This is a genomic window from Achromobacter sp. UMC46 (assembly GCF_014170335.1).
Lineage (GTDB): Bacteria > Pseudomonadota > Gammaproteobacteria > Burkholderiales > Burkholderiaceae_B > Achromobacter.
On the sequence record NZ_LZZS01000003.1, the window covers coordinates 56158 to 111167 of the forward strand.

At 66.2% G+C, this 55010-nt stretch carries 55 protein-coding genes (1 of these 55 running past the window's edge); 32 read left to right on the plus strand and 23 right to left on the minus strand.

Annotation, left to right across the window (positions count from 1 at the left end; all coding sequences use genetic code 11):
* The 3 genes from dprA to A9973_RS00700 all read left to right on the plus strand — a co-directional run.
* Window positions 1-165, plus strand: partial view of a DNA-processing protein DprA gene (gene dprA / locus A9973_RS00690; protein ID WP_183011868.1) — the final stretch only. The gene continues 948 nt to the left of window position 1, outside the view; only the last 165 of its 1113 coding nucleotides appear in the window; its start codon lies beyond the left edge, outside the window; the stop codon is at window positions 163-165.
* A gap of 111 nt (window positions 166-276) precedes the next feature.
* Complete coding sequence (locus A9973_RS00695; RefSeq protein ID WP_183011869.1) at window positions 277-1185, plus strand: hydroxymethylglutaryl-CoA lyase; 909 nt, start codon at window positions 277-279, stop codon at window positions 1183-1185.
* On the plus strand, window positions 1182-1655 hold the full coding sequence (locus A9973_RS00700) for a hypothetical protein (RefSeq protein WP_183011870.1): 474 nt from the start codon (window positions 1182-1184) through the stop codon (window positions 1653-1655). Before A9973_RS00695 ends, A9973_RS00700 begins: the two co-directional genes overlap by 4 nt.
* 89 nt (window positions 1656-1744) lie before the next feature.
* Here the strand turns inward: A9973_RS00700 and A9973_RS00705 are convergent, their stop codons facing one another.
* Together A9973_RS00705 and A9973_RS00710 are read right to left on the minus strand one after the other, a co-directional pair.
* On the minus strand, window positions 1745-2761 hold the full coding sequence (locus tag A9973_RS00705) for an amino acid ABC transporter substrate-binding protein (RefSeq protein ID WP_183011871.1): 1017 nt from the start codon (window positions 2759-2761) through the stop codon (window positions 1745-1747).
* A 100-nt stretch (window positions 2762-2861) separates the two neighbouring features.
* The gene (locus A9973_RS00710) at window positions 2862-4103 is read right to left on the minus strand and encodes a PLP-dependent aminotransferase family protein (protein WP_183011872.1); all 1242 of its coding nucleotides are present in this window, start codon (window positions 4101-4103) and stop codon (window positions 2862-2864) included.
* A 198-nt stretch (window positions 4104-4301) separates the two neighbouring features.
* Here A9973_RS00710 and A9973_RS00715 point away from each other — a divergent pair, with 198 nt between their 5' ends.
* Together A9973_RS00715 and A9973_RS00720 are read left to right on the plus strand one after the other, a co-directional pair.
* Window positions 4302-5021, plus strand: coding sequence for a YggS family pyridoxal phosphate-dependent enzyme (locus tag A9973_RS00715; RefSeq protein WP_183011873.1), 720 nt, complete (start codon window positions 4302-4304; stop codon window positions 5019-5021).
* A 167-nt stretch (window positions 5022-5188) separates the two neighbouring features.
* Window positions 5189-6157, plus strand: a complete 969-nt coding sequence (locus A9973_RS00720) for a tripartite tricarboxylate transporter substrate binding protein (protein ID WP_183011874.1) — start codon at window positions 5189-5191, stop codon at window positions 6155-6157.
* Window positions 6158-6239: 82 nt separating this feature from the next.
* On the opposite strand, the gene A9973_RS00725 is transcribed toward A9973_RS00720, so the two are convergent.
* Together A9973_RS00725 and A9973_RS00730 are read right to left on the minus strand one after the other, a co-directional pair.
* Entirely contained in the window at window positions 6240-10199 is a 3960-nt protein-coding gene (locus tag A9973_RS00725; RefSeq protein WP_183011875.1) for an FAD/FMN-binding oxidoreductase, read from the minus strand.
* A 131-nt stretch (window positions 10200-10330) separates the two neighbouring features.
* Window positions 10331-10876, minus strand: a complete 546-nt coding sequence (locus A9973_RS00730) for a YqaA family protein (RefSeq protein ID WP_183011876.1) — start codon at window positions 10874-10876, stop codon at window positions 10331-10333.
* Between the two features lie 42 nt (window positions 10877-10918).
* Between A9973_RS00730 and ilvA the strand changes: the two genes are divergently transcribed.
* Window positions 10919-12493, plus strand: a complete 1575-nt coding sequence (gene ilvA, locus A9973_RS00735) for a threonine ammonia-lyase, biosynthetic (protein WP_183012270.1) — start codon at window positions 10919-10921, stop codon at window positions 12491-12493.
* 179 nt (window positions 12494-12672) lie between these two features.
* Here ilvA and A9973_RS00740 read toward each other — a convergent pair whose 3' ends face one another.
* Together A9973_RS00740 and A9973_RS00745 are read right to left on the minus strand one after the other, a co-directional pair.
* On the minus strand, window positions 12673-13785 hold the full coding sequence (locus tag A9973_RS00740) for a porin (RefSeq protein WP_183011877.1): 1113 nt from the start codon (window positions 13783-13785) through the stop codon (window positions 12673-12675).
* 447 nt (window positions 13786-14232) lie between these two features.
* The gene (locus A9973_RS00745; RefSeq protein ID WP_183011878.1) at window positions 14233-14616 is read right to left on the minus strand and encodes a DUF4148 domain-containing protein; all 384 of its coding nucleotides are present in this window, start codon (window positions 14614-14616) and stop codon (window positions 14233-14235) included.
* Window positions 14617-14999: 383 nt separating this feature from the next.
* Between A9973_RS00745 and A9973_RS00750 the strand changes: the two genes are divergently transcribed.
* Window positions 15000-15890, plus strand: a complete 891-nt coding sequence (locus A9973_RS00750; protein ID WP_183011879.1) for a LysR family transcriptional regulator — start codon at window positions 15000-15002, stop codon at window positions 15888-15890.
* 31 nt (window positions 15891-15921) lie between these two features.
* Here the strand turns inward: A9973_RS00750 and A9973_RS00755 are convergent, their stop codons facing one another.
* From A9973_RS00755 to purT, 8 genes are all read right to left on the minus strand, one after another.
* Window positions 15922-16473 carry an adenine phosphoribosyltransferase gene (locus tag A9973_RS00755; RefSeq protein ID WP_183011880.1) on the minus strand — a complete coding sequence of 184 codons (552 nt, stop codon included), beginning with the start codon at window positions 16471-16473 and terminating at the stop codon, window positions 15922-15924.
* 54 nt (window positions 16474-16527) lie between these two features.
* A complete protein-coding gene (gene cydC, locus A9973_RS00760; protein ID WP_183011881.1) occupies window positions 16528-18222 on the minus strand; it encodes a thiol reductant ABC exporter subunit CydC in 1695 nt (564 codons plus the stop codon).
* Window positions 18219-19895 carry a thiol reductant ABC exporter subunit CydD gene (cydD, locus tag A9973_RS00765; RefSeq protein WP_255468988.1) on the minus strand — a complete coding sequence of 559 codons (1677 nt, stop codon included), beginning with the start codon at window positions 19893-19895 and terminating at the stop codon, window positions 18219-18221. The genes cydC and cydD overlap by 4 nt, the downstream gene beginning before the upstream one ends.
* A 77-nt stretch (window positions 19896-19972) precedes the next feature.
* Entirely contained in the window at window positions 19973-20098 is a 126-nt protein-coding gene (gene cydX, locus A9973_RS00770; protein ID WP_105555915.1) for a cytochrome bd-I oxidase subunit CydX, read from the minus strand.
* 16 nt (window positions 20099-20114) lie between these two features.
* The gene (gene cydB / locus A9973_RS00775) at window positions 20115-21269 is read right to left on the minus strand and encodes a cytochrome d ubiquinol oxidase subunit II (protein ID WP_183011883.1); all 1155 of its coding nucleotides are present in this window, start codon (window positions 21267-21269) and stop codon (window positions 20115-20117) included.
* 13 nt (window positions 21270-21282) lie between these two features.
* On the minus strand, window positions 21283-22854 hold the full coding sequence (locus A9973_RS00780; protein ID WP_183011884.1) for a cytochrome ubiquinol oxidase subunit I: 1572 nt from the start codon (window positions 22852-22854) through the stop codon (window positions 21283-21285).
* 129 nt (window positions 22855-22983) lie between these two features.
* Window positions 22984-23529, minus strand: coding sequence for a GbsR/MarR family transcriptional regulator (locus tag A9973_RS00785; RefSeq protein ID WP_105555912.1), 546 nt, complete (start codon window positions 23527-23529; stop codon window positions 22984-22986).
* A 315-nt stretch (window positions 23530-23844) separates the two neighbouring features.
* On the minus strand, window positions 23845-25062 hold the full coding sequence (gene purT, locus A9973_RS00790; protein ID WP_183011885.1) for a formate-dependent phosphoribosylglycinamide formyltransferase: 1218 nt from the start codon (window positions 25060-25062) through the stop codon (window positions 23845-23847).
* 104 nt (window positions 25063-25166) lie between these two features.
* Between purT and A9973_RS00795 the strand changes: the two genes are divergently transcribed.
* The 9 genes from A9973_RS00795 to A9973_RS00835 all read left to right on the plus strand — a co-directional run bounded on the left by A9973_RS00795 (window position 25167) and on the right by A9973_RS00835 (window position 32704).
* Window positions 25167-26156: an SIS domain-containing protein gene (locus A9973_RS00795; RefSeq protein ID WP_183011886.1), complete on the plus strand. Its 990-nt coding sequence runs from the start codon at window positions 25167-25169 to the stop codon at window positions 26154-26156.
* Complete coding sequence (locus tag A9973_RS00800; protein ID WP_183011887.1) at window positions 26153-26761, plus strand: HAD family hydrolase; 609 nt, start codon at window positions 26153-26155, stop codon at window positions 26759-26761. The genes A9973_RS00795 and A9973_RS00800 overlap by 4 nt, the downstream gene beginning before the upstream one ends.
* 37 nt (window positions 26762-26798) lie before the next feature.
* Complete coding sequence (gene lptC / locus A9973_RS00805; protein ID WP_183011888.1) at window positions 26799-27431, plus strand: LPS export ABC transporter periplasmic protein LptC; 633 nt, start codon at window positions 26799-26801, stop codon at window positions 27429-27431.
* On the plus strand, window positions 27428-28078 hold the full coding sequence (gene lptA / locus A9973_RS00810; protein ID WP_183011889.1) for a lipopolysaccharide transport periplasmic protein LptA: 651 nt from the start codon (window positions 27428-27430) through the stop codon (window positions 28076-28078). The genes lptC and lptA overlap by 4 nt, the downstream gene beginning before the upstream one ends.
* A 33-nt stretch (window positions 28079-28111) precedes the next feature.
* Entirely contained in the window at window positions 28112-28906 is a 795-nt protein-coding gene (gene lptB, locus A9973_RS00815; protein WP_183011890.1) for an LPS export ABC transporter ATP-binding protein, read from the plus strand.
* A gap of 221 nt (window positions 28907-29127) precedes the next feature.
* Entirely contained in the window at window positions 29128-29466 is a 339-nt protein-coding gene (gene hpf / locus A9973_RS00820) for a ribosome hibernation-promoting factor, HPF/YfiA family (RefSeq protein WP_006216296.1), read from the plus strand.
* A gap of 379 nt (window positions 29467-29845) precedes the next feature.
* Complete coding sequence (locus A9973_RS00825) at window positions 29846-30301, plus strand: PTS sugar transporter subunit IIA (protein WP_183011891.1); 456 nt, start codon at window positions 29846-29848, stop codon at window positions 30299-30301.
* A gap of 20 nt (window positions 30302-30321) precedes the next feature.
* On the plus strand, window positions 30322-31248 hold the full coding sequence (gene hprK, locus A9973_RS00830) for an HPr(Ser) kinase/phosphatase (RefSeq protein WP_006216298.1): 927 nt from the start codon (window positions 30322-30324) through the stop codon (window positions 31246-31248).
* 22 nt (window positions 31249-31270) lie between these two features.
* On the plus strand, window positions 31271-32704 hold the full coding sequence (locus tag A9973_RS00835) for a PLP-dependent aminotransferase family protein (RefSeq protein ID WP_183011892.1): 1434 nt from the start codon (window positions 31271-31273) through the stop codon (window positions 32702-32704).
* 18 nt (window positions 32705-32722) lie between these two features.
* Here A9973_RS00835 and A9973_RS00840 read toward each other — a convergent pair whose 3' ends face one another.
* A complete protein-coding gene (locus tag A9973_RS00840) occupies window positions 32723-34006 on the minus strand; it encodes a cytochrome c (protein WP_183011893.1) in 1284 nt (427 codons plus the stop codon).
* A gap of 12 nt (window positions 34007-34018) precedes the next feature.
* The gene (locus A9973_RS00845) at window positions 34019-34777 is read right to left on the minus strand and encodes a c-type cytochrome (protein ID WP_183011894.1); all 759 of its coding nucleotides are present in this window, start codon (window positions 34775-34777) and stop codon (window positions 34019-34021) included.
* 184 nt (window positions 34778-34961) lie between these two features.
* Between A9973_RS00845 and rapZ the strand changes: the two genes are divergently transcribed.
* A complete protein-coding gene (rapZ, locus tag A9973_RS00850) occupies window positions 34962-35834 on the plus strand; it encodes an RNase adapter RapZ (RefSeq protein ID WP_183012271.1) in 873 nt (290 codons plus the stop codon).
* The gene (locus tag A9973_RS00855; RefSeq protein ID WP_183011895.1) at window positions 35831-36790 is read left to right on the plus strand and encodes a septal ring lytic transglycosylase RlpA family protein; all 960 of its coding nucleotides are present in this window, start codon (window positions 35831-35833) and stop codon (window positions 36788-36790) included. Before rapZ ends, A9973_RS00855 begins: the two co-directional genes overlap by 4 nt.
* 18 nt (window positions 36791-36808) lie before the next feature.
* Here the strand turns inward: A9973_RS00855 and A9973_RS00860 are convergent, their stop codons facing one another.
* Together A9973_RS00860 and rsmI are read right to left on the minus strand one after the other, a co-directional pair.
* Window positions 36809-37393 (minus strand): methylated-DNA--[protein]-cysteine S-methyltransferase, encoded by a 585-nt coding sequence (locus A9973_RS00860; RefSeq protein WP_183011896.1) that lies wholly within the window; start codon window positions 37391-37393, stop codon window positions 36809-36811.
* Window positions 37394-37396: 3 nt separating this feature from the next.
* Window positions 37397-38332 (minus strand): 16S rRNA (cytidine(1402)-2'-O)-methyltransferase, encoded by a 936-nt coding sequence (rsmI, locus tag A9973_RS00865; protein WP_183011897.1) that lies wholly within the window; start codon window positions 38330-38332, stop codon window positions 37397-37399.
* 65 nt (window positions 38333-38397) lie between these two features.
* Between rsmI and A9973_RS00870 the strand changes: the two genes are divergently transcribed.
* From A9973_RS00870 to A9973_RS00885, 4 genes are all read left to right on the plus strand, one after another.
* Window positions 38398-38880 (plus strand): YraN family protein, encoded by a 483-nt coding sequence (locus tag A9973_RS00870; RefSeq protein WP_183011898.1) that lies wholly within the window; start codon window positions 38398-38400, stop codon window positions 38878-38880.
* 115 nt (window positions 38881-38995) lie between these two features.
* The gene (locus A9973_RS00875; RefSeq protein ID WP_169274276.1) at window positions 38996-39589 is read left to right on the plus strand and encodes a phosphoheptose isomerase; all 594 of its coding nucleotides are present in this window, start codon (window positions 38996-38998) and stop codon (window positions 39587-39589) included.
* Entirely contained in the window at window positions 39586-40326 is a 741-nt protein-coding gene (locus tag A9973_RS00880) for a BON domain-containing protein (RefSeq protein ID WP_183011899.1), read from the plus strand. Before A9973_RS00875 ends, A9973_RS00880 begins: the two co-directional genes overlap by 4 nt.
* Window positions 40323-40817 carry a peroxiredoxin gene (locus A9973_RS00885; protein WP_183011900.1) on the plus strand — a complete coding sequence of 165 codons (495 nt, stop codon included), beginning with the start codon at window positions 40323-40325 and terminating at the stop codon, window positions 40815-40817. The genes A9973_RS00880 and A9973_RS00885 overlap by 4 nt, the downstream gene beginning before the upstream one ends.
* Before the next feature lie 74 nt (window positions 40818-40891).
* Here the strand turns inward: A9973_RS00885 and A9973_RS00890 are convergent, their stop codons facing one another.
* Window positions 40892-41680: a MetQ/NlpA family ABC transporter substrate-binding protein gene (locus A9973_RS00890; RefSeq protein ID WP_183011901.1), complete on the minus strand. Its 789-nt coding sequence runs from the start codon at window positions 41678-41680 to the stop codon at window positions 40892-40894.
* Between the two features lie 263 nt (window positions 41681-41943).
* On the opposite strand from A9973_RS00890, the gene argB reads away from it, so the two are divergent.
* The 9 genes from argB (at window position 41944) to A9973_RS00935 (ending at window position 51534) form a co-directional block, all read left to right on the plus strand.
* Window positions 41944-42846, plus strand: a complete 903-nt coding sequence (argB, locus tag A9973_RS00895; protein WP_006224740.1) for an acetylglutamate kinase — start codon at window positions 41944-41946, stop codon at window positions 42844-42846.
* A 118-nt stretch (window positions 42847-42964) separates the two neighbouring features.
* Window positions 42965-43711, plus strand: coding sequence for a pyrimidine 5'-nucleotidase (locus A9973_RS00900; protein WP_183011902.1), 747 nt, complete (start codon window positions 42965-42967; stop codon window positions 43709-43711).
* A gap of 54 nt (window positions 43712-43765) precedes the next feature.
* Window positions 43766-44341, plus strand: a complete 576-nt coding sequence (gene slmA, locus A9973_RS00905; protein ID WP_183011903.1) for a nucleoid occlusion factor SlmA — start codon at window positions 43766-43768, stop codon at window positions 44339-44341.
* Window positions 44342-44685: 344 nt separating this feature from the next.
* Window positions 44686-46179: a DASS family sodium-coupled anion symporter gene (locus A9973_RS00910; RefSeq protein WP_183011904.1), complete on the plus strand. Its 1494-nt coding sequence runs from the start codon at window positions 44686-44688 to the stop codon at window positions 46177-46179.
* A gap of 12 nt (window positions 46180-46191) precedes the next feature.
* Entirely contained in the window at window positions 46192-47244 is a 1053-nt protein-coding gene (locus A9973_RS00915; protein ID WP_183011905.1) for an Ldh family oxidoreductase, read from the plus strand.
* A 772-nt stretch (window positions 47245-48016) separates the two neighbouring features.
* A complete protein-coding gene (locus A9973_RS00920) occupies window positions 48017-48553 on the plus strand; it encodes a YaeQ family protein (RefSeq protein WP_183011906.1) in 537 nt (178 codons plus the stop codon).
* Window positions 48554-48665: 112 nt separating this feature from the next.
* Window positions 48666-49265 (plus strand): TetR/AcrR family transcriptional regulator, encoded by a 600-nt coding sequence (locus A9973_RS00925; RefSeq protein WP_183011907.1) that lies wholly within the window; start codon window positions 48666-48668, stop codon window positions 49263-49265.
* Between the two features lie 111 nt (window positions 49266-49376).
* Window positions 49377-50081, plus strand: coding sequence for an SDR family oxidoreductase (locus tag A9973_RS00930; RefSeq protein WP_183011908.1), 705 nt, complete (start codon window positions 49377-49379; stop codon window positions 50079-50081).
* A gap of 7 nt (window positions 50082-50088) precedes the next feature.
* Window positions 50089-51534: an MFS transporter gene (locus A9973_RS00935; protein WP_183011909.1), complete on the plus strand. Its 1446-nt coding sequence runs from the start codon at window positions 50089-50091 to the stop codon at window positions 51532-51534.
* Window positions 51535-51538: 4 nt separating this feature from the next.
* Here A9973_RS00935 and A9973_RS00940 read toward each other — a convergent pair whose 3' ends face one another.
* Together A9973_RS00940 and A9973_RS00945 are read right to left on the minus strand one after the other, a co-directional pair.
* Window positions 51539-52672, minus strand: a complete 1134-nt coding sequence (locus A9973_RS00940) for a hypothetical protein (RefSeq protein WP_183011910.1) — start codon at window positions 52670-52672, stop codon at window positions 51539-51541.
* On the minus strand, window positions 52665-53306 hold the full coding sequence (locus tag A9973_RS00945) for a hypothetical protein (RefSeq protein ID WP_183011911.1): 642 nt from the start codon (window positions 53304-53306) through the stop codon (window positions 52665-52667). The genes A9973_RS00940 and A9973_RS00945 overlap by 8 nt, the downstream gene beginning before the upstream one ends.
* Before the next feature lie 60 nt (window positions 53307-53366).
* Between A9973_RS00945 and A9973_RS00950 the strand changes: the two genes are divergently transcribed.
* A complete protein-coding gene (locus tag A9973_RS00950) occupies window positions 53367-53606 on the plus strand; it encodes a hypothetical protein (RefSeq protein ID WP_183011912.1) in 240 nt (79 codons plus the stop codon).
* Here A9973_RS00950 and A9973_RS00955 read toward each other — a convergent pair.
* Both A9973_RS00955 and A9973_RS00960 read right to left on the minus strand, forming a co-directional pair.
* Window positions 53601-54113, minus strand: coding sequence for a hypothetical protein (locus tag A9973_RS00955; protein ID WP_183011913.1), 513 nt, complete (start codon window positions 54111-54113; stop codon window positions 53601-53603). The two genes, A9973_RS00950 and A9973_RS00955, sit on opposite strands and share 6 nt — an antisense overlap.
* 43 nt (window positions 54114-54156) lie before the next feature.
* Window positions 54157-54777 (minus strand): chorismate lyase, encoded by a 621-nt coding sequence (locus A9973_RS00960; RefSeq protein ID WP_183011914.1) that lies wholly within the window; start codon window positions 54775-54777, stop codon window positions 54157-54159.
* Between the last annotated feature and the right edge of the window lie 233 nt (window positions 54778-55010).

The window sequence follows — 55010 nt, forward strand, 5'->3', positions numbered from 1 at the left end:
GACCATCCCGTGCTGGACGCGCTGGGCTTCGACCCGCTGCACCTGGACACCCTGCAGGCGCGCCTGACGCTGGACACCGGCGACCTGCAAGCGCAACTGGTCGAACTGGAATTGCAGGGCCGCGTCGCCCGCCTGGATGACGGCCGTTACCAGCGCCTGAAGTAGGGCCGCATTCCCCGCCCCGGCGCAAGCGGGGTGCCGCGCGATGGCGCTAATATTGGCGCAAGCGCCGCAGACTTGCGCGCCGCGTCACCCAATACCGAACCAGGAAGAGACATGGCTTTGCCCTCCCGCGTGAAGATCGTCGAGGTGTCGCCTCGCGACGGTCTGCAGAATGAAAAGGAATTCGTGCCCACCGACGTCAAGGTGGAACTGGTCAACCGCCTGGCCGCGGCGGGCTTCCCCAATGTGGAAGCCGCCTCGTTCGTGTCGCCCAAGTGGGTGCCGCAGATGGCCGACGGCGCCGACGTGATGGCGCGCATCGAACGCCGCCCCGGCACGATCTATTCGGTGCTGACGCCGAACATGAAGGGTTTTGAAGGCGCGCTGGCCGCCGGCGCGGACGAGATCGTGATCTTCGGCGCCGCCAGCGAAGCGTTCTCCCAAAAGAACATCAACTGTTCCATCGCCGAGTCCATCGCCCGCTTCGAGCCTGTCGTCCAGGCCGCGCGCGAAGCCGGCATCCGCGTGCGCGGCAGCATCAGCTGCGCGCTGGGCTGCCCCTATCAGGGCGACGTCCCGGTGGAGTCGGTCGTCGACGTGGCCCAGCGCTACCTGGCGATGCAGGTCGACGAGATCGACGTGGCCGACACCATCGGCGTGGGCACGCCGCAGCGCGTGCGCGACGTGATGGCGGCGGTCACGCGCGTGGTCGATCCCGCCCGCGTGTCCGGCCACTTCCATGACACCTACGGCCAGGCGCTGGCCAACATCCTGGCCGCGCTGGAAACCGGCATCTCAATCTTCCACACGTCGGTCGCCGGCCTGGGCGGCTGCCCCTACGCCAAGGGCGCCACCGGCAACGTCGCGACCGAAGACGTGCTGTACATGCTGCGCGGCCTGGACATCGACACCGGCGTGGACTTCGACGCCGTAGTCGACATCGGCCAATGGATGTCGGCCCACCTGAACCGCAAGGGTTCCAGCCGGGCAGGCAACGCCATCGCCGCCAAACGGGCCGCATGACCACGCCTGGCACCGCCCCCGACGCGGAAGACCGCGCGGCGCTGCTGCGCGAGATCGGCCCGCTGCCGCTGTCGGGCCAGGCATGGCCCGACTGGGTGCGCATCCTGGCCTGGGTAATCCTGGCCATACTGGGCGTGCAGGTGGTGACGACGGCCATCCGCGCGCCCGCGCAGCCGTTCGATACCCTGCTGGCGGTCGTGGTGGTGCTGTGCTTCGTGGGCCTGCTGTTCGTGTCCTGGCACATGCAGACGTCGATCACCACCATCGATGAACGCGGCCTGCGCCAGACCTGGTTCACGCGCCGCGAAGTCGCCTGGGAAGACGTGCGCTACGCGCGCTTCGTGCCCATGCTGTTCTCGAAACGGCTGGTGGTGTTCACCCACCGGGGACGGCCGGTGATCCTCCAGGGAGGCACGCGCGAATTGCGCAGCGCCTTCGTAAAGATTGCGCAGGTGTACCGGCGCGGATAGGCAAAAAAAAGCCCCGAAGGTTGGATCCATGTCCAACTTTCGGGGGTCAGTTCAATTCCAGGACTTTTTTCGTCAGGCGCGTCGGTCGATCAACGGATCGGCAACGCATACATCAAACCGCCTTGCGTCCACTGCGCATTCAGACCGCGCTTGATCTTCAGCGGGCTGCCCTGCCCTACGTTGCGCTCGAAGCTCTCACCGTAGTTGCCCACCTGCTTGACGATGTTGTAGGCCCACTTCTCGTCCAGCCCCAGGTTCGCGCCGCCACCGGGCGTGACGCCCAGGATGCGCTTGATGTTGGGGTTGGCGCCCTTGGCCTGCTCGTCCACGTTCTTGGACGTCACGCCGTATTCTTCTGCTTCGATCATCGCCGACAGCGACCAGCGCACGATGTTCAGCCAGGCATCGTCGCCCTGGCGCACGAAGGGGCCCAGCGGCTCTTTGGAGATGATCTCGGGCAGCACGACGTAATCGTCTGGATTCTGCAGCTTCGAGATCCGGATCGAAGCCAGGCCGGACGCGTCCGTGGAAAAGACGTCGCAGCGGCCTGCGGCGAACGCGTTGACCACTTCGTTGAACGTCTCGATCACCACCGGCTTGTACGTCACGTTGTTGGCGCGCGCCCAGTCGGCCAGCGTGTTCTCGTTGGACGTGCCGGTCTGCAGGCAGATCGTGGCGCCGTTGATCTCTTTGGCGCTCTTCACGCCCAGCGACTTCGGCACCAGGAAACCCTGGCCGTCGTAGAAGTTGATGCCGGCGTGGATGATGCCTAAAGCGGTATCGCGCTGCTGCGTCACGGTGGTGTTGCGCGTCAGCACGTCGACTTCGCCGGATTGCAGCGCAGTGAAGCGCTGCTGCGAATTCAACGGCACCACCTTGATCTTGTCGGCGTCGCCGAAGACGGCCGCGGCGATCGCGCGGCACAGGTCCACGTCCAGCCCTTGCCATTTTCCTTGCGCATCGGGCGCCGAGAAACCCGCGAAGCCCGTGGTCGTGCCGCAAGCCACTGCGCCGCGCTGACGCACGACGTCCAGTGTCGCCGCCTGCGCGCCTTGCGCCGCCGCCATCAAGAGCGCCGCGCCCGCCAACCCTTTTGCAATGTTCATGACCTGGATTCCTGTTTTGCCGGGCGCGGGAACGCGCCGAGGCAAGAAGCTTATAGACATGAAGCGCCCGCGCCAAATAACAAGCGCTTATTTAGGTATATCAGGCCGCCAGCGAGATCGACACGGGCTCGTTGGCTTCGCAGGCCTCCAGCGCGCGGCCCAGCCGGACCATGCCCTCGGCGATCTGGCTTTCGTTCATGGTGGCGAACGACATGCGCATGGCGAACAGGTCGGCCTGGTCCGCATTGGCGTAGAACGCCTTGCCGGGCACGTAGACCACTTCGTGCTCGATGGCGTACGGCAACAGGCGGGTGGCGTCGACGTCGCCCGTCAGGCGCGCCCAGAAGAACATGCCGCCTTCGGGCTTGCTGAAGCGGATGCGGCCGTTGAGTTCACGGGCCAGCGAATCGGCCATCGCGTCGCAGCGCAGGCCGTACGCGGCGCGGATGCGCGGCACATGCTCTTCGTAGCGGCCGTTGGCCAGGTATTGCGCGACCACTTCCTGGATCCAGGCGGAAGAGGCCATGTCGTCGGCCGCCTTCGCGCCGACGCAGCGGCGGCGGATCTCGGGCGGGGCGACCAGCCAGCCGATGCGCAACGCGGGCGCCATCGTCTTGGACATGCTGGCCAGATACACGGCCCAGTGGCGCGCTTCGCCTTCGGCCAGGGCCGCGATGGGCGGCACGGCTTCGCCGGCAAAACGCAGTTCGCTGTAGGGGTCGTCTTCGACGATCAGGAAGCGGTGCTTCACCGCCAACTCCAGCAACCGCAGGCGGCGCTGGCGCGTCAGGGTCGCGCCGCAAGGGTTGGAGAACGACGCGACCACGCAGACCATCTTCGGCTTGATACGGGCGGCCAGTTCATCCAGCGCGTCCACATCGATGCCGTCGGGGCCCGAGGGCACGGTGTGCACCGTGGCGCCCGTGTAGCGCAGCGCCTGGACGGAATTCGGGAAGGCGGGCGATTCGATGATGGCGTGGTCGCCGGGTTGCAGCATCACGCGGGTCAGCAGGGCCAGCGCCTGCTGCGATCCGCCCGTCACCATCAATTCGGTGTCAGCGTTGCACTGCAGGCCTCGCGCGGCGGACAGTCGCGCCAGTTCGTTGCGCAGGCTGGCCTGCCCGTCGATATTGGAATACTGCAGGCAGGCGCCCAGACGGGCCAGCACCTGGGTCGACGCGATCGACAGGCCGTCCACATCGAAAAGCTCTTGCGCGGGATAGCCGCCCGCCAGCGAAATCGTGCCCGGCCGCATGGCGTAGGGCATGAGCGATCGGATGGGGGAAGCGGGGGGATTCAGGAAAGGCGTGGCAAAGGCGTATTCTGGCGCAGCGCTGGACATGGCGGGGGAACTGGAAAGGTGGGAGACCGTGTCGCCCGAGGGGCGGCATAGGCGGCATAGAACATTGAAATATAAACAAATCCCTGTAAATTCTAAGCCTGCCGATTACGCAGGGTCAACGGCGAAAGCGGCCAGTGTGGCGAAACGATCCTGCGCAGTCCTACACTATGGGACATCCTGTTCCTGCAAGAGAGCTGCATGACCGTCGTAGACACCATGGCCGGGCGCCTTGCCCAGATCCAGCAACGCATCGCCCAGGCCTGCGCGCGCGCCGGGCGCGCGCCCGACAGCGTCGTCCTGCTGCCCGTCAGCAAGACGTTCGACGTGGACGCGATCCGCGAAGCCATGGCGCTGGGCCTGACCCGATTCGGCGAGAACAAGACCCAGGAGATCCGCCAGAAGGCCGCCGCCCTGGCCGGCCAGGGCCTGGAATGGGTGCTGATCGGGCACCTGCAGACCAACAAATCGAAGGATGCCGCCCGCGACGCGACCGAGGTCCAGTCGCTGGATCGGCCCGACCTGGCCGAAGCCCTGCACCGCCGGCTGCTGAATGAAGGCCGCACGCTGGACGTGCTGGTGCAGGTGAAGACGTCGGCCGAGCCCAGCAAATTCGGCATGGCCGCCGAAGACGTGCCCGCCTTCCTGCGCCGCATCGCCGCGGAATTTCCGACCCTGCGAGTAAAGGGTTTGATGACGCTGGCCGTGAATTCCCCGTACCCCGAGGAAGTCCGCGCCTGCTTCCGCGCGCTGCGCGAACTGCGCGACCACCTGCGGGCCGAGGACATCGAAGGGGTCTCGCTGGACCGCCTGTCGATGGGGATGAGCGGCGATTTCGAGCTGGCGATCGAGGAAGGATCGACCGAAGTGCGCATCGGCACGGCGATCTTCGGCGCGCGCACCTACCCCGATCCGCAGTAGCCGGCGGCGTGGTGCCGTGCGGGAAAACCGGGGGGCCGCAAGGCCCCTTTTCGACGGGCGCGCGAGGCATAATAGCGTCGCAAAAAATAGCGACGCAGACTGACGGCGCATGACTCGACCGCCACAGGCGTCGCGCTCAATACAGACCCCGCACGAGGAGACACCCCATGCAGAACCCCGCACGGCGCCTATTGGCGCTGGCCGCCCTGTCGCTGGCCGCCGCCACCGCTTCCGCCCAATCCTGGCCCACGCAGCCGATCCGCTGGATCGTGCCCTACCCGGCCGGCGGCGGCACCGACGTCGTCGCCCGCACGGTCGCCAGCGGCCTGGAAAAGCCCCTGGGCCAGACCATCGTTGTTGAAAACCGCCCTGGCGCCGCCACCATCATCGGCGCCACCGCCATCTCGCAAGCCGAACCCACCGGCTACCTGGTCGGCACGGCCGACTCCGGCACCTTGGCGTTCAACTCGTCGCTGTACGCCAAGCTGTCCTACGACCCGGCCAAGTTCACCTATATCGGCGGCATCGCCAAGTTCCCGCTGCTGCTGGCCGTGAACGTCAATTCGCCGTACAAGACGGTCGACGACGTGCTGGCCGCCGCCAAGAAGGAACCGGGCAAGCTGACGGCGGCTTCCGCCGGCGCGGGTTCGCCCCATCACCTGGCGCTGGAGCTCTTCAAGCAGCGCACGGGCGCCAACCTGCTGCACGTGCCCTACAAGGGCGCCGCCCCCGCCATCCAGGACCTGCTGGGCGGACAGGTGGACGTGATGTTCATCGACCTGGCCTCGGGCCTGCCCAACGTCAAGGCCGGCAAGCTGCGCGTCCTGGCGGCCGCCACGCCCGAGCGCGTGTCCGTGCTGCCCGACACGCCGACGATGGCCGAGCAAGGCGTGGCCAACTTCACGGCCTACGCGTGGCAAGGCCTGGTCGGCCCCGCCAGCCTGCCGGAAGCGGTGGTCAAGAAGCTGTCGGCCGACCTGGACGCCACCCTCAAGACCCCGGCCGTGTCGCAGAAGATGCTGGACATGGGCGTGATCCCGATGCCGATGTCCGCGCAGGACTTCAAGGCCTACGCCGAGCAGGAGCGCAGCGCCTGGGCCGACGTCATCAAGAAGGCGAACATCAAGCTGGAGTGATCCGGCAAGACGTAAAAAAAACCGCGGCCAGATGCACTTGGCCGCGGTTTTTTTTTGCGCGAGTCGCGTTGAGACCCGCGGCTTACACCAGCACCCGCTCGATCCCGCCCGCGTTCGCGCGCTTCACGTAGTCTTCCATCCAGCCTTCGCCCAGGATGTGGCGCGCCATTTCGACCACGATGTAGTCCGCGTCCATGCCGGTGTCGCCTTCATAGCGCGACAAGCCTTGCAGGCACGACGGACAGGAAGTCAGCACCTTCACGTCACCCGTGAAACCGTCGCTGCGCAGCGCGGCGTCGCCCTTCAGCAACTCTTCCTGCTTGCGGAAGCGGACCTGCGTGGAGATGTCCGGCCGGCTGACCGCCAGGGTGCCCGATTCGCCGCAGCAGCGGTCGCTCTTGATGGCGTCGTCGCCCACCAGGGCGCGCACCGTCTTCATGGGCTCCTGCAGCTTCATCGGCGTGTGGCAGGGATCGTGGTACATGTAGCGCACGCCCTTGGCGCCTTCCAGCTTGATGCCCTTTTCAAGCAGGTACTCGTGGATGTCGATCAGGCGGCAACCCGGGAAGATCTTGTCGAATTCATAACCGGACAGCTGGTCATAGCAGGTGCCGCAGCTGACCACCACCGTCTTGATGTCCAGGTAGTTCAGCGTATTGGCGACCCGGTGGAACAGCACCCGGTTGTCGGTGATGATCTGTTCGGCCTTGTCCGTCATGCCGTTGCCGCGCTGGGGATAGCCGCAGCACAGGTAGCCCGGCGGCAGCACGGTCTGCACGCCCGCATGCCACAGCATGGCCTGCGTGGCCAGGCCGACCTGCGAGAACAGGCGCTCGGAGCCGCAGCCCGGGAAGTAGAACACCGCTTCCGTATCGGCCGTTGTCCCCTTGGGATCGCGGATGATCGGCACGTAGTTCGCGTCTTCGATGTCCAGCAGCTTGCGCGCGGCCTGCTTGGGCAGCCCGCCCGGCATCTTTTTGTTCACGAAGTGCACGATCTGCTCGCGCAGCGGCGGCTTGCCGACGGTGGCCGGCGGCTTGGCAGTCTGCTTCTTCACCAGGCCCGAAAACAGGTCGTGCGCCGCGCGCTGGACCTTGTAGCCCACGCCCACCATCGCCTTGCGCGTGGCGTTGATGGTGGCCGGATCCTTGGCGTTCAGGAAGAACATGGCGCTGGCCGTGCCCGGGTTGAACGACTTGCGGCCCATGCGTCGCAGCACGGCGCGCATGTTCATCGACACGTCGCCGAAATCGATATCCACCGGACAGGGGTTGTAGCACTTGTGGCAGACGGTGCAGTGGTCGGCGACGTCTTCGAATTCTTCCCAGTGCTTCAGGCTGACGCCGCGGCGGGTCTGCTCTTCGTACAGGAAGGCCTCCACCAGCAGGGACGTGGCCAGGATCTTGTTGCGCGGCGAATACAGCAGGTTCGCGCGCGGCACGTGCGTGGCGCACACGGGCTTGCACTTGCCACAGCGCAGGCAGTCCTTGATGGAGTCCGAGATGGCGCCGATGTCGCTTTGCTGCATGATCAGCGACTCGTGGCCCATCAGGTTGAAGCTGGGCGTCCAGGCGTGGCGCAGATCGGCACCCGGCATCAGCTTGCCGGCGTTGAAGTGGCCGTTGGGATCGACGCGGCGCTTGTAGTCCTGGAACGGCGCCAGTTCGGCTTCGGTCAGGAATTCGTACTTGGTCAGGCCGATGCCGTGTTCGCCCGAGATCACGCCGTCCAGGTCGCGGGCGATCTGCATGATGCGGTCGACGGCCTGGTGGGCCTCCTGCAGCATCTCGTAATCGTCCGAGTTGACCGGGATGTTGGTGTGCACATTGCCGTCGCCGGCGTGCATGTGCAGCGCGACGAACACGCGGCTCTTCAACACGCGGCCATGGATGGCGACCAGCTCGTCGACGATCTTCTTGTAGGCGGCGCCCGAAAACGCGCGTTGCAGGCCGGGCAGCACTTCGACCTTCCAGGACACGCGGATCGTGCGGTCCTGCACGATGTCGAACACGCGGGCGCCGGGCTGCGCGGCCAGGCGCTCGGTCAGCGCGGCATGCACGTCGCCCAGGCCCAGCCCTTGCAGTTGCGGCAAGGCCTCGGCCAGCGGCAGGTCCAGGTTGTCCAGCAGCCACTGCCAGCGCTGGCGCGTGGCGCCCAGCAGTTCCAACGCCTGGCGCGTGCGCTCGGCCAGCACTTCGGCGCGGGTGCCGTCGATGTCCGCGTCGTCCGCCTTGCCCACGGGCAGCGGCGTGCACAGATACGCGTCCAGCGCGCCCAGCAGCTTCAGCTTGTTGCGGGTGGACAGTTCGATATTGATGCGTTCGATGTGGTCCGTGTATTCGCCCATGCGGGGCAGCGGGATCACGACGTCTTCATTGATCTTGAAGGCGTTGGTATGACGCGCGATCGCGGCGGTGCGCGAGCGATCCAGCCAGAACTTCTTGCGCGCCTCGGGGCTGACGGCCACGAAGCCTTCGCCGTGGCGCGTGTTGGCCAGACGCACGACTTCGCTGGCGGCAGCCGCCACCGCGTCGTCGTCGTCGCCGACGATGTCGCCGATCAGGACCATCTTGGGCAGCACGCCGCGCTTGCTCTTGGTGGCGTAGCCCACCGCGCGCAGATAGCGTTCGTCCAGATGCTCCAGCCCGGCCAGGATGGCGCCGCGCGCGCGGCCCTCGCCGTCCAGGTAGCCCTTGACCTCGACGATCGACGGGATCGCGTCACGCGCCTGTCCGAAGAACTCCATGCAGACCGTGCGCGTATGGCGCGGCATGCGGTGCAGCACCCAGCGCGCGGACGTGATCAGGCCGTCGCAGCCTTCCTTCTGGATGCCCGGCAGGCCGGCCAGGAACTTGTCCGTGACGTCCTTGCCCAGCCCTTCCTTGCGGAACACGCGGCCTTTGATTTCCAGCATTTCCGTCTTCAGCAGACGCTCGCCGGGCTTGCCTTTGCCGTCGAACCACTTGAGCTCGAAGCGGGCCAGCTCCACATCATGGATCTTGCCCATGTTGTGTTCCAGGCGGCTGACTTCCAGCCAGTTGCCGTCCGGGTCGACCATGCGCCACCAGGCCAGGTTGTCCAGCGCGGTGCCCCACAGCACGGCCTTCTTGCCGCCCGCGTTCATGGCGATGTTGCCGCCCACACAGGACGCTTCGGCCGAGGTCGGGTCCACGGCGAACACGAAGCCGGCGGCCTCAGCCGCTTCCGACACCCGCTTGGTCACCACGCCGGCGCCGGCATGGATGACGGCCACGGGCTCGGTGAGCCCGGGCAAAATACAGGACTCGACCTTGCCCAGCTTGTCGAATTTTTCAGTGTTGATGACGGCCGACTTCCACGTCAGCGGGATGGCCCCGCCGGTATAGCCGGTGCCGCCCCCGCGCGGGACGATGGTCAGGCCCAGCTCGATACAGGCCGTGACCAGCGCGGCGATCTCGTCTTCGGAATCCGGCGTCAGCACCACGAAGGGGTATTCCACGCGCCAGTCGGTCGCGTCCGTGACGTGCGACACGCGCGACAGGCCGTCGAACTTGATGTTGTCGCGCGCCGTGATGCGGCCCAGCACCTTCTGCGCCTGCTTGCGCATCATGGTGGTCTGGTCGAACTCGCCCTCGAAGGCGGCGATGGCGGACCGGGCGCGGGCCAGCAGGCCGACGACCTTCTCGTCGCGACGCGGATCGTGGCCGTCTTCGGTGGGCGTGCCCGGTTCGCGGCGGCGGTCGATTTCGCCCAGGCGGTGGTGCAAGGCGTCGATGAGCTGCTTGCGGCGCTTGGGATTGTCCAGCAGGTCGTCCTGCAGGTACGGATTGCGGCGCACGACCCAGATGTCGCCCAGCACTTCGTACAGCATCCGGGCGGAGCGGCCGGTACGGCGTTCGCCGCGCAGGTCGCCCAGCAGGCTCCAGGCGTCATCGCCCAGCAGCCGGCCGACAATCTCGCGGTCGGAAAACGACGTGTAGTTGTAGGGGATTTCGCGCAATCGCGCGGGTGCTGCGGGCGGCATCGCCCCGTTCAAGATGTGGCTAGCGAGTGGGGCGTTCATGGCGGCAAGAGGGGCCCATAAAAAATTATTTTATGCCATCGGGCGGACTTGACCCCGAATACCCCCAGGAAACCGGCCGAAAACGGACGGAAACAAGGATTATCCGTCCCTGTTTAAGCTTCGAGTCAGCGTCAGACCTGACCGGGAAAGAACCACAGCAGGCTGGCGGTCATCACCAGATAGCGCAGGAATTTGCCGATGGCCATATAGAGCACGCAGGGCCAGAAGGACAGCCGCAGCCATCCCGCCACCGCGCACAGCGGGTCGCCCACCGCCGGCAGCCACGACAGCAGCAGCGCCGGCGGCCCCATGCGGTGGATCCAGTCGTGGGCGCGCTCATTCCAGCGCCCGCGCATACGGCCGGTTTCGGTCGCGCCGGGGTGCGGGTGCGGCGTGGGGGTATGTCCTTCCTTCCAGCGCTGCATCGCGCGTTCGGCGCCCCAACCCATCCAATAGCTGATTGCGCCGCCCACGGTATTGCCGGCGGTGGCCACCAGGATGGCCGGCCAGAACATGTCCGGCGACAACTTGATGTAGCCGAACACCGCCGGCTCGGAGCCCAGCGGCAGCAGGGTGGCGGACACGAGCGACACCGTGAAGATGGCCGACAGGCCCACCGAGGGCAGCGCCAGCATCCCCAGGAGCCAGTGAACAGCGGACAAGAGGCTTTCTTCCATGATGAGCGAGTGTAGCCGCGCGCAAGAGAATAACGGCCGGGAATCCGGCCTTGCGGCTTTCCCTGCAATAATCGTGCCCACGTCTCCACTCTTGTCCCGCCGCAGTCCATGTCCACTGATTACCTGAAACGCATCCTGACCTCGAAGGTTTACGACGTCGCGGTCGAGTCGCCGCTGGAGATCGCGCCCCAGCTGTCCCAGCGGATCTCGAACACCGTCCTGCTCAAGCGCGAGGACACCCAGGCCGTCTTCAGCTTCAAGCTGCGCGGGGCGTACAACAAGATGGCCAACCTGGCGCCCGCCGTGCGCAACCGCGGCGTCATCGCGGCATCGGCCGGCAACCATGCCCAGGGCGTGGCGCTGGCCGCCAGCCGGCTGGGCTGCCGCGCCGTCATCGTCATGCCCACGACCAGCCCGCAGGTGAAGATCGACGCGGTGCGCCGGCTGGGCGGCGAGGTCGTGCTGGCGGGCGAGAGCTTCACCGACGCCTTCGCCCACGCCCAGATCCTGGAAAAGAAAGAAAAGCTGACCTTCGTCCACCCCTTCGACGACCCCGACGTGATCGCCGGCCAGGGCACGGTGGGCATGGAGATCCTGCGTCAGCACCCCGGCCCGATCGACGCCATCTTCGTCGCCATCGGCGGCGGCGGCCTGATCTCCGGCGTGGCCGCCTATATCAAGCAGCTGCGGCCCGAGATCAAGATCATCGGCGTGCAGACCGAGGACTCCGACGCCATGCTGCGCAGCGTGCGCGCCGGCCGCCGCGTGCAACTGAGCGATGTGGGCCTGTTCTCTGACGGCACCGCCGTCAAGATGGTGGGCGCCGAAACGTTCAAGCTGACCCGCAAGTACGTCGACGACTTCGTGGTCGTCGACACCGATTCGATCTGCGCCGCCATCAAGGACGTCTTCCAGGACACGCGCAGCGTGCTGGAACCGGCAGGCGCCATGGCCGTGGCCGGCGCCAAACAGTATGCGGCCGAACACCACCTGAAGGGCAAGACGCTTGTCGCCATCGCCTGCGGGGCGAACATGAACTTCGACCGGCTGCGCTTCGTGGCCGAACGCGCCGAAGTGGGCGAGATGCGCGAAGCCGTCTTCGCCGTGACCATGCCCGAGCAGCGCGGCAGCTTCCGCCGCTTCTGTGAACTGGTCGGCGAACGCAGCGTCACGGAATTCAACTACCGCATCTCGGATGCGGACCGCGCGCATGTCTTTGTCGGCATCCAGGTGTCGTCCGCCGCCGAGCCGGACAAGATCGCCGCGAATTTCCGCCGCCACGGGTTCGACACGCTGGACCTCACGCATGATGAAATGGCCAAGACCCACCTGCGACACATGGTGGGCGGGCGCTCGGCGCTGGCGCGCGACGAACTGCTGTACCGCTTCGAGTTCCCGGAGCGTCCGGGTGCGCTGATGCGTTTCTTGAATGCGATGAATCCGGATTGGAACATCAGCCTGTTCCACTACCGCAACCAGGGCGCCGACTATGGCCGCATCCTGATCGGCATCCAGGTGCCGGCGGCGGACAAGAAGCAATTCCGCACGTTCGTGGCCGAACTCGGCTATCCGCATTGGAACGAGACCGACAACCCGGCCTACAAGCTGTTCCTGTAGCGCCGGCGCCAAGCGCCAAACTGCCGCCCCAATGCGAGAGGGCCTCCTTCCGGAGGCCCTTCCCTTCTGACCGTCAAACGCGTCCGGCCGGACCCAAGTAGGGGGGGGTTCGCTGTCACTCGGCGGCTCACGGAGATGAGCCGCGCATTCAGCAAGGTCCGGTCGGGCGCTTTGGCCGCTTAGAAACGGTGGCGAATACCCATGGCGACTGCGGTATCGCGCGCATCGTGCTGGAACGCGTAGTTGTCGCCGTAGGAGGCGTACGCGTACAGGTTGGTGCGCTTGGTGAAGTCGTAGGTATAGCCCAGGCTGTACACGTTGAACGTGGCGTCGTCGCCCGTCAGCTTGTCGTTGCCCGGGGTCGCGCGCTGCCAGGAACCGAACACGGCGTGGCGGCCCAGGGGCACGGTGGCGCCGATCATGTAGGAATTGGCGCGGAAACCGTCAGCCAGCTTGAACGAACCCAGGTTGTTCATGCCGTCGGGCGTGGTGCCCATGTTCTGGCCGACGAACCAGCCGTCGCGGGTCTGGCCGAACGCGGCCGCCAGCTTCACGACTTCAAAGTCGTACGAACCGCCAATGATGTATTCCTGGATACGGGCCGAGTCCTGGCCGCCGACACGCTTGTTCGTCGGGTCGAAGCGGTCGTAGGCCAGGGCCAGGTTCAGCGGGCCGTTGACGTATTGCACACCGGCGGTCAGCACGCGGTTGTTGTCGCCCGTGGCGAAACCGGTCTGCGTCGTGTCGCTGACGCTGTCGTCGGCGCTGAACGAATAGCCCACGCCCGCCTTGAAGCCGCTCAGGCTCGGGGTCTGGTACAGGACCATGTTGTCCAGGCGCATCGTGTTGGCGCTGCCAAACGTGGTGCCCATGTTGGCGGTGTTGTAGCTGATCGAGAACGGGTCGATCGAACCGAAGTACTTCGACGCCAGGTTCGTCTGGCGGCCGAATTCAAGACGGCCCCAGGAATCGCTGTCCAGGCCGACGGTCGCTTGACGGCCGAACAGGCGGCCGCTCTGCAGCGACTTGCCGTTCATGGGGCCGAAGCCGCCTTCCAACGTGAACACGGCGCGCAAGCCATCGCCCAGGTCTTCCGTGCCGCGCAGGCCAAAGCGCGAACCGCTGCTCACGCCCTGCACGCCGCCGACGCGGCTTTGCGACACCCCATTGAACTTCACTTGCTCGTACCCGATACCGGCGTCGATCAAGCCGTACAGCGTGACGGAGTCTGCGGCTTGCGCGGCGCCGGCAGAGCCTGCCAGCAACGCGACGGCCAATAGCGTCTTCTTCATGTAAGTCCCCAAAATGGCGAGATAAAAGGCAACCGCAAGCGCACCGTCCGAACGACGGGGCCTTTGCGTGCCGCTGCGAACAAGCAGGCGGCGTCTGCACTGAATCTAGTGTCCGGCTTGCGGCAACCCGAAGTAACACGGATTTCGACGAACTACTTTCCATGGTTGGGATAATGACGCGCACCTGACATGCCGCAAGGCCAGGAAACCGGCGTTAACGCCTTGAAAACAAATATGAATCATTGCTCGCAAATCGGGATTACCGCGCGTCCGGCGCATTCGCCGCGCCGGATTCACCGACAACACTTGTTCGCGCATGCGCCTAGTTTTGCGGCAAATACGCCACACTGCGCGGCCGTCCGCGCAACGGACAGGCAATAAAAAAACCCCTCGGCGTCTCAAGGGGTTTCTCGTGACCATCCGGGGCCGGGCATCCGGCCTTGGGAATTACTTGCCCTTGGGCGGGTAATCCAGTTCACCGAAGGTGTATTCGCCGCGGGCCTTGGCTTCGGCCAATTCCTGGCGGACCTGCTCGCGGGTCTTGCCACCGGATTGCGACACGGCGGCGCGGGGCGGGTAATCCAGCTCGGCGGTTGTGACCTGGCCAGCGGCCTTGGCGCTTTGCAGTTCCTGCTGGACTTGATCGTGCGTCAGGCTGGTCTGGGTCGCAGTGGCGGGCGGATAGTCCAGTTCGCCGAACGTGACCTGTCCTGCGGCCTTGGCGGCTTGCAGTTCTTGCTGAACCTGTTCACGCGTCTTGCCATCGGCGTGAGCGGCGGACATGCCAACCAGGGTTGCGGTGACCATAAGTGCGGTTGCTAGGGCTTTCATTGTGATGACTCCATCCTAAACCTTGCACAGCGTCTTCTGCCAGGCTGGCAGGTGCGATGTGACTGTTTGATTGCTGGGACGAAGTATCTGGTGATTGGCGCCTAGTAAAAACCCTTATTTTGGTGAACATCTTTTCACGGATGGGACAATTGCACGATGTATCCGGCGCTATCTGCCCAATTTCTGCGCAGTTCGCCCGCAGACTCAGGCATAGCAGGCCTTGCGGTCATTCAGCCGAAAGCAAGCTGGGCAACGGGATACGCGTCCGCCACATGGGGAACGGGATGTTCCTTGTGGATAAATAGACATTTCTACTGGCGGGACAATAATTCCATTTATCATACAAATCTGCCAGAAATGGAATTTTGAGTCTAGAGGGCCATATGGATATCCAGCTTAACGACATCGCGCTCTTCGTCGAAGTCGCCAAGCGCAAGAACTTCAGCCACGCCGCGGAAGCCTTGAATATTCCAACCTCCACGCTCTCTCGCCGGGTCAGCGAACTGGAACGCAGCGTGGGCATGCGCCTCTTGAACCGCAGCACGCGCAAGATCGACCTGACCGAAGCGGGCGCCATCTACTTTGAACGCTGCCGGCACATCGTGGAAGAAGCGCGCATTGCGCACGACCAGTTGCTGGACATGGCAGTGCAGCCCAAGGGCCGCCTGCGCATTTCGCTGCCGACCAGCCTGGCCCAGTTGTTCCTGCCGGCCGTCATCAGCGAATTCCGCGAGCAGCATCCCGACATCGAATGCGATTTCGATTTGAGCATGCGTCCGATCGATCCCATCAGCAATCCGTTCGACCTGATCCTGCGCTTCGGGCAACAGCCCGATTCCAGCCTGATCTCGCGCAAGATCGTGCTGATGGCCCACCAGCTGTACGCCTCGCCCGACTACCTGGCCCGCCACGGCGAACCGCGCGTGCCCGGCGATCTGACGCACCACGAATGCCTGCGGCCGACCATGCGCGAAGAGTCATCCTTCTGGATGCTCCATTCGGGCGACAAGGTGGAACGCGTGCAGGTGTCCGGCCGCTTGTCGGCGAACAATGTGGGCATGCTGGGGCGCCTGGCCGGCCAGGGCCTGGGCATTACGCCGCTGCTGGTGTTCGATGCGATGGAACGCGCCATCAAGCAGGCGGGGCTGGTGCGGGTGCTGCCCGACTGGAGCCTGACGCCCCTGCCGCTGTTCGCGCTGCTGCCGTCGCGCATGCTGCCCGCCAAGACCAAGGCATTCCTGGATTTCATCCAGCCGCGCCTGGCGGATTCGTGATCAGGGCGCCGCGGCTTGGCCGCGGCCCAGGTTATGGCGTGGCGTCGCCGTACTGACAGACCGTGTAGAGCGGCGTACCGGTGGCAGCCACCTTGGCCGAACCGCCCAGGTCGGGCAAATCGATGATCGCGGCCGCTTCGACCACGTTCGCGCCCAGGCGCTGAAGCAGCTTGATGGCGGCCAGCATGGTGCCGCCCGTGGCGATCAGGTCGTCGACCAGTAACACGCGCTGGCCGGTGCGCACGGAATCCGTGTGCATCTCGACCGCGGCGTTGCCGTACTCAAGCGAGTATTCCTCGGCCACCGTGCGAAAGGGCAGCTTGCCTTTCTTGCGCACAGGCACGAAACCCAGATTCAGTTCATAGGCCAGCACGCTGCCGACGATGAAGCCGCGCGCATCCACGCCCGCCACCAGATCCAGGCGCTGGCGCATGTAGCGGTAGACGAACAGATCGATCAGCACCCGGAACGCGCGCGGATCTTGCAGAACCGGCGTGATGTCACGGAACACGACACCCGGTTGGGGCCAGTCCGGAACGCTGCGGATGGTGCGCCGGATGTACTCGGCGTTGTCGGTCTGCATGGAAGGCGGCCCTGAAGAATTGAAGCAAGGCGAACTATAACCTTGCCACCGCGCTTAAGCCAGGATTGCCGCCGGTGACAAGTCATGTAATTGCGCGTTGCGCAATTCGTAGCAGCGGTCGACCGCCCCGGGGGGCAACGCCGCGTGCGTCGCCAGCACCACGGTGCGTCCCCGCACCGCGCGCGCCAGATCGTTGAAGAAGTCGGTTTGCGCGGCAGCGTCCAGCCCGGCGGTCGGTTCGTCCAGCACAATCACCGCGGCCGGCGACAGCAGCGCCCGCGCCAGGCACAGGCGGCGCGCCTGCCCCGCCGACAGTTGCGAGCCGGTCTCGCCCGCCCAGGTATCCAGCCCGTCGGGCAGGCCGCGCACGAAATCCCCCAGCCTCGCCGCGTCCAGCGCGCCCCACAGGGCCGCATCATTCGCGCCGGGATCCCCGATCAGCAGATTCGTGCGCAAGGTGCCCAGGAAGACGGGCGCGTCCTGCGACAGCAATGCGATGCGCCGGTGCCAATCCGCCTGCGCGCAATCGCGCGCGTCGCAACCACCGAATCGCACCTGCCCCGATTGCGGATCTTCCAGGCGCAGGATCAGGTGCAGCAGCGTGGACTTGCCCTGCCCGCTTGCCCCCACGATGGCGATGCGCTCACCCGGTTCCACCCGCAGGTCGATGCCGTCCAGCACCGCCGGGCAAACGCCTTGCGCGCGGGCCGGATAGCGGAACACCACCCCGTCCAGCTCCAGCACGCCCGCTGACGACAAGGCGCGCGGGGCGGGCGCGTCCTGCATGTCCGGCTGCGCTTGGGTCACTTCCCGGATCCGCGCCGCCGCCGACATCGCCGATCCCATGCGGGATGCGCCGCGCATGATCGGCCCTGCCACCTCGAAAATGCCGATCACCGCCAGCAGCAAGCCCACCAGCACGGGGCCTTCGATCTGCCCGGCCTCATGCGTCCCCAAACCGAACCACAGCAAGGCCAACACCGACAGGCCGGCCGCGACTTGCAGGAACCACTGCCCGCGCGCCGCCACCCGGGCCTGGCTGCGGCGCGCCAGCGCGCTGGCTTCGCACAGCCGTTCGAAATGCGCGGCGGTCGGCGCCTGCGCATGCAACGCCACCATGTCCGCGTGGCCGTCCACCGCATCCAGCGTGGCCGCGCGCAGCCCGGCCGCGCTTTCCTGGGCGGCCGCCCCCGGTTTGCGCGCCGCGCGCAGCAGCCACCCGGGCACCAGGACACAGGCAGTCAGCAACGCCAGCGCAAACGCCAGCGCGGCGGCAGGCACCCACATGCCCAGCACCGCCGTCAGCACGGCGCCCCCCAGGATGGCGGTCGCCAAAGGCGCCAACACGAACAGGAAGACGGTATCCAGCGCGTCGACGTCGCCCGTCATGCGCGCCACCAGATCGCCGCTGCGGTACTTCGCCAACTGGCGCGGCGTCAGCCGGATCAGCGCCCCGAACACCGTGGCGCGCAGATCCGCCAGCAAGCGCAGCGTGGCCGAATGGCCCACGACGCGGTCGGCATAGCGCGACACGATGCGCAGAAAGGACAAGCCCCGCACGAGCGCGGACGGCGCGAACAGGTTGAAGACCCCGCCCGCCCCCGCCAAGGCCGCGCCCGTCAGGAACCAGCCGGACACGCCCAGCAGGCCGACGCCTGCCGCGACAGTCGCCAGCGCGCAGAACAATGCGAGCAAAAGCCCGCTTTTACGGCGCGCGTACAAGGGCACGAGCAACAACAGGTTCTTCATGCTTCTTCCACTTTCTCGCGCGCCACCCGCAGCACGCGGCCAAGCCGGGCCGCGACTGTCGGCGCATGGGTCGCCAGCAGCAAAGTGCGGCCCGCGGAGAACGCCAGGATTTCGTCCAACACCCGGTCCTGCGTCGCCTCGTCCAGATGCGCCGTGGGTTCGTCCAGCAGGATCAGGCCGGGATCGCGCAAGAACAGGCGGGCCAACGCCACGCGCTGCGCCTGGCCGCCCGACAGGCCATGGCCCCGGCTGCCTAGCAGCGTGTCCAGGCCGTGCGGCAACGCGTCCGAAAACTCCAGCACACAGGCGCGGCGGGCGGCTTCGCGCAAATCGGCATCGGACGCGCCCGGGCGTCCGAGCCGGATGTTGTCGGCGATCGACCCCGCCAGCAATTGCGGCTTCTGCCCGATCAGCGCCACGCGCCCGCGCAAGGCGGCTTCGTCCCAACCGGCCAGCGGCACGCCGTCGATGCGGACGTCGCCTTCAAAGGGCCGCAGCCGGGCAAGCGCTTCGATCAGCGTGGACTTGCCGATGCCGCTTGGGCCCATCAACGCCACCTGCTCGCCCGGCGCCAGCTGCAGCTCGGCGTCGGCCAGCACGGTTTGCCCGCGCCCGGGCGCCGTCACCCGCAAGCCCTGAACGTCGACGCGCGCGCCCAATCCGGGCGCGGCCGGCAGCGCGGTTCCGTGCGCGGCCGGATGTGCCTTGCCGGCGTCGTCTTGCGGCAGGCCATCGAACAGCACGGCGATCTGCGTCACGGCCGCCAGCGCCGTGGCGCGGTCGTGATAGTGCGCGGCGAACTGGCGCAGCGGCGCATAGACCTCGGGCGCCATCAGCAGACAGAACAGGCCCGCCTGCAAGGTTAAAGGCGACCAGCGCACGTCCAGAAATCCAAGATAGGTCAGGCCGATATATACGGCCACGCCCGCCACGCCCAGCGCGGCAAAAAACTCCAGCACCGCGGACGACAGGAACGCGATGCGCAGCACCGACATCGTGCGCTGGCGCAGCGCGTCGCTGGCGGCCACGACGGACGCGGCCTCGGCTTCGGCACGGCCATAGAGCTTCAGCGTGGACAGCCCGCGCAGCCGGTCGGCGAAGAAGCCGGACAAGCGGGCGAAAGCGCGCAGGTGCCGACGGCTGGCGCCTTGCGCGCCCCACCCCACCAGCGCCATGAACAGCGGAATCAGCGGGGCGGTGATCAGCAGCACCAGGCCCGCGACCACGTCCACTGGCAGCAGCAGCACGGAAAATGCCACCGGCAGCATCGCGGCGGCAGCCATCGCAGGCAAGTACTTGGCGAAAAAGCCGTCCAGCGCCTCGACCTGGTCCACGACCGCGCTGGCCAATTCGCCCGACGCCTTGCCGCGGCTCCAGTACGGGCCTTTCGCCACCAGCCGGGCGAACAGGGTCTGGCGCACATGGCGCTTGATGCGTTCGGCCGCGTCCGCCCCCGCACGTTCCCCCGCCCAGATGATGCACGCGCGCAGCAGCATCAGCCCGGCGATGCCCAGGATGCCGGCCAGCAATTCCTGGCGCGGCGCCTGGCGGACGATGGCCGCGTCCAGCACGCTGGCCAGCAACCAGGCCTGCACGACCAACAAGGCGCCGCTGACCAGCGGGGCAGCCCCCGCGAAAATCAGCGGAACCCTCGCCGCCCTGGCAAGCGCCATCAACCACCGCGACTGTTCGCGCGGCGGTTTCTGCAGACTGGCCGAAGGATCGTGCTCGAGGGTGCTAGCGCCGCCGCTCACTCGTCGCCACGGCTGGCGCGCGGGTCATGCGAATGCCCTTCACGCAGCTCGAACCACATCGCATTGAGGATAGCGAACGCACACGCCAGGCCCAAGCCGAGTATCCACGAGAAATACCACATGGTGGAGGCTCCTTAATCAGTAAGAGTTGGGCGTGTCGCCCACGGAATCATGGGTGACCTTGCCGCGCATGACGCGATACACCCAGGCGGTGTAGAGCGTCACGATCGGCAGGAAGATGACCACCGCGATCACCATGATCCACAGCGTCAGATGGCTGGACGAGGCGTCCCAGACGGTCAGGCCGGCTTGGGGATTGGTCGACGACGGCATCAGGAACGGGAACAGCGAGAAGCCCACCGTCAGGATGACGCCGGCGATCGACACCGCGGAAGCCAGGAACGACAGGACATGGGCGCGCACGCTCAACAGCAGCAGCACCAGCACGGCGCCCGCCACGCCCAGCGCCGGCGCGATCCACATCAACGGCCATTTCGCGTAGTTGGCCATCCAGGCGCCGGCCTGCACGCTCACGGACTTGAGCATGGGGTCCGACGGCCCTTGCATGTCGACCGCGCTGGTGATGACGTGCCCGCTGATGCCGCCCGCCACCCAAAAGCCGCCCGCGACAAACAGCGCCACCGTTACCAACGCCAGCAATCGCCCCCAATTGCGGGCCCGCGACGAAATCGGGTCTTCCGTGCGCCAGGCCAGCAGCACCGCGCCGTGCATGGCCAGCATCACCACGCTCAGCACGCCGCACAGCAGGGCAAACGGCGTGAACAGCTGGTAGAAATGGCCTTCGTACACCATGCGCAGCGCCGAGCCCTGGAATGTGAACGGCACGCCCAGGATGATGTTGCCGACCGCCACGCCGAACACCAGCGAAGCCACCACGCCCGAAAAGCACAGCACGCCGTCCCAGCTGTTGCGCCAGCGGGTGCCTTCCATCTTGCTGCGGTACTTGAAGCCCACGGGGCGCAGGATCAGCGCGATCAGCGCCAGCATCATCGCCAGGTAGAACCCGGAGAACGACGCGGCGTACAACAACGGCCACGCGGCGAAGATCGCGCCGCCGGCCGTGATCAGCCAGACCTGGTTGCCTTCCCACACCGGGCCGACCACGTTGATCACCACGCGGCGCTCGGCGTCGGTCTTGGCCACGACGGGCAGCAAGGCGGCTACGCCCAGGTCGAAACCGTCCATGACGGCGAAGCCGATCAGCAAGGCGCCCAGCAGCCCCCACCAGATCACGCGCAAGGTGCCATAGTCAAAAGGAATAAGGGTATCCATCTGCTTCTCCCCCTCAGGCGCGCACGGCGGCGCGCACAGGATCGGCGGCGTTGCCCGCCACCGGCCCATCGGATTTCGGACCCGCCTTGATGGCGTGCAGCATCACCTTCACGCCGATGATCAAGAGGACCGTGTACAGCACCAGGAAGATAGCCAGGCTGATGGCCAGATCGGCGATCGTCAGGCCCGAGGCGGCGTAGTACGTCGGCAGCACGCCTTCGATCACCCAGGGCTGGCGGCCATATTCGGCCACGAACCAGCCGCTTTCAATGGCGACCCACGGCAGCGGCAGGCTCCATAGCGCCACCTTGAGCAGGCCACGCCGGCTATCCAGGCGCCCGCGGGAGGCCAGCCAGAAGGCCACGCCGAAGAACAGGATCAGGTACATGCCCACCGCCACCATGATGCGGAACGCCCAGAACAGCGGCGCCACATTGGGCACGGTGTCCACTGCGGCCTTCTTGATGTCGGCTTCGGTGACCTTGCTCATGTCTTCCTGGTAGCGTTTGACCAGCAAGGCGTAGCCCAGATCGGGCCAGGTCTTGTCGAAGGTCATGCGCGCGTCCACGTCCTTGGGATTGGCGCGGATCTTCTGCAAGGCCTCGTACGCCACCATGCCGTCGCGGATGCGGTTCTCGGCGCGCAGGATCAGGTCGTCGATGCCCAGCAGCGGCGTGGTCAGCGAACGCGTGCCGATGATCCCCATGACGTACGGGATCTCGATGGCGAAGTCGTTCTTGCGCTCTGCCTGGTTGGGGATCGCGATCAGGTTGAAAGACGCGGGCGCCGGCTCGGTGTGCCACATGGACTCCATCGCCGCGATCTTCATCTTCTGATGTTCCGTGGTCAGGTAGCCGCTTTCGTCGCCCAGCACCACGACGGACAACGCGCCCGCCAGGCCGAAGCTGGCGGCCACCGCCATCGAACGCTTGGCCAGGTCGGTGTGGCGGCCTTTCAGCAGGTACCAGGCGCTGATCGACATCACGAACATGGCGCCGGCCACGTAGCCCGCGCTGACCGTGTGCACGAACTTGGCCTGCGCCACCGGGTTGAAGATCACCGCCGCGAAGTCGGTCATCTCCATGCGCATGGTGTCGGGGTTGAAGATCGCGCCGACCGGATTCTGCATCCAGCCGTTGGCGATCAGGATCCACAGGGCCGAGAAGTTCGTGCCGAACGCCACCAGCCAGGTCACCACAAGGTGGCTGACCTTGGACATGCGGTTCCAGCCGAAGAAGAACAGGCCGACGAAGGTGGCTTCCAGGAAGAAGGCCATCAGCCCTTCCAGCGCAAGCGGCGCGCCGAAGATGTCGCCCACATAGTGACTGTAGTAGGACCAGTTCATACCGAACTGGAACTCCATCACCACGCCGGTGGCGACGCCGAGTGCGAAGTTGATGCCGAAAAGGGTGCCCCAGAACATGGTCATCCGCTTCCAGATGGGGCGGCCGGTCATGACGTACACGCTTTCCATGATGGCCAGGATGAACGACAGGCCAAGCGTGAGAGGGACGAACAGGAAGTGGTAAAGCGCGGTCGCGGCAAACTGGAATCGCGACAGATTCACGACGTCGAGATCAATCATTGGGGCGCTCCCAAGCAGTCGAGATGCCGCGGCAACCGGCATGGTTCCCAGGCCGTCTCTCGCGCCATGTTACGGGCGTTGCAAACAACTTCATAGAGGTTTCCTGAAAAATCGGGGCGCATGGGCAACTTAGCCCTTGCCCCGCAATTTGCCGGCGAAGCCCAGCACTTTCTGCACTTGCGAACCCAGTCGCATGAGCTTTTGCACCGTCTCCGGGGGCAGGCGTTGAACCTCATCGAACCATCCGGAAGACAGTTCGATGAGCTCCAGCATTTCGGTCATGCGCTGTTGCGCGTAGGCGTCGTTGGGCCCCGACGGGGTCTCCAGCAGGGTGTCGCGCAGCAGGGTGAGCGTGGGGTTGATTTCGCGTTTGCGCTTTTCTTCCATCAGGATGCGGAAGATCTCCCAGACGTCTTTGGGCGTCTCGAAGTAGTCGCGGCGGTCGCCAACTTGATGGATCAGCTTGACCAGCCGCCAGGACTGCAGCTCTTTCAGCCCCAGGCTGACGTTCGAACGCGAAAACCCCAAGGTCTCGGCGATATCGTCGGCATTCAGCGGATCGGGGTGCAGGAACAGCAAGGCGTAGATCTGGCCGACGGTGCGGTTCACGCCCCAACGGCTGCCCATTTCGCCGAAATGCAGCACGAAACGTTCGTTTTGAGGAGTGAGAACCATGAGTTATCGGCGCCAGCGGGTCAGGAGCGTGGCTTGGCTGATATACCCGTTGGGTTGATATATACAGTTACACCGCTTTCAGTAATTCCTGAAATTATCGAACAAACTGTGCGAAAGCGCAAACCATACTGCCGGTAGGGGCAATGGCGCAAGTCTCGCCCTCACGGGGCGCAACGACTGACCCGACACCGTGCGCGCCTGAGGTGGCCGGAGACGGCTGCCCCAATGCAAACAGCCACCGGCCGTGAGGCGGGTGGCTGCGAAAGGGCGCGCGCCCCGGCGGAAATCAAAAAGGGACGGATTTGTCCGACAGTGTCAGCCGGCCTTGACCGAGACCGCGGCGGACACGCGCTTGGCCTTGGCCCGGGCGGTGGCCACGTCGTCGGCCACGGCCAGACCCACGCCCATGCGGCGCTTGACGAAGGATTCCGGCTTGCCGAACAGGCGGATGTCGGTGCCGGGTTCGGCCAGCGCCTCGGCCACGTTGTGGAACGACACGGCGGCGGCATCCACCCCGCCGTAGACGACGCTGCTGGCGCCCGGCTGACGCAAGCGGGTATCCACCGGCAGCCCCAGCAGCGCGCGGGCGTGCAGTTCGAATTCGTTCTGAGCCTGGGTGATCATGGTGACCATCCCCGTATCGTGCGGGCGCGGGCTGACTTCAGAGAACCAGACCTGGTCGCCGGCCACGAAGAGCTCGACGCCGAAGATGCCCAGCCCGCCCAGATCGGCCGTGACGGCCAGGGCGATTTCCCGGGCGCGGTCCAGCGCGGCGGGCGACATGGGGTGTGGCTGCCAGCTTTCGACGTAGTCGCCGTCGACCTGCTTGTGGCCGATGGGCTCGCAATAGCGGGTCTCGACTTGGCCGTCGGCGCCGCGGGCGCGGACGGTCAACAGCGTGATTTCGTAGTCGAAGCGGATGAAGCCTTCGACGATGGCCCGGCCGCCGCCCACGCGGCCGCCTTCCTGGGCGTAGCGCCAGGATTGCGCCACATCGTCCGCGCTTTTGATCACCGACTGGCCTTTGCCCGACGAGGACATGACTGGCTTGATGACGCAGGGGTAGCCGATGCCGCCGTCGATGGCGGCGCGCAATTCCGCCTCGGAATCAACGAATTTGTAGGGGGACGTGGGCAGGCCCAGGGTCTCGGCCGCCAGGCGGCGGATGCCCTCGCGGTTCATGGTCAATTGGGCTGCGCGGGCGGTCGGGGTGACGCGCGCCACGCCGGCCGCTTCCAGCTCCACCAGCAAACTGGTGGCAATAGCCTCGATTTCGGGGACAATAACGTGCGGCCGTTCCTGTTCGATGATCTTCTTCAGGGCGTCCGCGTCGGTCATCGAGACCACATGCGCCCGGTGCGCCACCTGATGGCCGGGCGCATCGGCGTACCGGTCCACCGCGATGACTTCCACGCCCAGCCTCTGCAGGGCAATGATGACCTCTTTACCCAATTCGCCGGATCCGAGCAGCATGACTCGGGTGGCCAGGGGGGACAGGGGCGTGCCAAGGACGGGGCTGGAAATGCTGGACATGGAGCGGGCCTGGATAGAAGGATTGAAAGCCGTTGAAAACAGCCGCCAGGATGCCATACGCCCCTGCTGGGGGCAAACCCGCATACTGATATTAAAATCCCTGCATGACTGATCATCCCACTACATCGTCCGATACCGCGCTGGCATCTGCGCGGAGAACGCTGCAAATCGAAAGTCAGGGTCTGCTGGACCTGTCCGCCCGGCTGGACGACGCCTTCACCCAGGTCGTCGCCCTGCTGCTGGCGTGTCGTGGCCGCGTGGTCGTCACCGGCATCGGCAAGACCGGCCATATCGCCCGCAAGATCGCGGCGACGTTCGCCTCGACCGGCACGCCCGCCTTCTTCGTGCACGCCGCGGAAGCCGTCCATGGCGACCTGGGCATGATCACGCAGGACGATGTCGTCATCGCCATCTCGTATTCGGGCGCGGGCCAGGAACTCCTGACGATCCTGCCCGTGGCGCGCCGCATGGGCGCCAAGCTGGTGGCCATGACCGGCAATCCGCAATCGGAACTGGCCTTGCTGGCCGACGTGCACCTGGACGGCAGCGTGGCCCAGGAGGCCTGCCCGCTGAACCTGGCGCCCACCGCCAGCACCACGGCTGCGCTGGCCCTGGGCGACGCCCTCGCCGTCGCCTGCCTGGAAGCCCGCGGCTTCGGCCCGCAGGATTTCGCGCGGTCGCATCCGGGCGGCGCCCTTGGCCGCCGCCTGCTGACCCACGTGCGCGACGTGATGCGCCAGGGCAACGCCCTGCCGATCGTGCTGGCGGGTACCCCGGTGTCTCAGGCGCTGGAAGTCATGTCCGCCAAAGGCATGGGCATGACGGTCGTGACCGACGCGCAGCGCCGCCCGCTGGGCATCTTCACCGACGGCGACTTGCGCCGCCTGATCGCCCGGCACGGCGATATCCGCAGTCTGACCGTGGAGGCGGGCATGACCCGGTCGCCACGCAGCATCAACCCCGACGCGCTTGCCGTCGAGGCCGCCCAGCAGATGGACGAACAACGGCTCAACCATATGCTGGTGCTGGACAATGACGGCGCGCTGCTCGGCGCCTTGCACATGCACGATCTGATGGCCGCTAAAGTGGTATGACTATGAATCTTCCTGCTTCCGTGACTCACCCGGCCGAAGCGCTGGTCCTTGCCCGAATCCCCGCCCCCGTGCGCGAGCGCGCCGCGGCCGTGCGCCTGATGGTATTCGACGTCGACGGCGTGCTGACCGACGGCAGCCTCTACTACGGCGAAAACGGCGAACTGCAGAAGCGCTTCAATGCGCTGGACGGCCACGGCCTGCGCCTGCTGATGGAAGGCGGGCTGAAGGTGGCGCTGATGACGGGCCGCTCCGGCCCCATCGTGGCGCGCCGCGCCGCGGAACTGGGCATCGCGGAAGTCATGCAGGGCGTGCGCGACAAGGGTTCGGCCCTGGCAGAACTTGCGCAGCGCAACGGTGTCCAACTGAACCAGACCGGCTATATGGGCGATGACGTCATCGACCTGCCGGCCATGCAGCGCGCGGGCTTCGCCGTCAGCGTGCCGAACGCGCCCGGCTATGTCAGCCAGGCGGCGCATTGGATCTCGACGCAATCGGGCGGCAACGGCGCGGTGCGCGAATGCTGCGACCTGCTGCTGGCCTCGCAGGGACGCCTGGGCGCGTTCCTGGCGGCGCCCGGCTTGCTGGGCCCCGGCGCCATCCAATGACCCTTTTGAATACGCACACGCCTTTGCGGCGAATCTGATGAAAGAACGCTTCCCTTCACTGATCGCGCTGTTCCTCCTGCTGGTGCTGGTCACCAGTTCGTGGTGGGCGGCCGATTACGCGCAGCGCGCCATCCAGGTGGACCCGCCGCGCCGCATCACCCACGAGATGGACGCGTGGTCGCGCGACTTCGTGATGCTGCGCACCGATCCCACGGGGCGCCCGATCAACCGGCTGGAAGGCGAATACGCCGAACACTTTCCGGACGACGACTCCTATCACATCACCTCGCCACGCGCGGTGGGCCAGCGCGAAGCCAACCCGATCACGGTGGGCGTCTCGAAGACCGCCGTGATGGAGCAAGGCGGCAAGCGCATCGTCATGAACGGCGACGCCCACGTGCATCGCCAGCCCGACGCCAACAACGACGTGCTGGACGTGCGCAGCCAGCAACTGATCATCATGCCCGACGAAGACGTGGTGTTCACCGACCTGCCCGCCGAAGTGATCAAGGGCCGTTCGCGCATGAACGGCAAGGGCATGCACTACAACAACAAAACACGCCAATTGCAGGTATTCGCGTCAACGGACGTCGAGATCGCCGGTTCCGAAGGCAAGCAACAGCGCCAGACCGAGATACCCGCCAACAACTCTGACCAGAAGAAACCATGACCGACCTCCGGATTCTCCTTGCCCCGACGACCCGCCTGCTCGGCGCGGTCCTGCTGACGGCTTCGGTGCTTGCGCCGGCGCACGCGCAGGACGCCGCGCCCAAGCCCGCGGCCGGCGCCAGCAAGGCGGCGACCCCCGCCGAGGAGCCCAGCACGCTGATCCTGTCGGACACTCTGCACTATGACGACGTGAAAAAACAAAGCGTCTTCACGGGCAACGTCAACATGACGCGCGGCCTGATGACGCTGACCTCCGATACGCTGGAAATGCACGAGGACGCCCAGGGCGGCCAGTACGGCACGGCCACCGCCACCAAAGGCAAGGTCGTGACCATCCGCCAGGAACGCCCCGACACGTTCGAACTGATCGAAGGCAAGGGCCTGCGCGCCGAATACGACGGCACCAAGAGCACCTTCGACCTGATCGGCCAAGCCGTGGTGGTCCGTTACGTCTGTGGCAAACCGTTCGACACGATTCGCGGCGAACGGGTACGCTACAACGAGAAAACCGGCACCTACGAAGCCCAGGGCGGCCCCAATTCCGCCGCCGCCGGCGGACGGGTCCGCTCGGTCGCGGAACCGCGCGCCAAGTCGGATGCGGCAGTCGCCGAATGCCGCAAGCAGCAAGCCGCCAAGAAAGGGCGTTAACCCGCCCCCCATGCCACACCACTCGCAGCCACGATGAACCAACCCTCTGTGCCGACACCCGTGACCTCCACCCCCTCGGGGGTCAAGCAGGGCAGCCTGCGCGCAACCGGTTTGCGCAAGACCTATAACGGCCGGACCGTGGTGCAGGACGTGTCCCTGTCCGTGGTCAGCGGCGAAGTCGTCGGCCTGCTGGGCCCCAACGGCGCCGGCAAGACCACCAGTTTCTACATGATCGTGGGCCTGGTGCCCGCGGACGCCGGCCGCATCGAAATCGACGGCTCCGTCATCACGGCGATGCCGATCCACAAGCGCGCGCGCATGGGCCTGTCGTACCTGCCGCAGGACGCCTCCGTGTTCCGCCGCCTGACGGTCGAGCAGAACATCCGCGCCGTGCTGGAACTGCAGGTCGGCGCGGACGGACGCCCGCTGTCCACGCCCAAGATCAACGAGCAGATGGAGTCCTTGCTGGAAGAGCTCCAGATCGGCCACATCCGCAGCAATGCCGCGATTTCGCTGTCGGGCGGCGAACGCCGCCGCGTGGAAATCGCGCGCGCGCTGGCCACCAGCCCGCGCTTCATCCTGCTGGACGAGCCCTTCGCCGGCGTGGACCCCATCGCCGTCATCGAAATCCAGCGCATCGTCCGCTTCCTGAAGGGCCGCGGCATCGGCGTGCTGATCACCGACCACAACGTGCGCGAAACGCTGGGCATCTGCGACCGCGCCTACATCATCAGCGAGGGCAAGGTGCTGACCGACGGCCACCCCGACGAAATCGTGGGCGATCCGGCCGTGCGCCGCGTCTATCTGGGCGAGCACTTCCGCATGTAACAGGCACCTTGGGGAAGACCCCTAGCCCCCTGCGGGCAAGGGGGGATACGCCCCAGGGACTCCGCCATAAAAATGCCATGTTCTTGCGCTAGGTCAGCTTGTTTTATCGGCCCGAGTCTATACACTAGTACTTAACGAAGCCACCCAATCAAGGAGAACGCCTAACGACCTCATCGCGCATTTTGCGCACCCATTTTTCTCTTTTAGAAGGAGAGCACACTATGAACCTGAGCATCTGCGGTCGTCACCTCGACGTCACCCCGGCAATCCGGGAATATGTCATGAACAAATTGGCGCGAGTGCTGCGGCATTTCGATCACGTCATCGATACCCAGGTCATGCTCTCAGTAGAGCCCCTGCGGCATAGAGCCGAAATCACCATGCGTCTAAGCGGTAAGGACATTCATTGTGAAGCAACCGATGAAAACCTCTATGCAGCCATAGACCTTCTTGCTGACAAAGTCGACCGTCAGGTCATCAAGCACAAGGACAAGGTACGAAGTCACTCAGCGGAGTCCGTGAAGCGGCAAGCGGCGAGCCTCTCGCCACCCCAGCAGTAATGCGCTTCATGACCACTCGCCCTGGGCGATCAAGCTAAACAGCGATTGTAAAAATCCTGCCTAAGTCCCGGTGTCCCGCTAGACGTCAGTCCAGCCGGGGCATCGGCAAACTCCCCGCACTGCCCCCCTCCTGGCATCACCCCCACCCCAAGCTTTGTCCCTGAATTTCCGGTTTCGCCGGAGAAGCGTCGTTGCGTCGTGGATTTCCCGGCTTTTCGCGCCCAAACGGCTTTTGAAGGCGGCGTTGGCCCCCGGAATGCCCACAATGCGGCGCGATCAGTCTATGCTGTCGCTCTTGCCGTGCTGTCGTCCGCCCACACAATGGGCGCGGCGCGAGGCCAATTTATTGCACTGCGTCATATAACCATATAATGATCCGATGAATCATTTGTCGCGCATCCTACCCGCCGGCAACGTCGTGCTCGAAATGCTCGCAACGAGCAAGAAACGTGCGTTCGAACAAGCTGGCCTTCTTTTTGAAAACAACCATGGCTTGGCACGCGCGCTCGTGTTCGACAGCCTGTTTGCCCGGGAACGTCTAGGCTCCACTGCCCTTGGGCAGGGCGTTGCCGTTCCCCACGGCCGCGTGAAGGGGTTGGAGCAGGCGCTGGCGGCATTCATCCGCCTGGCCCAGCCCATCACCTTCGACGCGCCCGACGGGCAACCGGTGTCGATGCTGCTCTGCCTGCTGGTGCCGGAAACGGCCACCCAGCAGCACCTGGACATCCTGGCCGAACTCGCTCAACTCATGTCCAACAAGGCATTGCGCGAGGCCCTGGCCACGGAGGCCGACCCGGCCATCGTCCACAAGATGCTCACGACCGGCCAACTCTGACCCTCCGCGGAAACGCTGCCATGCTCACGGTGCAGGAACTCGTCGACGACAACGCCGACAAAATCCCCTTCAACTGGATCTCTGGCCAAGGCGCCGCGGACCGCGCAATTCCCGATGACGGCATGGCGGCCGCCGACCTCGTCGGCCACTTGAACCTGATCCACCCGTCGCGCATCCAGGTGTTCGGGCAGGAAGAACTGGCGTACTACACGCGGTTCGACCTGCGCCGCCGCATGCACCACATGGACGAGCTGCTGATTGGCGGCGTGCCGGCCATTCTGCTGGCCGACGGGCTGACGCCGCCGCAAGACCTGGTCGACCAATGCGACCAGCACCAGGTGCCGCTGCTGTCCACGCCGGTGGCCGCGGCCCAGTTGATCGACCTGCTGCGCATCTACCTGGGCAAGAAGCTTGCGCCCACCACCACCGTGCACGGCGTCTTCCTGGACGTGCTGGGCCTGGGCGTGCTGATCACCGGCGAATCCGGCCTGGGCAAAAGCGAACTGGCGCTGGAACTGATTTCGCGCGGACACGGCCTGGTGGCCGACGACGCCGTGGAATTCTCGCGCACCGCCCCCAACATGATCGAAGGCCACTGCCCGCAGTTGCTGCAGAACCTGCTGGAAGTGCGCGGCCTGGGCTTGCTCGATATCCGCACCATCTTCGGCGAGACCTCGGTGCGCCGGAAGATGCGCCTGAAGCTGATCGTGCATCTGGTGCGCGCCACCGCGCAAGACAAGTTCGAGCGCCTGCCCCTGCAAGACATCACGCAAGACATGCTGGGCCTGCCCGTGCGCAAGGTGATGCTGCAAGTGGCCGCCGGCCGCAACCTGGCGGTCCTGGTCGAAGCCGCCGTGCGCAACACGATACTCAAGCTGCGCGGCATCGACACGCTGGGCGAGTTCATGGAACGCCAAGCCATGGCGATCCTGCAAAGCAGCAAATGAACGCGCGTCGCCACGCGTCACCGTGAGCCTGTACGAAACCCTGGCCGCCGAAATCGCCAAGTCGATCGCGGACGGCGTGCTGCGCGTGGGCGACAAACTGCCGTCCGTGCGCGATGCCTGCGCATCCCGAGGCGTCAGCCCCTCCACGGTGTTCCAGGCGTACTACCTGCTTGAAGCGCGCGGCCTGATCCGCGCCCAGCCGCGCTCGGGCTACTACGTGCACGCCCCGGCCGAATCCCTGCCCCCCGAACCCGGCCCGTCAAGCCCCGGCGGCGAGTCCACCGAACTCGCGATCAGCGAACGCATCTTCGATATCCTGGGCTCGGTGCGCAACCGCGATGTGACGCCGTTGGGGTCCGCGTTCCCCTCGCCGCTGCTGTTTCCGCTGGCGCGCCTGGCGCAGGCGATGGCCGTGCACCTGAAACGCCACGATCCGCTGGACACCGTCGAAGACCTGAGCCCCGGCAATCCCGCCCTGCGCCGGCAGATCGCCCTGCGCTACCTGATCGGCGGCATCAACGTGCCCGCCAGCGATATCGTCGTGACCAACGGCGCGCTGGAAGCACTGAACTTGTGCCTGCAAGCGGTCACGCAGCCGGGCGACACCGTGATGGTCGAAGCGCCCACGTTCTACGGCGCGTTGCAGGCGCTTGAAAGGCAGGGTCTGAAGGCGCTGGAAGTGCCGACGCATCCGCGCACCGGCATCGATCTGGACGCCATGGAAGCCGCCATCCAGCGGCACGCCCCCAAAGCCTGCTGGCTGATGACGCAATTCCAGAATCCGCTGGGCTGCCTGATGCCGGACGACAAGAAGCGGCAGTTGGTCGAATTGCTGGCGCGCCACGGCATTCCGCTGATCGAAGACGACGTCTACGGCGAACTATATTTCGGCGCCGCGCGGCCGGTACCCGCCAAGGCCTACGACAAGCAGGGGCTGGTGCTGCATTGCTCATCGTTTTCGAAATGCCTGGCGCCCGGCTACCGCATCGGCTGGGCTTCGGCCGGCCGCTACGCGCAGCGCGTCCAGCGCTTGAAGCTGACATCCACGCTGTCCGCCTCCGGCCCCGCGCAGGGCGCGATCGCCGAATACCTGGAACAGGGCGGCTACGACCGCCATCTGCGCCGGCTGCGCGAAACGCTGCAATCGCAGCAAGAACGCATGGCCGATGCGATTGCGCGCGAATTCCCTGCCGGCACGCGCGTGACGCGTCCGCAAGGGGGATTTTTCCTGTGGCTGGAGTTGCCTGCGGCAGTGGATGCGCTGGCCTTGCATCGCGATGCGCTGGCGCGCGGCATCAGCGTGGCGCCGGGTCCGATATTTTCCGCAAGCGGCCAGTTCACCAGCGCCTTGCGCCTGAACTACGGCCACCCCTGGGACGCGGCCCACGACACGGCCATTCGCGTGCTGGGCGAACTGGCGCGGCAGGCTTCTTCGCGGGCAACCCGGCCGCGCTAGCGCGACATCAGCGCAACGTCAGTTCAGCGTCGACGCAGCGCGCGCCCGCTTGACCTCAAGCGCGGTGACGCCGCCGGCCTCGTTGCCCCAACTGTTGCGCAGGTAGGACACCAGCATGGCGATGTCGTTGTCATTCAAGATCTGCCCGAACGGCGGCATGCCGTGAGGCCGGGGATTGGCGGCCGTCGCCGGCGCATAGCCGCCGTCCAGCACCATCCGGATCACGTTGAGCGGCGACGGCGCCGTCACCGTGGGGTTGCCGGCCAGCGCGGGCCAGGCCGTGCCGCTTCCCTCGCCTTTCGACTGATGGCATTGCGCGCATTGCTGTTCATAGATCTTGCTGCCCAGTTCCATCGCGGCCGGCGCCGCCGCCACCTTCGGCCTCGGCGTGGAAGCCGGCGTGGCGGGCAGCGTCTTGATGTAGACGCCGATCGCCAACGCGTCGTCGTCCGTCAGGTGCTGCGTGCTGCCCAGCACCACTTCGGCCATCGGGCCGCTGGCGCTGGAATGCGCGGAAATGCCCGTCTTGAGCAAGGCCGCGATATCGGCCGCCGTCCAGCGGCCCATGCCCGTCTGCATGTCGTTGGTGAGCGGCGGCGCGTACCAGTCCAGCACCGGGATGACGCCGCCGGTCAATGATTCCGACGCGCGCGTCGCGCCCAAGCTGTTGCGCGGCGTATGGCAAGCGGCGCAATGCCCCAGGCCTTCGACCAGATAACGCCCGCGGTTCCATTGCACCGACTGCCCGGCGTCGGTCTCCTGCACGCCGGGTTTGAAGTACAGCGCGCGCCACGCGGCCAGCAATGCGCGCTGGTCGTAGGGAAACTCCATTTCTGGCGGGCGGTTGGGCTGGCTGACGGGCGCCACGCTGCGCAGATAGGCATACAGCGCGTCGGCGTCGGCGCGCGTGACGCGCGTGTATTCCGTGTACGGGAAGGCCGGATACAGCAGCGTGCCGTCTTTCGACTTGCCGTTGTGCAGCGCCTGCCAGAAGTCGTCGGCGGTCCAGGTGCCGATGCCTGTTTTGTCGTCGGGGGTGATGTTCGGGCCGAACACGGTGCCGAACGGTGTCGGGATCGGCGTGCCACCCGCCAGCGCCTTGCCGCCACGGCTGGTATGGCAGGCCATGCAGTTGCCCGCCAGCGCCAGGTAGCGTCCGCGCTCGATCAGCGTGGAGGCATCGGCGGACGCCGCGGCGGGCCCGGTGCTGGCGTCGTCGCGCGTGCCCAGCCAATACAGGATGCCCACGGCGGCAACCACCGCCAACAGCAATACGCAGAGGATCTTCTTCAGCAGTTTCATCGGGGCCCCCTGTCAGCGTTGCGCCTGGCTGCCGCACTCGGCGGGCAGGCGCAGCGATCCGGCGGCCTCGGGCGCATAGGGCTCGACGACCGGCTGCGACGACAACCACGCCGCCAGGGCGCCGATGTCGGCGGGGGTGAGCTTGTCGGCGATGTCCGCCATGCAGTCCGGCGCAGCGGCGTGACGCAGCCCGTTCTTCCAGCTGCCGATCTGCGATCCGATGTAGTCGCGGGGCAGACCCAGCAGGCCGGGAATGGCCGGCATCAGGCCGCCAAGGGCGGTGCCGTGGCAGGCGGCACAGGCGGGCAGGCCGCGGGCGGCGTCGCCATGCAAGGCCAGCGCGCGCCCGGCTTCCATCGTGGCGCCCGATACCGGCGCACGCGCTGGCGGCAGATACGGCACATGCTGCCCGGAGAAATACGCGGCCATCTCGCGCAGGTAGTCGTCGGGCAAGCCGGCCAGCAGATGCGCCATGGGGCGGTACTGGCGACGGTCATCGCGGAAATTCAGCAGTTGGTGATAGAGGTATTCCTGCGGCTTGCCCGCCAGGCGCGGGTAGTAGCCGTCAGAGCCGGCCTTGCCCTGCGCCCCATGACAGGCCGTACAGGCCGCGACCCGGGCCGCCATGGTGTCGGGGCGCAAGGTGTCCTGGGCCGCCGGCTGCGCCAGCGCGGACGTTGCCATAAAGGCAACAACGGCTGCCGCCATCACGCGGAAAATCGCCCCAAACCGCGGCAGTGAAACACTACAAAACGAAATGAGGGCTAACATCTAGGTCGAATTCCAATCCCCCGAAACGCATGACGGCGGGGCGCGTAAGTGAATCGATCAAGTATCCGGGCCCAAGCTTACGCCAGGGCCACCGAAACGGTACAGGCGCAGATTCCCAGTTTACGGCCATATCAGATGCCATCCCGCCGGCATCGTCCTGGAAAAGCGTGCCACAATCATGTCCATGTTGAAAGTCGTCCTTGTCACCGGTATCTCTGGCTCAGGCAAATCGGTCGCCCTGCGCATGCTCGAGGATGCCAGCTACACCTGCGTCGACAACCTGCCCGTCCGGTTCCTGACCGAATTCATCGCCAACGCGCGGGATGACGGCCTGGAGCGCGTCGCGGTGGCCATCGACGTGCGGTCCCCGGGCGAACTGGCGGAACTGCCCGACGTGGTCACGGCGCTGCGCGCCATGGGCACCAGCCTGCGCGTGGTCTTCCTGGACGCCAACACCTCGACGCTGGTGCAACGCTACTCCGAATCCCGCCGCCGCCATCCGCTGACCGACCGCCTGCAGCGCGGCGGCACCCCGCCGTCGCTCACCGACTGCATCGCGCTGGAGCGCGAACTGCTGGCGCCGCTGCGCGAGCAAGAGCATGTGATCGACACGTCTGACCTGACGCCCGGCCAGCTGCGCGCCTGGGTCCGCGACCTGATCCAGGCGGACCGCGCGCCGCTGGTGCTGACGTTCGAATCCTTCGCCTACAAGCGCGGCGTGCCTGGCGACGCCGACCTGGTGTTCGATGTGCGCTGCCTGCCCAACCCGCATTACGACCGCAACCTGCGTCCGCTGACCGGCCGCGACGAACCCGTGGCCGCATGGCTGGCCGGGTACGAGCAGGTCGGGCAGATGATCGACGACATCGCCGGCTTCCTGAACCGCTGGCTGCCGCAGTACACGCAAGACACCCGCAACTACCTGACCGTGGCGATCGGCTGCACGGGCGGCCAGCACCGCTCGGTCTATGTCGTCGAACAATTGGCGCTGCGCTTCGCCGACCACGATCCCCTGCTGGTGCGCCACCGCAACCAATTGCCCGCCGAATCCGCATGACCCTGTCCCGCCCGCTCCACCTGATCCTGATGCTGTTCCTGGCCATTGCCGTGGCGGGATGCTCTTCCAGCGGTGGACGTAAAAAGGGCGGCGGCTATTACAAGGACGACGGCCCGGACGCCAACCCGCCGTCCAACCTGGACCAGGTGCCCGACGCGGTGCCACGCATCGAACCCTACGCCAGCGGCGCCAACCGGCCCTACGTGGTGTTCGGCCAGCGCTATGTGCCAGACACCAGCGGCCAGCCGTACAAGCAGCGCGGCACGGCGTCCTGGTATGGCAAGAAATTCCACGGCAACTCCACGTCCATCGGCGAGTCCTACGACATGTACGCCATGACGGCCGCCCACACGACGCTGCCGATCCCGAGCTATGCGCGCGTCACGAGCCTGGTCAACGGCAAGACGATCGTCGTGCGCGTGAACGACCGCGGGCCGTTCCATAGCGACCGGATCATGGACCTGTCGTACGTCGCGGCGTACAAGCTGGGCATCATCGGGCCGGGCAGCGGGCAGGTGGTCGTAGAGAGCATTCCGCAAGCCGAGATCCGCCGCCTGGCCTCGCAAGGCGCGCCGGCCGCGGCGCCGGAACCCGCATCGGCCACGGGCTCGATGCCCGTTCTGGCGCCGGTGGCCGCCCTGCCCGTCGCGCTGACCGCTGAACCGCTGCCGGGCCCCGCGCCCGGCTCGGCCCCGGTACGCCAGGCCCCGGTGGCCGGCGCAGGCAGCGTGTATCTGCAAGTGGGCGCCTTCAGCCAGCCGGCCAACGCGCAATCGCTGGTCGCCCGCATCAATTCGCAGTTGGGTGCGGCAGGCGCGCCGCCTGCTCAGGTAGAGCAATCCAACAACCTGTACCGGGTCAGGATCGGGCCCTACCCCGACCGGCAAAGCGCCTTGAACGCCGTGCAGCGGGTATCGGACCGCATCGGCATCCTGCCGAGCATCGCCACGCAATAAGCGCAGGGGGCCAACGGCTTACCAGGGCAATTCGGCCTGACCGTCGCAGACGCGGCGCGCGCGCGGGTTGCGGCTGACGTACCGGTTGCCTTCGTGCGCCAGCAGCGCCTGCTTGCGCGGCAAGCCCCCGCCGAATCCCGTCAGCGACGTATCGGCGCCGATCACACGGTGGCAAGGGATGATGATGATGATCGGATTGCGGCCCACCGCGCCGCCAACCGCCTGCGCCCCTTTCGGGCGTCCCACGGTGCGCGCCAGATCGCCATAGCTGGCGAGCTTGCCGAAATCCAGCGCGCAGAGCGCGTGCCAGACCTTATGCTGGAACGTCGTGCCGACGGGGTCGAGCGGCACGTCGAACCCCTGGCGCTGGCCCGCGAACCATTCTTCCAGTTCGCGCCGCGCCTGCTCCAGGATGGGGTCGGTTTCGGTCTGCGTCCAGCCATCGGCCGACGGCAGCAGTTCCTGGTCGGTGAACCAGGCGCCGCGCAGGCCCTTGGGGCTGGCGACGAGCCGCATCTGGCCCAGCGGCGTGGCCATGTCGCGATAGGTGATCGGTTCGAGGGGGTCGGCGGGCTTGTTCGACACGACCGTTGAATACACCATGCCTTACTCCGACGACTTCTTGCGGGCCAGCGCCCGGTTGTACAACACGTCGCGCGCCACGCCCGTGACCTTGGCGGCCACGCGGGCGGCGTCGCGCACCGACATCGATTCCAACAACGCGTCCAGCAGCACGTCCGTGCGCGGGTCGGCGTCCTCGTCGACGTCTTGTCCAGCTTGCGCGTGAGCGATCAGCACGAATTCGCCCTGTTCGCGGTGCGAGTCGGCCGCCAGCCAGGCTGCGGACTCGCCCAGCGTGAAGGTGGCGATCTCTTCAAAGCGCTTGGTGAGTTCGCGCGCCACGGTCAGTTGGCGGTCGGGGCCGCAGACTTCGAGCAGGTCGGCCAGGGTGGCGGCCAACCGATGCGGCGATTCGAACATGACGACCGGCGCGGGCAACGCGCACCACGACCGCAGCCAGCGCTGGCGGGCCACGGCCTTGGGCGGCGGGAAGCCGGCGAACGCGTAGGCCGGGTTTTCGTCGGTCGTGACGCCGCTGCCCATCAAGGCCGTGATGACGGCGCTGGGACCGGGCACGGGCACGACGGTGAACCCCGCTTCGCGCACCGCGCGCACCACACGGGCGCCCGGGTCGCTGACGGCGGGCGCGCCCGCGTCCGACACCAGCGCCACGCGCTGGCCTTGCGCCAGGCGTTCACAGATGGCTTGGGCGGCGGCGGCCTCGTTGTGGCGGTGGGCTGCCATGAGCGGCGTGCTGACGCCCCAGGCGTCCAGCAACGTGCGGCTGGCCCGCGTGTCTTCGGCGGCGATCACATCGGCGCGTTGCAGCGCATGCCAGGCCCGTAGCCCCAAGTCGCCCAGGTTGCCGATCGGCGTGGCCACGACGTACAAGGTCGACGCGGGCCAATGCTGCCCGGCCACGCGTTCGGAAACGCGGCTCCAGGCATCGCCGGCAGGCGGGGGTGAGACATTTTGATTCATTGCAGCCTACTGACACGGAAAACCATGTCAGTGTAGCCGCCAATGCCCGCCCTTTCGGAGCCCCCATGACGGACGACACCCTGCGCCTGGCCTGTGAACTGGCGCTGGTGGCCCGGCGCCGCGCGGACAAGCGCCGCCGCCGCGCCCGGCCGAGCGCGTCACCGGACGACACGCCCGTGCGCCGTTCGCCCATGCAACGCCGCGGCGATTTCCACGAAGACGCCGCGCTGCGCCTGCTGCTGGCCCAGGGCCTCGTGCTGCTGGCGCGCAACCTGTGGACGCGGGCGGGCGAGATCGACCTGGCCATGCGCGATGGCGACACGCTGGTTTTCGTGGAAGTCCGGGCGCGCGGCCGCACCCGATACGGCGGCGCCGCGGCCAGCATCGGCCGCGACAAGCAGGCCCGGCTGGCCCGCGCCGCGGCGCAATGGCTGCCGGAACTGGCCCGGCGGCACTGGCACGGCACGCCGCCCGCGGCCCGCTTCGACGCCGTGGTCTTCGATGACGGCCAGCCGCAATGGCTGCGCGGCGCGTTCCTGCTGGCTTGATTTGCGCATGCGTCCGCCCCGGTCCGGCCCCGGCGGGACGCCGCCGTAACGACCTGCCGCAGCATCGTTACGGATCGACAGAACAGCATGACCGCCCCGTGAGATAATCGCGGCCATGGATATGACCTCTCGTATGACGTCGCACTTTCGCGACGCCATGGCTGCGTGCGAACAAAGTATGAACGTCCTGGCCGAACCGCTGGCAGTGGCGGTGGACGTGCTATTCGGCGCCCTGGCGAACAACGGCAAGATTCTGGCTTGCGGCAACGGCGGATCCGCCGCTGACGCGCAGCATTTCATCGCCGAACTGGTGGGCCGCTTCGAACGCGAACGCCTGCCGCTGGCGGGCATCGCGCTCAATACGGATACCGCCATCCTCACGGCCGTCGGCAACGACTACGGCTTCGATGAAATCTACGAGCGCCAGGTCAACGCCTTCGGCCAGGCCGGCGACGTCCTGGTGGCGATCTCCACCAGCGGCAATTCCCCCAACGTGGTCCGCGCCATGGAAGCCGCCAGCGCGCGCGAAATGCACGTTCTTGCCCTGACCGGCAAGGGCGGCGGCGTCATGGGGGAACTCATTACGCCGATGGACGTCCATCTATGTGTTCCCAGCGACCGCACGATGCGGGTCCAGGAAGTCCATATTCTGCTGCTGCACGCGCTGTGCGATGGCATCGACGCTCTTCTGCTTGGAGACACCGAATGATTTCTGACGTCAGAACCGCCGTCCGCCCCCTGATGCTCGCGGCCGCGATGTCCACCGCGGCGCTTTCGCTGACGGCCTGCGCGCCCCTGATCGTAGGCGGCGCCGCCGCCACCACGGCAGTCGTGGTCACGGACCGCCGCACATCCGGTATCCAGCTTGAAGACCAGAACATGGCCTTCAAGGCGCAAAGCCAGATCTCGCAGAAATTGGGCGACACCGCCCGGGTCAACGCGATGGCTTACGGCGGCCACCTGCTGCTGACGGGCGACGTGCCCACCGAAGAAGCCAAGGCCCAGGCCACCACCATCGCGCAGGGCATCGAGAACGTCAAACAGGTCGTCAACCAGTTGAACGTCGGCCCAATCGCCTCCTTCGGCACCCGCTCGAACGACACCTGGCTGACCTCCAAGGTGAAGACGGCGCTGATCAACACCAAGTACGTGCCGTCCGGCACCATCGCGCTCACGACGGACCACAGCGTCGTCTACCTGATGGGCAAGGTCACCCAGGCCGAGGGCGATTACGCCGCCAACGCCACCGCCGACGTCGGCGGGGTCGCCAAGGTGGTTAAACTGTTCGAGACCATCAGCCGGGAAGAAGCAATCCGGCTGTCCAACAGCAGCACCCGGGACCAATCCACGGAAACCAAGGCGCCCATTGAAAGCGGCGCCGGCGCGGCACCCAGCAACAACGCAGCCGGCACGAGCAACGGCGTAGAGGCCATGCCCATCAAATGAAAAAAGCCATCGTAGCCCTGGCCGTGCTGGTCGCGGTCGGCATCGGCGCATGGTTCGTCTGGCGCCCTGCCCAGACCGCGCCCGACGTCACCTTCACCACGCTGGAAGGCAAGTCCTTCTCGATGCAGGACCTGCGCGGCAAGGTCGTGCTGGTCAAGTTCTGGGCGACCAGCTGCGTGACCTGTGTGAAGCAGATGCCGGAAACCATCGCCGCCTATAAACAGTACGCGGGCAAGGGCTACGAGGCCGTGGCGGTCGCCATGGACTACGACCCGCCCAACTTCGTGCTGAACTTCGCCGAGCAACGCAAGCTGCCCTTCCCCGTGGCGCTGGACACCAAGGGCGACATTGCCCGCGCCTTCGGCGACATCCGCCTGACGCCCACGGCCTTCCTGATCGACAAGCAGGGACACATCATCAAGCGCTATCTGGGCGAATACGATGTGGCCGAATTCCACGCCACCGTGGAAAAGGCGCTGGCGGCAGGCTAGACGCACCGCCGCCGCCCCATGAAAAAACCGCCCGATGGGCGGTTTTTTCATGCTTGGCCGGAGACCGGCCGGATTCAGAACGCGGGCACCACGGCGCCTTTGTACTTTTCCTGGATGAACGTCTTCACGGCGGGCGAGTGCAGCGCTTCGACCAGCTTCTTGATGCCCGGCGCGTCCTTGTTGTCGGAGCGGGTGACCAGGACGTTCGCGTAGGGCGAATCGGCGCCTTCGATGAACAGCGCGTCTTTCGTCGGCACCAGGCCGGCTTCCAGCGCGTAATTGGTGTTGATCAGCGCCAGGTCCACGTCGTCTAGTGAACGCGGCAGCATCGCGGCTTCGAGTTCGCGGAATTTCAGCTTCTTGGGATTTTCGACCACGTCGGCAGCGGTCGCGAGGATGTTGGACGGATCCTTCAGCTTGATCACGCCCTGCTTTTGCAGCAGCACCAGCGCGCGACCGCCGTTGGACGGGTCGTTCGGGATGGCGACCGTGGCGCCGTCCTTCAATTCGGACAGGCTCTTGATCTTCTTGGAGTAGCCGCCGAAAGGTTCGACGTGCACCAGCGCCACCGGCACCAGCGTGGCCTTGCGGTCCCGGTTGAAGGAATCCAGATAGGGCTTGTGCTGGAAGAAATTGGCGTCCAGCTGCTTGTCTGCCAGTTGCAGGTTGGGCTGTACATAATCGCTGAACACCTTGATGTCGAGCTCGACGCCTTGCTTGGCCAACTGCGGTTTCACCACTTCCAGGATCTCGGCATGCGGCACCTGGGTCGCGCCCACCACCACTTTTTCAGCATGAGCGGCATTGGCCGCCACCAGGAAGGCCGATGCCACGAGGGCAGAGCGGACGAAGTTCAAACGCATGTTTTGCCTCTTATAGGGATAAAAATGGGGGCCCATGTCCGCCCGGATGCGGATTCACCCCCTTTTGCGGGGCGCCGCGCTCTCGAAAACGCCCCCAATTTACCTGAATGCCGGTTATTTGTCGGGCATATGGACATAGGTTTTAGGCATATGAAACCTGTGGGTACTACAATCCGTCGTATGCTTGCGCTACCGCGTTCCGAACGCGATTTTGTGCAGGCATTTTTTCTAACCACTCATACCTATTTGCCGACTTAGCTGCCATGACCGACACCCCCGACCCTGCTGCCGTTTCGTCCCCCGCTGTCAAAGCCGCTGTGCTGTCTGAAGCACTGCCGTATATCCGACGATTCCACGGCAAGACCATCGTGGTCAAGTACGGCGGCAACGCCATGACGGAAGAGCGCTTGCAGCGCAGCTTCGCGCACGACGTCGTGCTGCTGAAGCTGGTGGGTCTGAACCCGGTGGTCGTCCATGGCGGCGGTCCGCAGATCGACGACGCGCTGCGCCGCATCGGCAAGCAGGGCACCTTCATCCAGGGCATGCGCGTGACCGATGCCGAGACCATGGAAGTGGTCGAATGGGTGCTGGGCGGCCAGGTCCAGCAAGACATCGTCATGATGATCAACGAAGTCGGCGGCAAGGCCGTGGGCCTGACCGGCAAGGACGGCGGCCTGATCCAGGCGCAAAAGAAGCTGATGGCCAACAAGGACAACCCCAACGAACCGATCGACATCGGTTTCGTGGGCGACATCACGCTGGTCGAACCGGCCGTCGTGAAGGCCTTGCAGGACGACCAGTTCATTCCGGTCATCTCGCCTATTGGTTACGGCGAAGACGGCACGGCCTACAACATCAACGCCGACGTCGTCGCCGGCAAGATGGCCGAAGTGCTGGGCGCTGAAAAGCTGCTGATGCTGACCAACACCCCGGGCGTGCTGGACAAGGCCGGCAAGCTGCTGCGCAGCCTGTCCGCCCAGACCATCGACGAGCTCTTCGCCGACGGCACCATCTCGGGCGGCATGCTGCCCAAGATCTCGTCGGCGCTGGACGCCGCCAAGAACGGCGTGAATTCCGTGCACATCGTCGACGGCCGCGTGCCGCACTGCCTGCTGCTGGAAATCCTGACCGATCAAGGCGTCGGCACGATGATCAGCTCGCATTGATGCCCCCCCCGCAGCGCTGCGCGCTTCCCCCCAGGGGGCGCCGCTGCGGACCGGCGGAGCCGGATCCGCGCGGCCCGGATCGGGACGGCTTTGCCATGTCTCTCCGGTGGCGTTTTTGATGCAAGCGCGCCGACAATTGTTGCGACCGGCGGTGCGCGTGCGCCGCTCGCGCCGCATGGCCACGGGCGTTCCCGAACGCCTGTGGTTGTTCGATCTGGACAATACGCTCCACGACACCTCGCACGCCATCTTCCCCAAGATCGACCACGGCATGACGATGGCCGTGGCCGAGGCCTTGAACGTGGACATCGACACGGCCAACGACGTGCGCCGCCGGTATTGGAAGCGCTACGGCGCCACGATGATCGGCATGGTGCGCCACCACGGCGTGAACCCGCACGACTTCCTGCACCGCAGCCACGACTTCGACGTCAACCCGCTGGTGCGCGCCGAAAAGGCGCTGGCCTACAAGCTGCGGCAGTTGCCGGGCCGCAAGGTGCTGCTGACCAACGCGCCGCTGCAATACGCCCGGGCGGTGCTGGCCCGGCTGGGCATCCTGCGCCAGTTCGACAGCCTGTGGGCCATCGAGCACATGCGGTTGCATGGTGAATTCCGGCCTAAGCCGTCGCCCGCCCTGCTGCGCTATGTGCTGGCGCGGGAAGGCGTGCCCGCCCACCGCGCGGTCCTGGTGGAAGACACCCTGGCCAACCTGCGCGGCGCACGCCGGGCCGGGGTCCGCACGGTGCATGTCTATCACCCCGGCACGCCTTTTTCCCGCGGCCGCTCGCATCGTCCGGCCTACGTCGACTTGCGGGTAAACTCCGTCAGTGATTTGTTGTTACGCCGGCGTCCCCTGCGGGGATAGCGGCGCGCTCCTCCCCCCATTCACCGTCAAGCCTGCGCGAGAGCAGTACCTTCCATGGCGAGCAAACCCGGCGAGCGCAAGACCCAGATTCTGCAGACTCTGGCCGAAATGCTGGAGCAGCCGCATGCGGCCCGCATCACTACGGCTGCGCTGGCCGCGCGCCTTGAGGTGTCGGAAGCCGCGCTCTACCGGCACTTCGCCAGCAAGGCGCAAATGTTCGAAGGGTTGATCGAATTCATCGAAACCAGCATCTTCACGCTGGTGAACCAGATTGCCACCGCCGAACCCTACGGCGTGCCGCAAGCGCACAAGACCGTCTCCATGCTGCTGACCTTCTCGGAACGCAACAAGGGCATGACGCGGGTGCTGACCGGCGATGCGCTGGTCACGGAAGACAACCGACTGCAAGAGCGCATCAACCACATCAACGACCGCATCGAAACTTCGCTGAAGCAATCGCTGCGCATCGCCATCACGGACGGCGGCCTGCCGCCGGACGCCAATGTGGCCGCGCACGCCAGCCTGCTGACGCATCTGGTGCTGGGCCGCTGGCTGCGCTATGCGCAGAGCGGCTGGCGCGTGACGCCCACGCTGCATCTGGACGAGCAACTGCGGCTGGCGCTGGGTTGAACCCCCCGCTGGCGGCCCAGACGTGGTCCATTTGTGATTCTTTCGCGACCAATTTGCGCCATAACACGATCGAATTACCCGAATCTCACCGGGCGGGGCACATCGACCTCCGGCCCAAGTGGTGGGCATTTATGCAACATTCCAACGCTTGCGACCAACGAGGGCCGACGAGCATAATGCCCGAGGTGGGTTTCTACAAGCGCAAAACCTCTTCGGTTTGACCCACATCAATACGGGTTTTCCTCAATGCCGTCACGATCATCCTGTAGCACCGACACATCGAATTGAACAAACCCGAGCTCGCGGGGAATGTGTCGGAAGTTTGACCTCAACCGGAGATGGATATGACCGCGCCAGCCGCTGTCCCTGCCTCGCAAGCCCCAAAGAAAGCAAAAATCCCAATCGGACTCGTCGCCGGCATCCTGGTGATGATCGGGGTGCTGATGATGCCCCTGCCCGCCGACCTGCCGGTCGCGGGCCACCGCATGCTGGCGATCCTGGCATTTGCCGTGGTGGTCTGGATTACCGAAGCCGTGTCTTACGAAGCCAGCGCGATCATGATCACGACGCTGATGGCTTTCCTGTTGGGCACGGCTCCGACAATCAAAGACCCGAACGTGCTGTACGGCACGTCGGCCGCCATCAGCATGGCCCTTACCGGCTTCTCGAACTCGGCGCTGGCGCTTGTCACCGGCGCCTTGTTCATTGCCGCCGCCATGACCTTCACCGGGCTGGACCGGCGCATCGCGCTGGTCACCCTGTCCAAGGTCGGCACCAGCACGCGCCGCATCCTGATCGGATGTATCGCCGTGACGATCGTGCTGAGCCTGGTCGTGCCTAGCGCCACGGCGCGCAGTGCGGCCGTGGTGCCCATCATGATGGGCGTCATCGCGGCCTTCGGTGTGGACAAGCGTTCGAACATCGCCGCCGGCATCATGATCATCGTGGCGCAAGCCACCAGCATCTGGAACGTCGGCATCCAGACCGCCGCCGCGCAAAACTTGCTGACGGTCGGCTTTATGGAAAAGATGCTGGGCGAACGCGTGGCGTGGTCGGACTGGCTGATCGCCGGCGCCCCCTGGTCGCTGATCATGTCGGCTGTGCTGATCTTCGTCGTGCTGAAACTGCTGCCGCCGGAAAGCGACAGCATCGCCGGAGGCAAGGAAGCCGTCGAAAAGTCGCTGCTTGAACTGGGCCCCATGACCAGCGCGCAAAAACGCCTGATGGCGGTGTCGATCATGCTGCTGCTGTTCTGGTCGACCGAAGGCAAGCTGCACAAGTTCGACACCACGTCGACCACCTACTTTGGCCTGGTCCTGCTGATGCTGCCGCGCTTTGGCGTGATGACGTGGAAAGACGTGCAATCGCGCATCCCATGGGGCACGGTGATCGTGTTCGGCGTGGGCATCAGCCTGGGTACCGCCCTGCTGACGACGCAAGCCGGCCAATGGCTGGGCAACCAGGTCGTGGCGCATACCGGGCTGGATCACCTGGGACCGCTGGCGATCTTCGCCGTCCTTGCCGCGTTCCTGATCGTCATCCACCTGGGTTTTGCCAGCGCCACCGCGCTGACCTCGGCCATGCTGCCCATCCTGATCTCGGTGCTGGCCACGCTGCCGGGCGATTTCAGCCGCCTGGGCATGACCATGCTGCTGGGCTTCGTCGTCAGCTACGGCTTCATCCTGCCGATCAACGCGCCGCAGAACATGGTGTGCCTGGGCACGGAAACCTTCAACGCCAAGCAGTTCGCCAAAGTCGGCATCATCGTCACCATCGTGGGCTACCTGCTGATGCTGGTGATGGGCGCGACCTACTGGCGCTGGCTCGGCTGGCTCTAAGGAGAACGCATCATGAAACTCTCCATTGCCCAAGCCAATGAATACGGCCGCCGCGTGCTGATGGCGCAAGGCGTACCCGAAGACATCGCCCGCGACGTGGCCGAACACCTGGTTGAGTCGGACCGGGTCGGCTACACCAGCCACGGCCTGTCGATCCTGACGAACTACCGGCGCGTGCTGTCCGAAGGCCTGGCGCAGGCCGACGGCCGGCCCGAACTGGTCAACGACCGCGGCGCCATGCTGGCCTATGACGGCCACCACGGCCTGGGCCAGTACGTGGGCAAAGTCGTCATCGAAAAGGCCATCGAGCGCACCCAGGAACACGGTCAGTGCATCGTGACCCTGCGCCACAGCCATCACCTGGGCCGCATGGGCCACTTCGGGGAAATGGTGGCGGCCAAGGGCCTGATCCTGCTGGCCTTCACCAACGTGATCAACCGCGCGCCCACCGTGGCGCCGTTCGGCGGCGCCCAGGCGTGCCTGACCACCAACCCGCTGTGCTTCGCCGGCCCGCTGCCGGGCGGCCGCCCCCCATTCATCGTGGACATGGCCACCAGTTCGATCGCGGTGAACAAAGCGCGCGTGCTGGCGGCCAAGGGCGAACAGGCGCCCCCCGGATCCCTGATCGACGCCGACGGCAACCCCACGACGGACCCCGGCGCGCTGTTCGCCGACCCGCCCGGCGCCCTGCTGCCCTTCGGCGGCCACAAGGGCTACGCGCTGGGATTGGTGGCTGAACTGCTGGCCGGCGTCTTGTCGGGCGGCGGCACGATCCAGCCGGAGCATCCCCGCATCGGCGTGGCGACCAACAACATGTTCGCGCTACTGCTGGATCCGCAAGTGGACTTCAACACCGACTGGCGCACGATGGAAGTCGGCGCGTTCATCGACTACCTGCACGCATGCAAGCCGCAGCCGGGCGTCGAGGCGGTGCAATACCCGGGCGAATACGAAGCCCGCAACCGCGCCGTGAACGCAGATTCGGTGGAGTTCGATAGCCGGATCTGGGATGGGTTGAAGAAGCTGGCGTCCGACCTGGGTGTGCCGGAGGCGTTGCCGGGTTGATGGTGTGTGTTTGGTGACGGGTGCTGGTTCTTGAGACGCCCGTCGCGGCGGTGGCCTGCCGGGGCGAGCTGCATGCTTAGGGTTCTGGCATACGGCATCGAGAAGAGAAATAGCTTGTAGTGCCCGCCCCCGGCCGGCCGCGCGGGCGGCCTTTGGGGGCTTACGCGGCGTCTTGCATCGACGTGCTGCCGCCACGCGTATAGGCAAGAAAACGGGCCGCCGCTAATCGCCACTTGAACCCCTGTGCCGGATGGGCGGCGTGCGCGAGAGGGTCTGCATACGCAACAGGCTCCCTGCCGCGCGCCGCCCATCTCTACCCCCCCACTTGATTGCGGGCCCATCAGCAATCCCTCCACGCAAGCGCGCAAGCGATCACCCCCCTGACGACGCACCACGCGTATGCCGATTGTGGCCGCCCGCGCGGCCGCAATCGGCGGGCCCCGCAAATCTCGACATGATTGACAGGCCCAGCAACGCGCCGAGCCAAGACGGCGTGAGCCCGTCGGCGTGGGCGGCATGGGCGCGAGCAACCTCGATGCGCCCGAGGGAATCGGAAGGGAGCCGCAGGCGGACGACGATGACGACGGGGCAGTCCGGCGCCTGCGCGCCGGACCGCAATCGTGGGCGCGAGCGTCCATGCCGCCCACGCCGGCGAGCGACCGACGAAGTGCCCGCCCAGAGCTCCCCAACGATGCCCCGCAACCCCCCCTCGCCGCAAGCGTTATCATGGCGGCCTTCACGCAATCTGCACGATTTCAACGGATTTTTCGCTATGGCCCTGCGCGCCACCATCTACAAGGCCGAACTCAACGTCGCCGACACCGACCGCCACTACTACGGCAGCCATTCGCTGACGGTCGCCCGTCATCCCTCGGAGACCGACGAACGCCTGATGGTCCGCCTGGTCGCCTACGCCCTGCATGCGCAGGAAGACCTGGCGTTCACCAAGGGCTTGAGCGACACCGACGAACCGGACTTGTGGGTCAAGGACCTGACCGGCGCGATCAAGCTGTGGATCGAAGTGGGCCAGCCCGAAGAACGCCGCATCCTGCGTGCCTGTGGCCGTGCCGACGAAGTCATTGTGTATTGCTATGGCGGTTCGGCCAGCAAGATCTGGTGGGATGGCGTGCGCAACAAGCTGGAGCGCACCCGCAACCTGAAAGTCATCAACCTGCCGTCGGACCAGAGCCGCGCCCTGGCCAAACTGGCCGAGCGGACGATGCAACTGAACGCGAACATCTCGGACGGCATCGTGTACTTTTCGGCCGACAAGGGCGAGGTCAGCGTCGAGCCGGAGGCCTGGCGGTAAGCGCCGCGCCTGCCGGCCTGCATCACCGCGTTACACATTCCCCCGGATTTTTCTTGCCCGGGGTGTTTTTGCGGGATTAATATGATGATCATCATATTTCGGATTCCGGACCATGGCTGCCCCGTCTTCCCGCAAAGCGCTTTCTCACGAACGCATCGTCGACGCCGCCGCGCGCGCGATCCGGCGTGAAGGCTATGCGGGCGTCGGCGTGGCCGACGTCATGAAAGAAGCCGGACTGACGCATGGCGGCTTCTACGCCCATTTCCCGTCGCGGGACGCCTTGCTGGCCGCCGCCATGGAGCGCGCAGGCCGCGATGGCGCGGCGCGCATCTCGCAGCGCATCGCGCAGCGCCGGGAGGAGGGCGCCAGCCCCTTGCGCGCGTGGGTGGAAGCCTATCTGAGCGATGCGCATCTGAAAGGCTGCGAAGGGGGGTGTCCGGTGTCGGCGTTGGCATCCGAGATGCCGCGCCAGTCGTCCGAAGTGCGCGAAGCCTCCGCGGTGCGCGTGCAGCGCCTGATGCAAGCCGTGCGGCAGGCGTTGCCCGAGACAGCCGGCGAACATGCCGCGGCGGCCGTGACCAGCACCTTGGTCGGCGCGTTGCAACTGGCCCGTGCCCTGGGCGACAACCCCAAGGGGCGCGCCGTGCTGGCGTCTGCCCGCCACGCCATCCTGGACCAATACGACCGCGAGGCCAACCGCCCGTCCGCCTGACGCGAATCCTGTCCGAAGGCCGCTTTGCGCGGTCTTTTTACCGGTCAATAATATGATGATCATCATATTTTTCTAACACCTGTTGCTGTATCCCATCAAGGACATCCCATCATGGATCTCAAGAATGCAGTGGTTTTGATTACCGGCGCCAACCGCGGCTTAGGGTTGGCTTTCGCCCGCGAGGCGACGGCCCGCGGCGCGCGCAAGGTCTATGCCGGCGCACGGGATCCGTCGACGGTCACGCTGGCCGGCGTGGAAGCGATCAAGCTGGACGTGACGAATCCCCAGGACGTGGCGGCGGCCGCGGCGCACGCCTCGGACGTGACGCTGGTCATCAACAACGCGGGCATCGCGGCCATGGGCGGTTTCATGGCCGAGGGCAGCATCGAATCCGCGCAACGCCATCTGGACACCAACCTGTTCGGTTCGTTGCGCGTGGCGCAGGCGTTCGCGCCGGTGCTGGCCGCCAACGGCGGGGGCGCGCTGTTGAATGTGCTGTCGATCGCCAGCTGGATCAACGGTCCGGTGCTGGGCGTGTACGCCATGAGCAAGTCGGCCGCGTGGGCCATGACCAACGGTCTGCGCAACGACCTGCGGGCGCAGAAGACGCAGGTGCTGGGCTTGCACATGGGTTTCGTGGATACGGACTTGACCAAGGGTCTTGACGGCCCGAAGTCCACGCCGGAATCCATCGTTGTCCAGGCGTTCGACGGGCTGGAGGCCGGCGCCGAGGAAGTGCTGGCCGATGAACGCACCCGCCTGGTCAAGCAGGGCTTGTCCGCCGAGCCGGCGGTGTACCTGAAGGCGGTGGGATAGATCCATCATGCACGCTACCGCCCGTTCCGCGCCTGTCCCTGCCCCGGCCGCCTCCGCAAACGACCCGGCGATCGATCCCCCGGCCACGCCCGCCGCGGCCTCTCCCTGGCCCGTGTTCTGGGTCGCCAGCATCGCCGTCTTCCTGGTGTCGCTGGACAGCACCATGCTGTACGCGGCCTTTGGCGCCTTGCGCGCCGGCTTTCCCCAGGCGTCGGCCGCGGACATGTCGTGGGTGCTCAATGCCTACACGGTGGTGTTCGCCGCCATGCTGATCCCGTCCGGCGGCCTGGCCGACACCCATGGACGCAAACGCATGTTCATGGTGGGCGTGGTGCTGTTCCTGGCCGCCTCCGCCGCGTGCGGCCTGGCGGGTAGCGAAGGCTGGCTGATTGCCGCCCGCGTGCTGCAGGCGGTGGGCGCGGCGCTGCTGACGCCGGCTTCGTTGTCCATCGTGCTGGCCGCCTTTCCTGCTTCCCAGCGCGCCGTGGCGGTCAGCCTGTGGGGCGCGGTGGGCGGCCTGGCAGCGGCTGTCGGCCCCAGCCTGGGCGCGTTCGTGGTGGACGTGGCGGGCTGGCCGTGGGCCTTCTACATCAATCTGCCATTGGGCGCCTTGTCGCTGTGGTACGGCGCGGGCTTGTTGAAGGAATCCGTGAAGCCGAACGCGCGCCGCCGTGTGGACGGCGTCGGCATGACGCTGTTGATGGTGGCCGTGGGTGCGCTGGCGCTGGCGATCGTGCAATCCGAATCGCCGTCTTGGAGCCGCGTGGAGCTGGGCGTGGTGGCCGCCGTGGGCGTCGTGTCGATGGGGGCCTTCGTGGCCTGGGCACGCGCGACGCCGCATCCGCTGGTGGACCTGTCGCTCTTCAAGCACCGGACCTATCGCTACGTGAACCTGGCCACCCTGAGCTTCGGCATCGCGTTCGCGATGATGTTCTTCGCCTTCTTCTTCTACATGACGGGCGTCTGGCACTACAGCCTGCCGCGCGCGGGCCTGGCCGTGACGCCCGGGCCTCTGCTGGTGATGCCCACGGCCATTTTGACCGGGCGGTTGGCGGCGCGCATGGGCCATCGACCGTTCCTGGTGGGCGGTGCGCTGATCTATGCCGCCAGCGGCTTGTGGTTTCTGCTGGTGCCGGGCGAACAGCCCGCCTATCTGACGCAGTGGCTGCCGGGCCTGTTGTTGAGCGGCGTTGGCGTGGGCATGGTCCTGCCGTCGTTGTCGGGTGCGGCCGTCAGCCGGCTGCCTGCGCAGCACTACGCCGTGGGCAGCGCCGTCAATCAGGCGACGCGGCAGATCGGCGGCGTGATGGGCGTGGCGATCACGGTGTTGATGCTGGGCCATGGCGCAGTCAGCCATGCCGATTTCTCACCGCTGTATGTGGCGCATGTGCTCTTGGCGCTGACGACGGCGGCGCTGTGCCTGGCGGTGGATACGCGGCCACGCCAGGCCTGAATCGTCACTTCGTGCAGGCGTCCGGCGCCAGATTGGCCGGATCGCCGCAGGCGGTCCATTGCGCGGGCGTCATGGCCGGCAGCAGGGCGACCCGCCCCATCGGGTCGAAATAGAACAGGACCCGGCCCGGGTGCGCGTGCATGGCCTGCCAGATCTGCTCCTGGGCCTGCGGCGTCAGATTCGCCGCGCCTTGCGCATCGGTTTCCCCCTTGGCCAGCACGGTCTGCAGTGCCGGGTCCCAGGACGACTGGTCGTCGCCGTCCATCGGCACGTCGTCGGGGATGCGCACGATGCGCCATTCCACGCCCGGGATTTCACCGGGCATCGCCGCCATCTGTTCGCGCTGGCGCGGGTACAGGCGGTCAGGCCGCACGGCGGGTTCGGGGTAGGCGAAAAGCCCTTGGCTATCGCCCGGCGCGATCAACGCGGAAGGCTGGCGCACATAGCGTTGCGCCGGCTTGCCCTGCGCGTCGAAGGTCTGCACTGCCAGCGGCTGGCCGGGCGACAACGTGTCGACCACGCGCAGTAAACGGCCCGAGGCGTCGTGCAGATAATGGCGGCTGGCGCCTGGACCTTTGGCATCGCCGCAACGGTCGTCGATGAAGGTGGTCAGCACGCCCTGCGCGTTGCGCTGCAGGCAGACGCGGCGGGTCGCGGCGTAGGGCAGCGCGCTGGACGCGCCGGCCAGGTCGTATTCGGTGTAGGCGGCCAGCGCGCCGGCCGCGTCGTAGGCCAGGGTGTAGCCGCTTTCAAGGAGGGTCCGGCCGCGGATCTTGCCATAGCGCTCGATGCGGCACAGCTTGCCCGCCGGATCGAAGTAAAGCCGGGTGGGCGCCGCCGTGCCCGGAGTTTCCCGTGCGCGGTAGGCGGACCAATCCACCTTGTCGGCCCAGGTCTGCGGATTCAAATCGCCGCGCTCATGCGTCCAGGCCAGTTTGCGGTTCGTCGGGACGCGTTCGCCGCGCTTGCCCAGCAGCACGCGATCGTCCGCCAGGTCGACGGACACCGGCACGGCCGGCAGCGGCGAGGGCACCGAAAAATCGGTTTCCACCGGCCCGCATTCCGCCAGCGCTAGCGCAGGCGCGGCAAGCAGGGCATGGGCGGCAGCCAGCGACACCGCAAGCGATAGCTTATGCATATTGTTGCGCGTCCATGTGCTTCACCAGGTCCCAGAACTCTTTGGATACGCCGCCCAGGCGCAGCTTGCCCTGCGCGTCTTCGAACAACAGGAACGGGTAGGCGTCGCGCGTCAACACGCCCGGGTCCGGCAGCCGGTAAGGCTTGAAGACCTCGGGGTTGTTGAAGTAGCTCTCCAACCGCCCGCCGCCATCCACGTGCATATAGCGCACGCGCAACGTCTGCTGCTTGAAGGCCGCCTGAGTTTCGGGATAGACGCCGCCGTCACCCGCGACGACGGCGTTGGCCAGCGCCGCCATGAACACGCGCTGGATGCCGACAAAGCGGATTTCACCGTGGGTGCTGTCGCCTTGGGCGCGAGCCACCTCCTTCACCAGCTGCGACGCGCGTGAGCCAGGCACCAGGGTGTTGGCGAAAAGGGCATCGACGTCGGCATCCGCTCGGCCAGGGGATTGCCGCAGCTTCTGGAAGTCTTGCCGGAAGTCATGCAGCCATTGCCGGTAGCGCTGGTTCTCCAATTCGCGGTCGAAGGACTCGGCGCGGCTGGCCCCCGCGTATAGCGTGGCCAGGCAGAGCAGGGCCAGCAGGCAAAGGCGCTGGAACCATAGGGTGCAGACGTGAGGGTAGGTGCGCATAGGGTAGCCCGACGAGTGTGCTGCGATTGTAGCGGCCACGCGTGTCGCATCCGTGGCGGTGTGGCCGGTCGCGCTGACCGCGATGGAAAACAACCGGGCCTGGTCTCATCCGACGCGATCGGCTACTACGCCTTCCAGTTCCGCGGCTTCAAGATCAAAGCCGGCAACAGTACCGATCTGCAGGATGCCAAGGTGATCATCAGCACCGGCAAGGTGTACTGGAATGCGTTGGCCAACAACGATTGGAACGCCGCCGCGTTGAAGAACGACGGCACCCGCTACTCCCGACCTGCCTTATGAAGCGCTGTCGGCAAGTTGCGGCTTGCCGTAGAACCAGTACGCGCACAGGAACGCGCTTACCAGGCCGGTCAGGCCGCCCACGCACAGTGCGAACATCAGGTCCGACCATTCCATGTCCCGATGCGTGAACGCCGCCAGGAACGAGAAGCCGAACAGGCCGCCCACCAGCGCAAGCCTGGCGTAGTCGCGCCAGGCGGGGCGGGCGGGCCTGAGGGCGCCGGCGACGACGCCGCACAACAGGGCGGGCACGGCGCCGAACAGGTAGAACCAGGGCAGACCGTAGAGCATCATCATCAGGGTCTGAGGATCCAGGGTGATGGCCGCCAGGGCCAGCACCACACCGATCCCGCCGATGGCGGGCGCGGCGAAGGCATAGATGATGCCGCCGGCCAGCAGGTCACTGAAGATGCGCCGCCGGGTGTCGTCGGGACGGGGCCGCCAGAAGCGGCGGGCGACCGCGGCTAAGGTCGCAAGAAGCAGGGCGCCGAGAACAAGGGGGATGGCCATCGCCGTATTCTGGCACAAGCGTGGCGGGCAGCCCGCCAGCGCCTTAGCGCGGCGTGCGCTGGTGCGGGACCAAGGGCGGCACGGGCTGATCGGCGATCAATTCCCAGAAGCCCGGCAGGAAGCATTCGGCCACCAGGAGCGGCTGGCCTTGGCGCCAGAACACGGACCGGCGCGCCCAGACGCGGGCGGCGTCGCGGTCGCGCTGTGCGGACGGCAGCACGCCGCGCGCCGTGGCGTGGAACGGCACCGGCGAGGCCAGCCGGCGGCACGCGAACGGCGAGCGGATGACGGTGCTGTCGTGATACAGCATGTCGGCCAGCGGCCGCGTCAGCAGCCGGCGCATGCCTTGCCAGGCGCCGTGCGACGCGCCCAGGGGCGTCAGGCTGCGGGCCGGCACGCTGTCCACGCCGTTCACCGACATCAACACCTCACGGATCCACACCGGCGTGCCTGGTGCGATGCCCATCGCGCGGGCTTCATCCAGCGGGGCGCCGTCGGCGTATTCCGCCAGCACGCGCAGGCGGACCTGGCCCACCTGGCGCAGGCCGGCGGTCAGCGCGCCGGGACGGAACAGCCAGTGGCGCACGGCAGGGGGCAGGATCGGCGGGGCGACGGGAAGCCAGCCGGCGGCAAGAGGAGGGTGATGTGCTGCGGGTTTCATCATGGCTGCGTATTATGCCAAGCTCGGCTCACGGCCCCAATGCGTCGCAATGACGCAGCGGGCGTTTCCAGCGTCCGGGAAAGCACTTATTGTCCCAGGCGTTGGCGCCTCTCTATTATCTGCCCACGGTCAAGATTGACCAAAATGCCTTCACGGCATGCAGTGCCCCGCAGCAATGATTGCTGCTTGAACATTCAGTATGGCTATAGAAGCCCCCGACTTGCACGCGATGCGTG

What these genes read in the sequence shown, in the direction of transcription:
- A9973_RS00935 (WP_183011909.1), top strand. Translation starts at nt 50,089, where the DNA reads ATGCACGCTACCGCCCGTTCCGCGCCTGTCCCTGCCCCGGCCGCCTCC.
- A9973_RS00795 (WP_183011886.1), top strand. Translation starts at nt 25,167, where the DNA reads ATGACTGATCATCCCACTACATCGTCCGATACCGCGCTGGCATCTGCG.
- A9973_RS00930 (WP_183011908.1), top strand. Translation starts at nt 49,377, where the DNA reads ATGGATCTCAAGAATGCAGTGGTTTTGATTACCGGCGCCAACCGCGGC.
- A9973_RS00755 (WP_183011880.1), bottom strand. Translation starts at nt 16,473, where the DNA reads ATGCAGACCGACAACGCCGAGTACATCCGGCGCACCATCCGCAGCGTT.
- A9973_RS00960 (WP_183011914.1), bottom strand. Translation starts at nt 54,777, where the DNA reads ATGATGAAACCCGCAGCACATCACCCTCCTCTTGCCGCCGGCTGGCTT.
- hprK (WP_006216298.1), top strand. Translation starts at nt 30,322, where the DNA reads ATGCTCACGGTGCAGGAACTCGTCGACGACAACGCCGACAAAATCCCC.
- A9973_RS00705 (WP_183011871.1), bottom strand. Translation starts at nt 2,761, where the DNA reads ATGAACATTGCAAAAGGGTTGGCGGGCGCGGCGCTCTTGATGGCGGCG.
- A9973_RS00730 (WP_183011876.1), bottom strand. Translation starts at nt 10,876, where the DNA reads ATGGAAGAAAGCCTCTTGTCCGCTGTTCACTGGCTCCTGGGGATGCTG.
- A9973_RS00870 (WP_183011898.1), top strand. Translation starts at nt 38,398, where the DNA reads ATGACGGACGACACCCTGCGCCTGGCCTGTGAACTGGCGCTGGTGGCC.
- lptA (WP_183011889.1), top strand. Translation starts at nt 27,428, where the DNA reads ATGACCGACCTCCGGATTCTCCTTGCCCCGACGACCCGCCTGCTCGGC.
- rsmI (WP_183011897.1), bottom strand. Translation starts at nt 38,332, where the DNA reads ATGAATCAAAATGTCTCACCCCCGCCTGCCGGCGATGCCTGGAGCCGC.
- A9973_RS00800 (WP_183011887.1), top strand. Translation starts at nt 26,153, where the DNA reads ATGACTATGAATCTTCCTGCTTCCGTGACTCACCCGGCCGAAGCGCTG.
- cydB (WP_183011883.1), bottom strand. Translation starts at nt 21,269, where the DNA reads ATGGATACCCTTATTCCTTTTGACTATGGCACCTTGCGCGTGATCTGG.
- A9973_RS00840 (WP_183011893.1), bottom strand. Translation starts at nt 34,006, where the DNA reads ATGAAACTGCTGAAGAAGATCCTCTGCGTATTGCTGTTGGCGGTGGTT.
- slmA (WP_183011903.1), top strand. Translation starts at nt 43,766, where the DNA reads ATGGCGAGCAAACCCGGCGAGCGCAAGACCCAGATTCTGCAGACTCTG.
- A9973_RS00700 (WP_183011870.1), top strand. Translation starts at nt 1,182, where the DNA reads ATGACCACGCCTGGCACCGCCCCCGACGCGGAAGACCGCGCGGCGCTG.
- A9973_RS00845 (WP_183011894.1), bottom strand. Translation starts at nt 34,777, where the DNA reads ATGTTAGCCCTCATTTCGTTTTGTAGTGTTTCACTGCCGCGGTTTGGG.
- A9973_RS00910 (WP_183011904.1), top strand. Translation starts at nt 44,686, where the DNA reads ATGACCGCGCCAGCCGCTGTCCCTGCCTCGCAAGCCCCAAAGAAAGCA.
- A9973_RS00900 (WP_183011902.1), top strand. Translation starts at nt 42,965, where the DNA reads ATGCAAGCGCGCCGACAATTGTTGCGACCGGCGGTGCGCGTGCGCCGC.
- A9973_RS00715 (WP_183011873.1), top strand. Translation starts at nt 4,302, where the DNA reads ATGACCGTCGTAGACACCATGGCCGGGCGCCTTGCCCAGATCCAGCAA.
- lptC (WP_183011888.1), top strand. Translation starts at nt 26,799, where the DNA reads ATGAAAGAACGCTTCCCTTCACTGATCGCGCTGTTCCTCCTGCTGGTG.
- A9973_RS00785 (WP_105555912.1), bottom strand. Translation starts at nt 23,529, where the DNA reads ATGGTTCTCACTCCTCAAAACGAACGTTTCGTGCTGCATTTCGGCGAA.
- A9973_RS00915 (WP_183011905.1), top strand. Translation starts at nt 46,192, where the DNA reads ATGAAACTCTCCATTGCCCAAGCCAATGAATACGGCCGCCGCGTGCTG.
- purT (WP_183011885.1), bottom strand. Translation starts at nt 25,062, where the DNA reads ATGTCCAGCATTTCCAGCCCCGTCCTTGGCACGCCCCTGTCCCCCCTG.
- A9973_RS00885 (WP_183011900.1), top strand. Translation starts at nt 40,323, where the DNA reads ATGAAAAAAGCCATCGTAGCCCTGGCCGTGCTGGTCGCGGTCGGCATC.
- A9973_RS00780 (WP_183011884.1), bottom strand. Translation starts at nt 22,854, where the DNA reads ATGATTGATCTCGACGTCGTGAATCTGTCGCGATTCCAGTTTGCCGCG.
- rapZ (WP_183012271.1), top strand. Translation starts at nt 34,962, where the DNA reads ATGTTGAAAGTCGTCCTTGTCACCGGTATCTCTGGCTCAGGCAAATCG.
- hpf (WP_006216296.1), top strand. Translation starts at nt 29,128, where the DNA reads ATGAACCTGAGCATCTGCGGTCGTCACCTCGACGTCACCCCGGCAATC.
- A9973_RS00920 (WP_183011906.1), top strand. Translation starts at nt 48,017, where the DNA reads ATGGCCCTGCGCGCCACCATCTACAAGGCCGAACTCAACGTCGCCGAC.
- A9973_RS00745 (WP_183011878.1), bottom strand. Translation starts at nt 14,616, where the DNA reads ATGAAAGCCCTAGCAACCGCACTTATGGTCACCGCAACCCTGGTTGGC.
- A9973_RS00825 (WP_183011891.1), top strand. Translation starts at nt 29,846, where the DNA reads ATGAATCATTTGTCGCGCATCCTACCCGCCGGCAACGTCGTGCTCGAA.
- A9973_RS00940 (WP_183011910.1), bottom strand. Translation starts at nt 52,672, where the DNA reads ATGCATAAGCTATCGCTTGCGGTGTCGCTGGCTGCCGCCCATGCCCTG.
- lptB (WP_183011890.1), top strand. Translation starts at nt 28,112, where the DNA reads ATGAACCAACCCTCTGTGCCGACACCCGTGACCTCCACCCCCTCGGGG.
- A9973_RS00750 (WP_183011879.1), top strand. Translation starts at nt 15,000, where the DNA reads ATGGATATCCAGCTTAACGACATCGCGCTCTTCGTCGAAGTCGCCAAG.
- A9973_RS00880 (WP_183011899.1), top strand. Translation starts at nt 39,586, where the DNA reads ATGATTTCTGACGTCAGAACCGCCGTCCGCCCCCTGATGCTCGCGGCC.
- cydD (WP_255468988.1), bottom strand. Translation starts at nt 19,895, where the DNA reads ATGGCGCTTGCCAGGGCGGCGAGGGTTCCGCTGATTTTCGCGGGGGCT.
- A9973_RS00860 (WP_183011896.1), bottom strand. Translation starts at nt 37,393, where the DNA reads ATGGTGTATTCAACGGTCGTGTCGAACAAGCCCGCCGACCCCCTCGAA.
- A9973_RS00725 (WP_183011875.1), bottom strand. Translation starts at nt 10,199, where the DNA reads ATGAACGCCCCACTCGCTAGCCACATCTTGAACGGGGCGATGCCGCCC.
- A9973_RS00710 (WP_183011872.1), bottom strand. Translation starts at nt 4,103, where the DNA reads ATGTCCAGCGCTGCGCCAGAATACGCCTTTGCCACGCCTTTCCTGAAT.
- argB (WP_006224740.1), top strand. Translation starts at nt 41,944, where the DNA reads ATGACCGACACCCCCGACCCTGCTGCCGTTTCGTCCCCCGCTGTCAAA.
- A9973_RS00875 (WP_169274276.1), top strand. Translation starts at nt 38,996, where the DNA reads ATGGATATGACCTCTCGTATGACGTCGCACTTTCGCGACGCCATGGCT.
- A9973_RS00945 (WP_183011911.1), bottom strand. Translation starts at nt 53,306, where the DNA reads ATGCGCACCTACCCTCACGTCTGCACCCTATGGTTCCAGCGCCTTTGC.
- A9973_RS00890 (WP_183011901.1), bottom strand. Translation starts at nt 41,680, where the DNA reads ATGCGTTTGAACTTCGTCCGCTCTGCCCTCGTGGCATCGGCCTTCCTG.
- cydC (WP_183011881.1), bottom strand. Translation starts at nt 18,222, where the DNA reads ATGAAGAACCTGTTGTTGCTCGTGCCCTTGTACGCGCGCCGTAAAAGC.
- A9973_RS00925 (WP_183011907.1), top strand. Translation starts at nt 48,666, where the DNA reads ATGGCTGCCCCGTCTTCCCGCAAAGCGCTTTCTCACGAACGCATCGTC.
- A9973_RS00855 (WP_183011895.1), top strand. Translation starts at nt 35,831, where the DNA reads ATGACCCTGTCCCGCCCGCTCCACCTGATCCTGATGCTGTTCCTGGCC.
- A9973_RS00955 (WP_183011913.1), bottom strand. Translation starts at nt 54,113, where the DNA reads ATGGCCATCCCCCTTGTTCTCGGCGCCCTGCTTCTTGCGACCTTAGCC.
- A9973_RS00740 (WP_183011877.1), bottom strand. Translation starts at nt 13,785, where the DNA reads ATGAAGAAGACGCTATTGGCCGTCGCGTTGCTGGCAGGCTCTGCCGGC.
- A9973_RS00720 (WP_183011874.1), top strand. Translation starts at nt 5,189, where the DNA reads ATGCAGAACCCCGCACGGCGCCTATTGGCGCTGGCCGCCCTGTCGCTG.
- A9973_RS00695 (WP_183011869.1), top strand. Translation starts at nt 277, where the DNA reads ATGGCTTTGCCCTCCCGCGTGAAGATCGTCGAGGTGTCGCCTCGCGAC.
- cydX (WP_105555915.1), bottom strand. Translation starts at nt 20,098, where the DNA reads ATGTGGTATTTCTCGTGGATACTCGGCTTGGGCCTGGCGTGTGCGTTC.